Here is a 57671-nt window from a genome sequence, read left to right as displayed (position 1 = left end):
GATCGTTGTCTGCAAGCCGGAAGAGTCTAAGATGTGGTATGACAAATTGTGGCAGAACACCGTAGATCTGTTCCGTTCCATGGACATTCCGGTCCGCACTCTGGAGTGCTGCTCCGGTGACCTGGCAGACTTAAAGGTAAAATCCTGCGACGTAGAGGCATGGTCCCCGCGTCAGAAGAAGTACTTCGAGGTAGGTTCCTGCTCCAACTTAGGAGACGCACAGGCACGCCGTTTAAAGATCCGCGTAGACGGACCGGATGGAAAGTACTTTGCTCATACCTTAAATAACACCGTAGTGGCTCCGCCGCGTATGCTGATCGCATTCCTGGAGAACAACCTGCAGGAAGATGGAACTGTCAAGATCCCGAAAGTGCTGCAGCCGTATATGGGCGGTATGGAAGTTATGGTACCGAAGCATAAATAGAAAGAAATATGTTGAAACAGACCTGCGAATGCCATAGGCATTTGCAGACTGTAAGACGATGGCAGAAGGCCGCCGCACGTTTCGTATGCGGTGGCTTTCACTGTATTCAGGTTTGAATTATTGCGAGTGAGAGAGGAACAAAAGAACATGTCATTAGAAAAGGCAAAGGCATATCTGGAAGTAAAAGGATTTCTGGATCATGTCATCGAATTGAAAGATTCCACCGCAACGGTTCATGAGGCCGCAGAAGCGCTGGGGGTGCAGCCGGCTATGATCGCGAAAACCATGTCTTTTCTGCAGGGGAACAAAACCGTACTGATCTTGACGGAGGGAACGGCAAAGGTAGACAACCGGAAATACAAAGATACCTTCCATGTGAAAGCGAAAATGATCCCGTTTGATGAGGTAGAACAGTATGTAGGTCATGCGCCGGGCGGTGTGTGCCCCTTTGGCATCAACGAAGGTGTGGAAGTGTATCTGGATGAAAGTCTGAAGCAGTTTGAAGTGGTTTACCCGGCAGCAGGCAACGACCACAGCGCTGTAAAGCTGACGATTCCGGAACTGGAGGAAGTAGCCGGGGCGAAAGGATGGGTAGATGTATGTAAGGAGCCGGAGGAAACTGAGTGCACGAGTATGATTCAGAAACATTGTTATGAATGTGGTACGGAACTCATTGAAAAAGATCTGGAAGGAGAAGGTATCGTTCCCTACTGTCCGCAGTGCCAGCAGTACCGTTTCCCTATGTATAACGTGGCGGTCAGCATGATCGTGACGGATGAAGAGACAGGAAAGATCCTTCTGATCCAGCAGTATGGAAAGCCGACTTATATTCTGGTGGCGGGCTATGTGAACCGGGGCGAGGCAGAGGAAGATGCTGTGGCGCGGGAAGTTCGGGAAGAAACCGGTCTTCATGTATCCCGCATGAAATTCAACCGGACCCGATTTTTTGAGCCATCCAACACGCTGATGTGCAATTTTACTGCCTATGTAGATAACGCGAAAGCATTGCATATCAATCAGGAGATTGACCGATGCAAGTGGTTTACGCCAGAAGAAGCGAGAGCGAATATCCGGCCGAACAGTCTGGCGGAATGGTTTCTGGATGCGTATCTGGATGAGAAAATAAAGTAAACCGGGCACCAGAGGATGGACAGAGGGAGGAATGAGATGGATCTTACCTATGATAAAAAGAAATGGATTGGAATTGTGCTATTGCTTGTATTTGCGATTTTATCATTTAGCGCAGGAGCAAAATATGCATCAGCCCCGGAACATCATAAAGCGACTATTGCAGCACTGGATGAGAAAAAAGGTACGGTGTTGGAATTGACAGTGGCAGCTACCGCTACATCGGCATTGATCACGCTGATTCCGGGTGATGTGGGAACACCGATTGCAGAAAAGGTTGCGGATTTGAGCGGATATCTGCTTATTGTACTTTGTGCTGTATATCTGGAAAAGTATCTGGTAACGCTGACTGGTTACGCGGCGTTTAAGCTGTTCATTCCGGCAGCGTGCGTGTTGTTTGCTGGAAATCTGATTTTGAAAAACCGCAGTATTGGCCGTTTGGCCAGGAGACTGCTGGCGTTTGGTATCTGTATTTTTCTGGTGGTTCCTGCCAGTGTAAAGTTGTCTGATCTGATCGATAATACCTATCATGCTCAGATTGAGATGACCCTGGAAGAAGCAAAAGGAACACAGAAGATTCTGGAGAGCGAATCGGGAGAAGGAGCAGAGGTGCAGCAGAGGAACAGTGGAGCACAGACTGGCCAGTCTTCTGATCAGTTGGAAAATAAGGGTACGGGCGTAGCTAGTCTCTGGGAAAAAGCCAAAGGCGCTCTTGAAAGCGCAAAAGAAACGGCGACCAGCGTCGTGGAAAATGTGACATTATCTTCCGAAGAACTGCTGCAGAAGATTGAACATTCCTTAAGCCGTTTTGCAGAAGCCATCGCCGTGATGCTTATCACTTCCTGTGTGATTCCGGTTTTGGTACTGCTGGTGTTTTTCTGGCTGATTAAGGTGTTTTTGGATTTAGATATGAGTGGAAGTTCACTAAAAATCCGGAGTTAATCTATGAAATCAATTTCAATTTATGCCATTACAAGAAAACAGAATCTGGCACAGCTTTCCAGAATGGAGCGTCAGCTGTCCAAACGGGAAAAGCCGTTAAAAATGCGGGAATGGGAGTTAGACAGCCTGAAAAATCTGGTGGAGCAACTGGAAAGCCGGATGCCGGATGTCTGCGGACTGCGCTTTTTCTATTCTTTCCAGATTCCGCGGCTGGGAAAGGAATTTGATCTTCTTCAGATCAAGGAAGACCAGATTGTCAATATTGAGCTGAAAAGCGGAGCAGTGTCGGAGGAGGCTATGCGTCGTCAGCTTCTGCAGAACCGGTATTATCTGTCAGTACTGGGGAAACCGATCCGGTCGTATACGTATATCAGCAGCCAGAACCGTCTGGTCCGCCTGACGAACCATGACCATCTTGCGGATACAGACTGGGAGCAGTTGTGCAGTGAGCTGCAGAATGAAAGCGAAGACTATAGGGGGAATGCGGAAGCACTGTTTCAGGCGGAACTGTTTCTGATCTCCCCGTTGACGGAGCCCTCCCGATTCTTAAAAAAAGAGTATTTTCTGACAGCGCAGCAGAGGGATATTGAACGGCAGATCTTAAAGAAGATCCGTCTGGAAAGAACCGGATATTACTGGTTTCAGGGGCTTCCGGGAACGGGGAAGACTCTGCTTCTTTATGATATGGCCATGAAGCTTTCTGTAAGACAGCAGGTCTGTCTGATCCACTGTGGAGAGGCTGTGGAGCAGTGGAAGGTATTGCATGAGCGGCTGAGGCGGGTAAAGTACCTGGCGGACGCTCAGATTACGTCAGATATTCTTTCAGGCGCAAGTGCTGTTCTTGTAGATGAAGCGCATCTCCTTTCTCAGGAAAAACTGGAATATCTGCTGCGGTACTGCGGGAACCGGCCGGTCATCTTCTCAAGCGATTATGAGAATATGCTATCTCCGGAGGAACTGGACCGGGCAGCAGTACATGCGCTGGAACAAATCTCCGGAATTCAGAGCTTCCGGCTCACAAACAGGATCCGGACAAATGCAGAGATTTCTTCTTTTATCCAGAACATGATGTGTCTTCCGGAACGCAAAAAGGGAAGACATTTTCCGCATGTTACCGTGCTGTATGCCAACGATGACCGGGAGGCAGACGTTCTTTTGAGTGATGCGCAGCATCAGGGCTATCAGGTAATTTTGAATGAAGCGGAACCGGCCATTTGCGCAGACCGTCTTGCCATGGTACTGGATCAGCGGTATTTTTATGACAGACAGAATTATCTGCGCTCCGATGACCGATCGGTGAGACGCTTATTTCACCAGTTAAATGGCGCCAAGGAAGAGTTGCTGCTGGTGGTAAAGCAGAATGAGCCGCTTTATGCTGTACTGCTGGATCTGCTGTAAAAAATAGGAAGGGAGTAAGGATACCATGACTGGCTACAGAAAAATAGATATGGCTGCCTGGCCGCGCAGGGAACACTATCAATATTATACGGAAAAATTAAAAATCGAATGCAATATGACGGTGCCGATCAATGTAAAAAATCTGCTGGATTTCTGTCATGAGAGCGGTCATAAATTTTATCCGTCTATCATTTATCTGGTAACAAAGGTACTCAACCAGATGGAGAATTTCCGCATGTTTCGAGATGCGGAGGGAAATTTATGTGTGTGGGATCAGGTGGTCCCGAATTATACGATTTTTCATGAGGATGATAAAACCTTTTCCGATTGCTGGACGGGCTATTCTGATGATTTTGAAACCTTTTACCGGGAAATCACAGAGGATATGGAAAAGGGACAGGAGAAAAGGGGAATCAAGGTAAAAGCAGGACAGCCAGCCAATTTTTACTGCATTTCCTGCGTGCCCTGGGCTGCATTTACGGCATTTGGCAGCAGGACGGTCAACAGTACAGAACTGATGTATTTTCCGATCATTACCATGGGAAAATATGAAAAATCAGGAGACCGGATTCTGATGCCTGTGAACCTGATGATAGCCCATGCGGTAGCAGACGGCTATCATGCGGGAATGTTTTTTCAGAGACTTCAGGAAGCTGTTGACCGCCTGTCCGTGAGGAATCAGGATCCGGAATAAAAAATGGATTTTTACAGCCGCAAGCCTTTGATATCTTTGATGCGTGACGAAATATAAAACTTACATTTTGGAGGCACAAGGTGAACAGAGATTTGTCAAAAGGACCTGTTGTAAGGTCAATGCTTTTATTTGCCATTCCGATGATACTTGGAGATCTGCTGCAGCAGTGTTACAACATAGCAGATACACTGATTGTCGGGCACTTTCTGGGCGAAAAGGCGCTTGCTGCGGTAGGCTCCTCATTTACACTTATGACATTTATAACGTCCATTCTTTTGGGCCTGTGCATGGGATGCGGTGCGTTGTTTTCTATCCGGTTTGGCCAGCGTGATGAAAATGGACTGAAAGAGGATATCTGTGCCTCGTTTTTCTTTATTACTGCTGTGACGGTATTACTGAATATGATTGCCTACGTGAGCCTTGACGGGCTTCGATCGTTTCTCAGAGTTCCGGATGAAGTGTGGGGAGACATGAGAGCATACCTGTTTGTGATCTTTATGGGGATTCCGGCTGTTTTTCTGTACAATTATTTCACTTCATATCTCAGGGCAATCGGTAATTCTGTTGTACCACTTGTGTTTCTGGCCCTGTCATCTGTGTTGAATATTATACTTGATCTTTGGTTTGTTATCGGTCTGGAGCTGGGAGTGTCAGGAGCAGCGCAGGCAACTGTGCTTTCACAGTATCTGTCAGGACTTGGTATCATGCTCTATACACTCGTAAATCATAAGCAGGTGCGTGCGATCCGGAAAATCGGTTATCTGAAAAAAGAACGGATCCGTGAAATCCTCTCTTTTTCCATGCTGACATGCATCCAGCAGTCGGTCATGAATCTTGGAATACTTATGGTCCAGGGACTTGTAAACAGCTTTGGAACAGTCATTATGGCTGCATTTGCGGCTGCTGTAAAGATCGACGCTTTTGCATATATGCCTGTGCAGGATTTTGGAAATGCATTTTCTACGTTTATTGCACAGAATTATGGAGCAAAAGAAAAGAAGAGAATACAGCAGGGACTGAAAGAAGCTGTGCGGATATCCGCAATTTTCTGTGTGGTGATATCTGCATTGGTGTATGTCTTTGCAAAGCCGCTTATGATGATATTTATAGATGCCGGAGAAACGGATATCATCATGGAGGGGGTACGCTATCTGCGTATTGAAGGAGCATGCTATATTGGAATCGGATGGCTGTTTCTGCTATATGGTCTGTACCGGGCTTTAGGAAGACCCGGGATGAGTGTAGTGCTTACCGTTTTTTCACTGGGAACCCGGGTGGCTCTGGCATATATATTATCTGCAATACCGGAGATCGGTGTGGTCGGTATCTGGTGGTCAGTTCCGATCGGATGGGCACTGGCAGACATCGTGGGACTGTTGTATTATAAAATCAGAAAACAAAGCCTGTTTTGTTTTACGGATTAAGCAGGTTGTAACAAGGACATTGGTTTCATAGGAGATCTTAGTAAATGAAGGATTATATATTAGAGGTATGCGTGGACAGCGTGGAATCGGCACTGGCTGCCGAACGGGGTGGTGCAACACGCCTGGAATTGTGCGCTAACCTTGTAATTGGGGGAACGACGCCCGGCTATCCATTATTTGAGCAGGTAAAAAAAGAAACAGGACTGCCGGTCCGGACGCTGATCCGTCCAAGGTTTGGTGACTTTTTATATACGCAATATGAGCATCGGCAGATGCTTCAGGATATTCGCCATTTTGCGCAGGAAGGGGCAGAAGGAGTTGTGATTGGAAGCCTGAATGCAGATGGAACACTGAATACGGAGCAGATGCAGGAGATGATGGAAGCAGCAGGCAGCTGTGCAGTTACCATGCACCGTGCTTTTGATGTGTGTGCAGATCCGTTTGAAGCTTTAAAAAAGTCAGCAGAACTGGGCGTGGATACGATCCTGACATCCGGTCAGGAGGCAGACTGCCTCGCCGGATGCGGGCTCCTTAAAAAGCTTGTGCAGCTTACAGATCAAAGCCGGTCAGACAGCCGCAGAGTGACTATCCTTGCCGGGGCAGGCGTGACGTCTGTGAATATTGCAGAAATCGCGAAAAAAACAGGAGTGCGTGCCTTTCATATGTCCGGAAAAAGGCTGCTGGAGAGCGGTATGCGTTACCGGAATGATCGGGTACATATGGGACTCGGGAGCCTGAGTGAATTTGAATGCTATCGCACAGATGAGGCAGAAATCCGCCGTGCTGCGGAAATTCTGCGGACTCTCGGTGAGGATGGCAGATGAGGCAGGATTTTGCGAAGTATTTTTACCAACCATGAAAAAGGAGCGTATTGGAATGGACAGACAGGAACTGATGGAGTCAATAAGGACATATCAGCCTTTTAACGAGCAGGAGGAAATGGACAAGTCCCTGATCCTGAATTGGATCGAGACTCAGGACGATGCATTTTCCCGGGATAATACCGTGGCACATATGACAGCCTCGGCCTGGGTGGTCAATAAGGATCGGAGCAGGGTTCTGATGGTGTATCACAATATTTATGATTCCTGGTCCTGGCTGGGCGGTCATGCAGACGGTGAGACAGATCTGCTGGCAGTGGCGATCCGGGAGGTGAAGGAAGAGGCCGGAATTTCCGGTGTGCGCCCGGTGTCAGAGAAAATTTTTTCTCTGGAATCTTTGACGGTAGACGGACATGTGAAGCGGGGAAAATATGTATCCAGCCATCTGCATTTGAATGTGACATATCTTCTGGAAGCAGATTCAGAAGAGCAGGTTTTCGTGAAGGAAGATGAGAACAGCGGCGTGGGCTGGTTTACGCCGGAGGAAGCCCTGAAGAAATCCACAGAGCCCTGGTTTGTGGAGCGGGTATATGGAAAGCTTGTGGAGAAGATGAAGAAAAATGATTAATTTCTACAAAAAAATCTGCGGTATGCCGGGCGCAGGGTTTCTTCCATGGCGCACCATTTATCCGCAAAGCAGACCAGCCATGCCTCCCGGCACTGCGGCGGGATGGGCGTCAGCGGGAACATATGCCGGGCAATCGTATTTTTCTCCCGCTGATTTAAGGCGTAGTCCCGCGTGGCATTTCGTAAGGCCGTTCCCGGATGGCGGAAGCCATGAAGCCGGTGGGAGGCATCGTTTTCATGCCAGTCATATAAAAAATAATCGTGCAGCAGAGCGCCTTTCACCAGGGAGGCCTCATCCATCGGAAACTGCCATTTTTCCATGAGAAAAAGACTGACGTATGCTACATGGACGCTGTGCCGGTAGATGGTTGTAGAGCCATGCTGCATGGCCTCCTTTTCTTCGTAGAATCTTCCCTGCCTTGCCAGTTCCCGGATGGTGTCGGCCAGAAGTCTCTGGAGTCTGGAGGATAAGAAAATTTTTGCTTTCATAGGGTGTGGATCACCTCTCAGATTGAGATTTCGTTATGGTTCATATTTTTACAACCCGTATTATAATCAATTTCAGAGAGATTGCAATGGTCAGTTTGCGGTAATTAAGATTTATTTCTTAATTACAGAGAGCATTTGCATATTGCTGCATCCGGTGAAAACGGATATACTAATAAATAAATGCGTTGCGGCAAAAGCGGAACGGGAACGATCCCTGCGCCGCATATACTGAGAAAATAAGAGAAAGATGAGGGGAAACAAAACATGCTTTTCATGAACAAAACACTGCTGCGCCTGGCCCGGGGTCTCTGGCTCTGGATCCTGGCTATTGCCGGTGTGAGCTTTCTGACGCTGGTCGGCACTACAGCGCTGGCTGAGATCATTGCCGGATTCCTGGGCAGTCTGTTTGAGCCGCAGGAGGCGCTGTCATCGGCGGGCAGTGCCATCCGTGGGGCACTTGTGGTGGCGCTGTTCACGTTCTGCGCACAGATGGGGAAGGGCCTGCTGGAATACAAGACAGCAGCCGAAGCGAGAACCAGTATGCGCCGTATGATCTTTTCCAGGGTACTGGAGCTGGATGCAGGAGGCATTGAAAAGATCGGACCGGTTTCGGCTATCACTGCTTCGGTGGATGCGGTGGAGCAGATGCAGATGTATTTCAGCACTTATCTGCCGAGCCTGATCTGCAGCATTCTGGCACCGGTTTATCTGTTCTTTCATTTAAAAAACATTTCCATGCCTGTGGCTCTGCTGCTTTTGGCCGTTTCTCTGGTGCTGCTTCCGGTGAATAATCTGTTCCGCTGCCGGATTGAGCAGATCCGAAAGACTTACTGGAAATCTCTGGATGATATGACCGGCTATTACATGGACAGCCTGCGGGGTCTGACCACGCTGAAGCTCTTTAACCGGGATCAGGAGCATTCCCGGATTTTGGGGGAGAAGGCAGATATTTTAAACTACAACATCAACTGTTTTATGAAAGTCAACTTTACGTCCTTCCTGGTAACGGAAGCCATGATTTACGCGGCCATTCTGTTTGCACTGGTAAATTCCGCTGGCCGCATTGCGGATGGCAGCATGACCATTGCTCAGGCTTTGATTGTGCTGATGCTTTCCTACAGCTATTTCTCTGCCGTAAAGGAGCTGATGAACGCTTCCCACAGCGCACTGACAGCGATCGCTGCGGCAGGTAAGGTGGAGGAGATCCTGGATACCGATACCTCCCGTCCGTACGAGCCGTCCCTTCCGGAAGATCCGAAGCATTTTGAGGGAATCCGCATGGATCATGTTTCCTATGGATACGAGGGCCGAAGCAGAGCCTTGCAGGATATTTCCCTGACGGTTCCAAAAGGAACGGTGGCTGCGCTGGTGGGCTTATCCGGCTGCGGAAAATCCACAACGGCATCTCTTCTGATGCGGTTTTGCGACCCGCTATCCGGAAAAATCTATATAGAAGGAAAAGATTACTGCAGCATGAAGCCGGAGGAGCTGCGAAAACACATTGCCATGGTGCCGCAGCAGGTCAATCTGTTTTCCGGTACGATCCGGGAGAACCTGCTGTTAGCGGACCCGGACGCAAAGGATGCTGCGCTTTTAGAGGCACTGGAAGAAGCAGGACTTGGCGCTTTTATCCGTTCCCAGAGTAAGGGGCTGGATTCCGATGTTGGAAATGCCGGAAGCTCTTTATCCGGCGGACAGCGCCAGAAGATGGGCATTGCCCGGGCGCTGCTTTCCAGGGCAGAGTACATGATCTTTGATGAGGCAACATCCAGCGTGGATCCGCAGAGTGAGAAAGAAATCTGGAAAACCATCGGATATCTGGCCGAGAGCCGGACGCTCATCATTATTTCCCATCGCATGTCCTCCGTGCAGAATGCAGACTGCATTTATGTGCTGAGAGATGGCAGGGTGGCCCAGCATGGGACTCATGAAGTCCTGATGGCAGAGGCCGGACTTTACAAAGAACTGGTGGTGCGCCAGCAGGCAATGGAGGTGGCAGAATGAAACGGAAATTCAGTTATTCGATGAAAGAGATGAATTACCGCCTTCTGATGATGGGACGCCCAATCTGGAAATATATTGGCATCTCCACGCTGGCCAGTACCCTTGGAGCCCTGTCACATATGGGACTGATGGGCTTTGGAGCCCTGTGGCTTTTAGCTGCGGCCGGATTTAGTGACGGAGCCGGAATTTATGCGGCCCTGACGGCAGTTTGCGCGGTCCTGATCGCGGTCTGCCGCTATCTGGAGGGTGTGTTTTCCCATCTGGGTGCTTATGGCATTCTGGCAAAGATGCGGGTGCATCTGTTCAATGCCATCGACCGCATCGCTCCGGCGTATCTGATCGGGCGGGAGACCGGTGATGTGATGAACATCGCGGTGTCGGATATTGAGACGCTGGAATACTTTTTTGCCCACACCATCGGGCCGATGTTTACGGTCATCCTGCTTCCGACAACAACGGTGGTGATCGCCTGGTGTGTAAATCCGCTGTATGCCCTGGTGCTGATCCCAATTTACCTGATCATCAGCGTGGTGCTTCCGCTTGTGGCATTAAAGGCCGGCCGGGGGATCGGCATGCGTTATCGGGAACGGCTTGGGGATCTGAAATCCAAGATTCTGGAGAGTGTCTACAGCATCCGGGATATTCAGATTTTCGGCGCCGGACATCGCCGCATGCAGGTGGTGGAACAAGCGAATTTGAAGGTGAATCAGGCGGCTCTGGGGCTGACTTTGCACCGCCAGACCATAGCATCCTTCCCGAACTTTTTCGTGTACTTGGCAAGAATCCTGATTCTGGTGTGCGCCGGCGTGCTGGCATCCCGCGGTATCAATCATCCGGTGGGAACCATTGCCCTGTCCTTTGCGGCAACGGCTTCTCTGTCTTCCACCTTCAGCCTGACCTTTGTGGTGACGAGCCTGCTGGAGAGCTATGCGGCGGCAGAACGTATCTTTAAAATTGAAGATGCAGAGCCGGAGACCAGGGAACCGGAGCATCCGGTTCCCTGCGGCGAGATCGAGACCATTGAGTTCCGGGATGTGACCTTTGCTTATCCGGGCACACAGAAAAATATCCTGGAGCATTTTGATTATATCATCAAAAAAGGGGACCGGGTCGGCATTGCCGGGGAGTCCGGCGCGGGAAAATCCACGATCCTGCGTCTGCTTCTGCGGTTTTATGCGCCGACAAAAGGGCAGATCCTCATCAATGGCATCCCGATTGAGCAGATCAGCTTTACGGAACTGCATCAGCGTATCGCGTTTCTGGAACAGGATACCTACCTGTTTGACGCGACGATCGCGGAAAATATTGGTATTGCAAAGCCGGATGCTACGGTGGAAGAGATCAAAACAGCAGCAAAACGTGCCGGAATCGCAGAGTTTATTGAAACTCTGCCAGATGGCTATGACACCGATATGGGGCAGATGAGCGCGCGGCTTTCTGGCGGAGAGCGTCAGCGTATCGGCATTGCGCGGGTGCTTCTCAGAAATCCGGATGTCTGCCTGATGGACGAGCCGTCCAGCGCGCTGGATGCACTGCACGAGAAGGAACTGCTGCATACCCTGGAGACAGAGTACGCGGGAAAGACGCTGTTGTTGATTTCTCACCGTGCAAGCACGCTGACAGGATGTGAGCGGATCCTGAATGCAGAGAAATTCCGGCATTAGTTCTGTTTTTATAATCCATCGGTTGAGTTGTAGAATATGAAAAATATGGTATACACTTGTATATACAAATCAAAATTGGGAGAAATTCTGCTGGCTGCGGATGAAATCGGACTTACCGGCTTATGGTTTAGCGGGCAGAAGTATTTTGCCAGTACACTTCCGGACAAACATATTTCCCGGGAAACACCGGTTCTGTCAGAAACAAAAGAATGGCTGGATGTATATTTTTCTGGGAAAAAGCCGGCCTTCACCCCGCCCCTTCATCCTGCCGGTTCAGCTTTCCGGCAGTCAGTATGGCAGATTTTATTGCAGATTCCATACGGGCAGACCACAACCTACGGGGAGATTGCCAGACAGCTGGCTGCCGTGAAAAGGACTCCCGGTATGTCTGCGCAGGCGGCAGGCGGTGCAGTGGGGCATAATGCGATTTCCATTATCATTCCCTGTCACCGGGTGGTCGGAAGTAACGGCAGCCTGACGGGATATGCAGGAGGCATAGAGAAAAAAGCAGCACTGCTTAAGCTGGAACATACTGATATGAGCCACTTTTTCATTCCCAAGAAGGGAACAGCGCTGTAAGTTTGGAGGGACCGGGCAGAGTTGAAATCTGCCCGGTCCCTCTTTGGGTGTGCGCCCGGAGGCGCATCTTGTTAGCCGGTTACTTCCTGCAGCACCAGCCTCGGCTCAGCCATCAGCGAATAATTCGTATGATAGATGACGAATCCCGGAGCACCTCCGGCCGCCTTTTTCACATGCTTTCTCTGAATATAGTCGATCTCGACCTTATCATTGTCCCGGCCTTTGGAGTACCAGGCAGCCAGGGCAGCGGCTTCCTCGAAGGTACGGTCCGGAAGCTCTTTGCCCTCGGTCCGGACTACTACATGGGAACCAGGAATTCCTTTGGCATGGAACCACCAGTCATTGCCGTTGGCAATCTTGAAGGTCACTTCCTCGTTCTGGTAGTTGTTCTTTCCAACGTAAATATCGAATCCGTCTGTGGAGCGGTAGTGATACGGACGGCTGGTGATCTTCGGCTTTTTGGCGCCGTAGGGACGTTTCTTCACAAAGCCGAATTCCATCAGCTCTTCCTTGATCTGTACCAGATCATCCTCCTTCAGTGCGATATCCAGGGCGGTACTGATGGATTCTAAGTGGTCAATTTCCTGCTTTGTCTCTAAGGTCAGGTCACTCAGGGCCTCGAAGGTACGTTTCAGCTTATTATATTTCGCAAAGAATTTCTGGGAGTTTTCCTGTGCGGAAAGCTGTGGATCCAGCGGGATCCTTACCTCTTCATTGGTATAGTAATTCAGGCATTTCAGCTCTTTTTCCCCGCCCTTTAACTCATAACCGTAGGTATTTAACAGCTCGCCGTATACCTTATATTTGTCACGCTTTTCGGTATCCTTTAACTGCTTTTCCTGCAGGTCGTATTTTTTATAGTTCCGCTCCAGGGCAGTCTGGACAATCTTTCTTAAGTCTACGGATTTCTGGCGGATGCGGGTCACAGCGCTCTTCTCGGAGTAGTAGGAGTCTAACAGGCGGCTGATGGAGTCAAAGGACTTGGCCTGATACTCCGCAGAATCATAGCAGGTCAGTGGGACGGAAGCAAACTCCACCGGTTCCTCACTGCGGTAGATGATGTTCGGCGTAAACCTGCCGTTTTTGACATCCTCCATCAGCAGATCAAACATGTGGTATAAATGAGTCAGCTCTGCCGGAGAAAGCTCGTTGGCGGAACGGTCCCCGTCAATGGAGGCGAGATGGCAGATTTCCGTGCCGATGATGGGACTGATTCCGGTAAGTTTTTGATACAAAGCCTTCTGAACCGGAGCCGGGGTGCTGCCGATGACATTTGCAAAGGTCTCCTCGGAAATGGTGAGGGGGTCTTCCTTATCGGTGGTGTGCGGGATGAAATACATCCGGCCCGGCAGAACCTCGCGCACGGAGCTGACCTGGGCGGAGACATGCTTGATGCTGTCTAAGATGGTGCCATCTTCCTTACAGAAGATGATGTTGCTGTGCTTGCCCATCAGCTCAATGATGAGGCGTTTCTTTCTCAGATCTCCCAGCTCATCGAGGTGCTCGATCTCAAACTCGATGATACGCTCAAGTCCCGGCTGGGATACTTTGACGATGCGTCCGGTTCCGATATGCTTTCTCAGCAGCATGCAGAAGTTCGGTGCGGTCAGCGGGCTTGGCTTGTTGGTCTCGGTGAAGTATACCAGGGGCAGGCTTGCGCTGGCTGATACCGAGAGACGCAGGGTTTCTTTATTATTTTTTACCGTGAACATCAGCTCATCCTTCTCCGGCTGGGCAATCTTGTTGATCTTGCCGCCCTCTAACTTCTGCCGGATATCATGGACCAGGTTCGCGATTACAATTCCGTCAAATGCCATCTTACAATACAGCTCCTTTATATGAAGTAAATATTACGATTCTTCCAATTATACAGGATTCCATGAAAATTTACAAGAACGCAAAACCGATTGCCACGAAGCCGTTGACTTGTTTTTCCATTTGAATTATAATACTTTTATCTATGGCAAAGGAGTAGACGACATCATGATAAAGAGCATGACCGGATTTGGCCGGTGCGAGATTGTTACTGCGGAATGCAAGATTTCCGTAGAAATGAAGGCAGTCAACCATCGCTATCTCGATTTAAGCATCAAGCTGCCAAAGAAGTTCAACTACTTTGAGGCAGGCATCCGCAATCTGTTAAAAACTTATATTCAGCGTGGAAAGGTCGATGTATTCATCAACTACGAAGACTACACAGAAGAGAAGATGTGCTTAAAGTATAACAGCTCCCTTGCTGCAGAGTATATGAGCTGCTTCAAACAGATGGAAGAACAGTTCGGCATCAAAAACGATGTTACCGTATCAGGACTGGCCCGCATGCCGGAGGTTCTGACCATGGACCAGGCCCCGGAGGATGAAGACCGGATCTGGCAGCAGCTTTCAGGAGCCGTCGAGGAGGCCGCAAAGAAATTTGTGGATTCCCGCGTTCAGGAGGGCGAAAAATTAAAGGAAGATCTGCTTGGCAAGCTGGATTACATGAGCAGTCTGGTGGCTTTTATCGAGGAACGCTCCCCGGTCATCCTGACCGAATACCGCCAGAAACTGGAGGATAAGGTCAGAGAGCTTCTGGGCAGCACCCCACTTGATGAGGGGCGCATTGCTACCGAGGTTACCATCTATGCCGACAAGATTTGTGTAGATGAGGAGATGGTGCGTCTCCACAGTCATATTGATGCTACCAGAAAAGAGCTGGAAGCAGGCGGCAGCGTAGGCCGTAAGCTGGACTTTATCGCACAGGAGATGAACCGTGAGGCCAATACCACACTGTCCAAATCCACCGATCTGGAGATTTGTGATAAGGCCATTGCATTAAAGACTGAGATCGAAAAAGTCAGAGAGCAGATTCAGAATATTGAATAATCGTGACTGTGAAGGTACTGAACAGTTACGAATAATCACAGAACGAGTAAAGAATCGAGGATTAAATATGAGCCGTAAAGGAGTTTTAGCGGTTGTTTCCGGCTTTTCGGGAGCAGGAAAGGGCACTTTGATGAAAGCACTGCTTTCAGAACATGCAGACCAGTATGCGTTATCTATTTCTGCCACTACACGCGGACCGCGTGAGGGAGAAGTGGATGGAAGAGAGTATTTCTTCAAAACGAAAGACCAGTTTGAGCAGATGATCGCGGAAGATGCGCTGATCGAGCATGCCTGCTATGTAGGAAACTATTACGGGACTCCGAAGAGCTATGTCATGGAGCAGCTGGAAGCCGGAAAGAACGTCATTCTGGAAATTGAGATCCAGGGCGCCTTAAAGGTGAAGGAAAGGTTTCCGGACACACTGCTTTTGTTTGTGACACCGCCAAGCGCTGGAGAACTGGAACGCAGACTGCGGGGACGCGGCACAGAAACAGATGAGGTCATCAAAAGCCGCTTAAAACGCGCGGTGGAAGAGGCTGAGTTCATGGACCGCTACGATTACATTCTGGTGAATGATGACCTTGAGACCTGTGTGCAGGAAATGCATGAGCTGATTCAGGCACAGCGCCACAAAACTTCCCAGAATCATGAGTTTATCGTGGAAATGAAAGAGGATTTAAAACAGTTTTAAATGAGGCTGTTTTTATCATAAAGCTATTATACAAGATTAAGAGATATCCCCAGAAAGGAGTTTTATTATGTTACATCCATCTTATACAGATTTGATCAACGCAGTAAACAGCGAGGTTGAGCCGGGTGAGCAGCCGGTCGTACAGAGCCGTTATTCCATCGTTCTTGCAACCTCCAAGCGTGCAAGACAGATCATCGGCGGAGATGAGCCGCTCATCGCGAGAGCAGCAGGCAAAAAACCGCTTTCCATCGCAGTCCAGGAGCTTTACGAGGGTAAGGTAAAAATCCTCGGCGATAACGATGCCGAAGAAGCGGAAGAGGCAAAAGCGATCGAAGCTGCAGCAGACGGAGATCCGGAAGCATTCGGAATCGAAGCTGAGCAGGTTGAGGAGTAGAAATAAAAGTATAATGGGATAAAAGAAAGGAGAAGGCCGTCTCATATGTCAGAGATGGCTTTTTCCATAAAACAGGAGTTTGAAATTTATGAAGATTTTATGTGTTTCTCTTGGCTGTGACAAGAACCTGGTTGATACTGAGATGATGCTTGGGCTTTTAAACCGGGACGGCCATACCTTTACAGACGATGAAAACGAGGCAGATATCATTGTGATCAATACCTGCTGTTTCATCAATGACGCAAAAGAAGAGAGTGTGAACACCATCCTGGAGATGGCAGAACTGAAAAAGACCGGAAAATGCAAGGCCCTGATCGTGACCGGCTGTATGGCCCAGCGCTACAAGCAGGAGATCCTTGAGGAGATCCCGGAGGTGGACGGTATCCTTGGAACATCCACATACGACGAGATTTCCAATGTGTTAAAGCAGGCTCTTGGCGGAGAAGCACATGTCAGCTGCTTCCACGATCTGAATGCGCTTCCGGAGGTGGAGACCTCGCGTATCATTACCACAGGCGGTCATTACGCGTTTTTAAAGATCGCGGAAGGCTGTGATAAACACTGTACTTACTGCATCATCCCGAGCCTGCGCGGCAATTACCGCAGCGTGCCGATGGAGCGCTTACTGAAAGAGGCTAATGAGCTGGCAGACCAGGGTGTCCGCGAGCTGATCCTGGTAGCGCAGGAGACTACTCTGTACGGCGTGGATTTATACGGAAAGAAGATGCTTCCGGAGCTGCTCCATAAGCTGGCTGAGATCCCGGGCATCTACTGGATCCGGATTCAGTACTGCTATCCGGAGGAGATCACCGATGAGTTCATTGAGGCCATCCGTACGGAAGAAAAGATCTGCCATTATCTGGATGTTCCGATCCAGCATGCCAGTGACCGCATCTTAAAGCGTATGGGCCGCCGTACCAACCAGGCGCAGCTTCGCGAGATCATTGGAAAGCTTCGCGCCGCAGTCCCGGATATTGCGCTTCGCACCACCATGATCTCCGGCTTCCCGGGCGAGACTCAGGAAGATCACGAAGAGGTCATGCGCTTTGTAGATGAGATGGAGTTCGAGCGTCTTGGCGTATTTACCTACTCCGCAGAGGAAGACACTCCGGCAGCAGCTTTCCCGGATCAGATTCCGGAGGAGGTGAAGGAGGAGCGCCGCGACGAAATCATGGAGCTCCAGCAGGAAATTGCCTTTGAAAAGTCCGAATCCATGGTAGGACGCGTTCTGGATGTTATGATCGAGGGCAAGGTGGCTGACGAAGCTGCTTATGTAGGAAGAACCTACATGGATGCCCCGAATGTAGATGGATATATCTTTGTTAACAGTGGTGAGCTCTTTATGTCCGGTGATTTTGTCCGGGTGAAGGTCACCGGTTCCAATGACTATGATCTGATCGGGGAGGTATACGATGAATCTGCCGAATAAACTGACCGTGCTGCGGGTGATCATGATCCCGTTTTTCGTAGTCAGCCTGCTGGCATTTCATGGGGAGGTACGCCTGCTTCGCAACCTGGCAGCTGCCATCTTTATTGTAGCCAGTCTCACTGACATGCTGGATGGAAAGATTGCAAGAAAATATAACCTGGTAACAAATTTTGGAAAATTTATGGATCCGCTTGCAGATAAGCTTCTGGTCTGCTCCGCGCTGATCTGTCTCATTGAACTGGGACAGCTTCCGTCCTGGATGGTCATTATCATTGTCAGCCGGGAGTTCATCATCAGCGGCTTCCGCCTGATCGCCGCAGAGCAGGGCATTGTCATTGCCGCCAGCTACTGGGGCAAGTTTAAGACCACGTTTCAGATGATCGCAGTCATCTTAATGATCGTGGATCTTCCGGTCCTGCACATTCTGACGGTAGCCTGCACCTGGATCGCACTGGTGCTGACTGTGGTTTCGCTGGTGGATTACATTGCAAAGAATCATAAAGTGCTTACAGAGGGGGCAATTTAAAAATGGTAGTAGAACTGATTTCAGTCGGCACCGAGCTTCTGCTCGGAAACATTGTGAATACCAACACTCAGTTTCTTGCGGAAAAATGCGCGCTTCTGGGTCTGACCATGTATCATCAGGTTACAGTCGGAGATAACCACGACCGTCTGGCTGAGGTGATCCGGACAGCACTGAAGCGCTCAGATGTCATCATCCTGACCGGCGGTCTTGGACCGACCGAGGACGATCTGACCAAGGAGGTCTGTGCGGAGGTAATGGGCTTCCCGCTGGTGGAGGATAAGCACACCCGTGAGCGGATCGAGGAGTATTTCCGGAACAACATTTATAAGGTGATTCCGGATAATAACTGGAAACAGGCGATCATTCCGGAGGGCTGCATGGTTCTGGATAACGATAACGGCACTGCGCCTGGCCTGATCCTGGAAAAGTACGGCAAGTCTGCCATTCTTCTTCCGGGACCGCCAAATGAGCTGTATCCGCTGTTTATGAATCAGGTATTTCCGTATCTGCAGAAGCTGCAGCCGGAGGTGATCCGTTCCCAGATGGTAAAGATCTGTGGTGTGGGAGAAAGCCAGGTAGAAGATAAGCTCCTGGATCTCATTGACAAACAGAAGAATCCGACCATTGCTACCTATGCGAAGACCGGTGAGGTTCATATCCGTGTGACGGCAAAGGCCGCCACCGAGGAAGAGGCCAGAAAGCTGGTAAAGCCGGTGGTAAAGGAGATCAAAAACCGCTTTGGCGATTATGTTTATTCCACGAAGGAAGAGGAAACGCTGGAGCAGGCGGTGGTGAAGCTGTTAAAGAAATATGACCTGACCATGACAACTGCGGAGTCCTGCACCGGCGGACTGCTGGCAGGCCGCATCATTAATGTACCCGGGGCTTCCGAGGTTTATAACGAGGGCTTTATCACGTATTCCAACAAAGCAAAGCGTAAATACCTGGATGTCAGCAAGAGTACGTTAAAGAAATACGGCGCAGTCAGTGAGCAGACTGCCAGAGAGATGGCAACCGGCGGTGTATTTGCTACCGATTCCGATGCCTGTGTGGCAGTGACTGGTCTGGCCGGCCCGGACGGCGGCAGTGAGGAGAAGCCGGTGGGGCTGGTGTATATCGCAACCTATATGAAGGACAAGGTCAATGTCCAGAGGTATCAGTTTAAGGGCAACCGGGCCAAGATCCGGGAGCAGGCAGTGGTAAAGGGACTGGATCTTCTGCGCCGTTCTATTCTGGATAATTACCGGTAGAAATCCTGTGTGCCGGTGAAAGCCGGAAACCTTCGCAACGTTGTGAAAAAATGCTGTGACAGGCAAAAGGAGAAGATGTGATGCAGTGGTACAGTCATTTGTATGTGGGCAGGCGGGCAAAGCGGCACCGGTATGCCATCATTCAGGGCATTCGGGAAGAAAGGCTGCAGCCGGAGGTTTATGTGATTACTTCCCCGCAAAATGGAGAGAATCTTTGTGACATCTATCCTTCTGCCTTGCTTCTGGTTCCATCGGAAAAGAAGAAGGAGCGCATGATCCTGGGAATTGCGGTTACATACTGGGAAGCTCTGGAGGTGGTGCGCAGGATGGTGGATGATTTGTATCAGAAAACAGGAGAGGTATCGGCGGAGGCGTTTGCCCGCTTTACAGGAATTGACGTATGGTAGCAATCGTACTGGGAATCTTAAAAATAATCGGGATTCTGCTCCTTGTAATTCTGGGACTGCTCCTGTTTGTGATCATAAGCGTGCTGTTTGTTCCGCTCCGGTACCGGGCAGAGGGCAGCTTTTATGAGAAGCTGAAGGGCAGTGCTTCGGTAAGCTGGTTTCTGCATCTCATTTCCCTGAAGATTTCTTATGATGAAAAAGCGCAGGTGGATGTCCGGGTCCTCTGGTTTCATCCGGGACGGGAAAAGGCAGAAAAAGCGCAGGACAGAGCGGAAACACCGGAAAGGGCAGAGCCTGTGACCGGGCGAGCCTGTGCCGATTTCCCGGAAGAAGCAGATGAAACAGAAAAATCAGAGGCTGATGCATTTGAGAAGGAGCTGACGGAGCGGGTGGAAACTGCGCAGGTATCCGCTACGCCGGGGACAGACCGGCACGAAGGGAAAAATGCCGGGGCTGGTAAAATTGCAGCGCGTTTCAGGCATTTTCTATCGGCTCTGAAGCTGAAAGTCCAGGGGATCCACAGAAATCTGAAAAAAGCGGCAAAGAAACTTCGGACGGGAAAAAACCGGTGGGAGACGATCCTTTCCTTCCTCCGGAATGAGGAAAACAAAAAAACGTTTCGTCTGGCAAAACGGCAGATTTTTGCTGTTATCCGGCATATTCTGCCGAGAAAGTCAGAAGGAAAGATCAGGTTTGGTTTTGATGATCCTTATATGACCGGGCAGGTCCTTACCTGGATCAGCCCGTTTTACGGCCTGTATGGCCGTCACCTTCAGATATGTCCGGATTTTCTGGAGCCATGCCTGGAAGGGGAATGGAAGCTGAAGGGACATATCCGGCTGGGAACCATTCTGCTTCTGGCTTTCCGGATGCTTCTGGATAAAAATATCAGATTGTGGATCAGGGCGGCGAGAGGCCGCAAAGAGAAAGCCTAAGCTGTATGATGTGGCGGGAATTGTAAGGCCCAGAATGATCTGGCCATCCGCATAAAGGAGGACAATATGGCAGAAAATCAATTTGTTTCAACGGTAGAGGCCCTGTTTAAGGGGATGGATCAGTTTGTAACGACAAAGACCGTAGTGGGAGATGCTGTAAAGGTGGATGATGCGATCATCCTCCCGCTGGTGGATGTGACCTGCGGTATGGCAGCCGGTTCCTTTGCGGACAATGCAAAGCACAATGGGGGCGGCGGCATGAGTGCCAAGATGAGCCCAAGTGCCGTGCTCGTGATCCAGAATGGTGTGACCAAGCTGGTGAATATCAAGCAGCAGGATGCAGTGACCAAGGTTCTTGATATGGTGCCGGATTTTGTGAATAAATTTGCTGGCGGAAAAAAGGAAGAGGTTTCGGAAAAGGCTATGGAAACCGCGCAGGAGATTGCGGCAGCCGGCGAGGAAGCGGACGCAAAGGCGGAATAACCGTTGACACGGATATAACATAAGCCCCGGTTCATACCTCATGGAAGACAGCATATACTGATAGTGGAAGCTTACGCTGCTGTTTCTGGTCTGAGTGCGCAGAAACAGCCGTATTTTCATATCAGGAGGCTGCCATGAGGCGTGTTCTGGGGCTTATGCTTTTTTGCTTTGGGATCGGAATGACGCTTCTTTTGTTTATTCCGGAAACACTGTCTACGCTGATCTTTATCATCGGATGCCTGACTCTGGGCTATTATCTTTTTTGCGGATGAGATCCATACAGAAAATAGCAGAAGTATGTGAAATAAGAGACTGTGCAGAAAGTGTGAAACGAAAAAGAGGACATGTCAAACGACATGTCCTCAGCATCAGTTCCAATTATGCTCTTTCAACTAAGCCGGAACGTAAGCAAGAAGTACATACATACATCTTCTTAGCTCCTCCATTAACTTTAACCTTAACAGATTTAACGTTTGCTTTCCAGATCGCGTTGGATCTTCTATGGGAGTGGCTCACGTTATTTCCGAAGTGAGCAGCCTTTTCACAGATTGCACATTTAGCCATGATTGCACCTCCTTAACCGGTACTTGGTCCCGTAAGGAACCACAACATAAAATATGATAGCAGAAAGTCCCCATTTTGGCAAGTGAAATTTCGCATTTTTTTGAGAAAAAATAAAAGCGGGGAAATAAATGAAGAAAACGTGGAAAAATGTTTTCATGGATGAATGTTTGCGGACCGGCTTTCGAGAAAAGTCATAATGGACATAAATAAGGATATGTGATATGATTAATTAGTTAAATAATGCCTTTTTCCGAAATGGCATAGCTGAAAACAATGCAGCCCGGCTTTTTCCGGCAGCAAATAAGATAGATATGGAGGGGTTTCTATGAAGGGACGCATCAACAACAAACTGGGCGAGATTCAGATTAGCTCCGATGTCATTGCCATGTATGCGGGCATGACGGCAGTGGAGTGTTTTGGTATTGTTGGTATGGCAGCGGTCAGCATGAAAGACGGACTGGTTAAGCTGTTAAAGCGTGAGAGTCTGACCCACGGCATCACTGTGGAAGTACAGGATAACCATATTTCCATCGATTTTCACGTGATCGTGGCTTATGGAGTCAGCATCTGCGCAGTATCAGACAATCTGATCGCAAGCGTGAAATACAAAGTAGAAGAATTCACCGGCATGGAGGTTGACAAGATCAACATTTATGTAGAAGGTGTACGAGTGATTGATTAAGGAGGACCTGACGGTGAGTGTGAAGGTAATAGACGCCCGTCTGATGCAGAAGGCATTTCTTGCCGGAGCAAAGGGATTAGAAGCAAAAAAAGAGTGGATCAACGAATTAAATGTATTTCCGGTGCCGGACGGCGATACCGGAACCAATATGACCATGACGATCATGGCCGCGGCCAGAGAGGTGGCAGCTGTAAAGGACCCGACCATGGATTCCCTGGCCAAGGCAATTTCTTCCGGCTCCCTGCGCGGTGCAAGAGGAAACTCCGGCGTTATCTTATCCCAGTTGTTCCGCGGTTTTACCAAAGAGATCAAGGGAAAAGAGGCTGTAGATGTCAAGACGTTGGCCCAGGCCTTTGTCCATGCCACTGAGACAGCTTATAAGGCAGTTATGAAGCCGAAAGAGGGTACGATCCTGACGGTTGCGAAGGGCATGGCAGACAAGGCAGTAGAGACTGCCGAGGAGACAGATGACATCTTGGAGTTCGGCAGCAGGGTCATTGAACATGGTGATTATGTGTTAAGCCAGACTCCGGAGATGCTTCCGGTATTAAAGCAGGCAGGTGTGGTAGACTCAGGCGGTCAGGGACTGATGCAGGTATTAAAGGGCGCATTTGACGGCATCAGCGGCAAGGAAGTGGATATCACGGTTCCGGATGCCAAACCTGCGGCAGGCACACCGGCAGAAGCAAAGGGTGCGGCATCCACTGATATTGACACGGCACATATCAAATATGGCTACTGCACCGAGTTCATCATCAATCTGGAGCAGCATTACGATGAAAACAGCGAACATGAGTTCAAAGCTTATCTGGAGTCGATCGGTGACTCTATCGTAGTGGTTTCCGACGATGACATTGTAAAAGTACATGTTCATACCAACGATCCGGGTCTTGCCATCCAGAAGGCACTGACCTTTGGCTCCCTGTCCCGCATGAAGATCGACAATATGCGCGAGGAACACCAGGAGCGCGTGATCCAGGACGCAGAGCGCAAGGCAGCAGAGCAGAAGGCCGGGGAAGATAAGGCAGAGACAGCAAAGAATGAGCCGAGAAAGCCGTATGGCTTCATTGCGGTATCCGTTGGAGACGGGCTGGGCGAGATCTTTAAGGGCATTGGCGCAGATTACCTGATCGAGGGCGGTCAGACCATGAACCCGAGTACCGAGGACATGGTCAACGCGATCGACCACGTGAACGCGGATACCGTATATATCCTTCCGAACAACAAAAACATTATTCTGGCTGCAGAGCAGGCAAAGTATCTGGTAGAGGACAAGCAGATCATCGTAGTTCCGTCCAAGACAGTACCGCAGGGCATTACCGCGCTGATCAACTTTATTCCGGATCAGACTCCGGAGGAGAATCTGGCAACCATGGTGGAAGAGATGGGCCGTGTGAAAACCGGTCAGATTACCTATGCAGTGCGCAATACCGTCATAGATGACATGGAGATCCATGAGGGCGATATCATGGGAATCGGTGACCACGGTATGCTGGCTGTCAGCACCAGTCTTGAGAAGACCACCGTTGACACCTTAAAAGCTATGCTGGATGAGGATTCCGAGCTGGTTACTGTTTACTACGGAAGCGATGTGAGTGCAGAAGACGCGCAGGCCCTGACAGCAAAGCTTCAGGAAAGCTGCCCGGATGTGGAAATTGAACTTCAGGAGGGCGGTCAGCCGATCTACTATTATCTGATTTCTGTAGAGTAGCCGCAGCAGCATGCAGTTGGAAACGTACACATTGCAGTAAGGCGAAAATATGAGGGGAGTTGTCTTTACGGATGACTCTCCTTTTACATATAGGAGAATGATTATGAATCAGCAGCCAATTACCGTCCTGAAGGGAATTGGGGAAAAAACGGCAGGCTTGTTTGCAAAACTGGGAGTTGAGACTGTAGAGGAGCTGCTTCACGATTACCCGCGTGCCTACGATGCCTACGAAGAACCGGTTCCTGTTGGAAAACTGCGGGAAAAAGGGATGTTTGCGGTATCCGGCCAGCTTATGAAGACGCCGTCCGTGCGCCGTTTTAAGAATATCCAGGTTGTGATCACGGACGTACGGGATATGACCGGGGCACTGCAGCTGACCTGGTATAATATGCCTTATCTGCGCACTGTTCTGCAGATGGGCCAGATCCTCATTTTTCGAGGCCGTGTGGTAAAAAAAAACGGACGGCTGACTATGGAGCAGCCGGAGGTATTTACACCGGAACAGTATCGCGGCATCATGCATTCCATGCAGCCGGTGTATGGGCAGACAAAGGGACTGGGCAATAAGGCCATCACCCGTGCAGTGCAGCAGGCACTGGAACAGCGGCAGATGGAGCGGGAGTACCTGCCGGAGGAGCTTCGCAGCCGTTACGAACTGGCAGAATACAATTATGCGATCGAGCATATCCATTTTCCGGCAGACCGGAAGGAACTGCTCTTTGCCAGAAAGCGCCTGGTGTTTGATGAATTTCTGTTCTTTCTTCTTTCTGTGCGCCGGTTAAAGGAAAAACGTCAGGACTTAAAAAGCAGCTATGTGATCCCGCGGTCAGCGAAGGTCGATCAACTCCTGGATTCTCTGCCCTATGAGCTGACCGGTGCCCAGAAAAAGGTTCTGGAAGAGGTGCGGAGGGATCTGGAAAGCGGACTGGTCATGAACCGTCTGGTACAGGGCGATGTGGGCTCCGGAAAAACTATTGTGGCAGTACTGGCCCTTCTGGAAACGGCTATGAACGGCTGTCAGGGGGCCTTGATGGCTCCGACCGAGGTTCTGGCAAAGCAGCACTACGAATCCATTACCGGTCTGTTTTCCACTTACGGGATTGAAATGCAGGTGGTTCTGGTGACAGGTTCCATGACGGCAAAGGAAAAACGTCTGGCCTACGAAAAGATTGCTTCCCACGAGGCAGATATCATAGTGGGAACTCATGCCCTGATCCAGGAAAAGGTGCATTATGACCGGCTGGCCCTGGTCATTACCGATGAGCAGCACCGGTTCGGCGTAGGGCAGCGGGAGGCCCTGGGAAACAAGGGCAGTGAACATGATCCGGAGCTGACACCGCATGTGCTGGTCATGAGTGCCACCCCGATCCCCAGGACTCTGGCTATCATTCTGTATGGAGATCTGGATATTTCTATTATTGATGAGATGCCGGCTGAGCGTCTGCCTGTCAAAAACTGTGTGGTAAACACCGGGTACCGGGACAAGGCATATCAGTTCATTGCCAGGGAAATTGCTGCCGGGCGCCAGGCCTACGTCATCTGTCCCATGGTAGAGGAGAGCGAGATGATCGAGGCGGAAAATGTGCTGGACTACACAAAGCTTCTGCGGGAAAAGCTGCCTGCAGGCATCACCGTGGAGTACCTGCACGGAAAAATGAAAGGCAAAGAGAAAAATAAGATCATGGAGCGTTTTGCTTCAGGTGAAATCCAGGTGCTTGTTTCCACAACCGTTGTCGAAGTCGGTGTGAATGTTCCGAATGCCACGGTCATGATGATCGAGAATGCGGAGCGTTTCGGACTGGCCCAGCTTCATCAGCTCCGCGGCCGTGTGGGCCGGGGCGCGCATCAGTCCTACTGTATCATGGTGAACTGCTCTGACCAGGATGGTACCCAGGAGCGACTGGATATCTTAAACCGATCGAATGACGGCTTCTACATTGCCTCTGAGGATCTGAAGCTGCGTGGCCCGGGAGACTTTTTCGGTATACGCCAGAGCGGTGATATGGAATTTAAGATCGCGGACATCTTTACCGACGCAAATCTGTTAAAGACCGTATCAGAAGAAGTAAACCGTATTCTGGAACGTGACCCGGAGCTGGAGCAGGGAGAGTACCGGGCGCTAAAGGATCGGTTGGATGTGTATCTGAGTAAGAGCTACGATAAACTGAATTTATGATATAGCCAGTAACGTAGACAGGGGAGTCCTATTTCACGGCACTCTCCTGTCGGACTGATTAATAATTAATAATTAATTGTCTGAAAAAAATGATTGACAAATCCGTTCTGCCGCATTATGATAGGTAGCAACAACGACAAACCGATGAGAAAGAGGAGTAAGCACTTCGCTGATATCACAGAGAGCTGCAGGTGGTGGGATTGCAGTATGGAAGGAATTGCTGAATGGACTTTCGAGGGCAGATCTGAAATCGAGGCTGGTGAGCAAAAAGGCACAGAAAGTAGGAACTGACGGAAACCGCAACCGTTACCTGGCGGCGTATATGTTAGTATACGGGTGAGTGGGTGCAAACCAATTTGAGTGGTACCGCGGATTAAGTATATTCGTCTCAAATACAGATTTATTTCTGTATTTGAGATTTTTTTTATTTTAAGGAGGAAACGATTATGAGAAAAAGTGTGAAGGTTATGGCAGCAGCAATGGCAGCAATGATGGCATTGGCAGGATGCGGCAGCAAGACCGCAGAGACCACTGCAGCAGACACAAAGGCAGCAGAAACCACAGCAGAAGCTTCCACAGCGGAAACTACCGCAGAAGCAGCAGGTGTGGAGCTTGCCGATGGCGAGTATACCGTAGGTATCGGCCAGTTCGCAGAGCACGGCTCCTTAGATAACTGCCGTACCGGATTTTTGCAGGGCCTTGCAGATGAGGGTATCGTGGAGGGCAAGAACCTGACCGTCCTTTATGAGAACGCACAGGCAGACGGCGGCACTGCAAGCCAGATCATGAACAACTTCCTTTCCAAGAAAGCCGATCTGATCTGTGCCATTGCAACCCCGATCGCCCAGAGTGCCTACAGCGCAGCAAAGGATGCTGGCGTACCGGTGATCTACACCGCAGTTACCGATCCGATACTGGCAGAGCTTGCTAACACAGACGGAACCCCGGTCGGAGAGATCACCGGTACCAGCGACAAGCTTCCGGTTGAAAGTCAGTTAAAGATGATCCGCACCATGCTTCCGGATGCAAAGACCATCGGTATCATGTACAGCACCAGCGAGATCAATTCCGTGTCCGCGATCGAGGAATACAAGGAAGCAGCACCGGAGTATGGCTTTGAGATTGTAGAGAGTGGTATTTCTTCTACCGCAGACATCCCGTTAGCAGCAGATGCCCTGGTAGAGAAAGTTGACTGTATCAATAACTTAACCGACAATACCGTGGTAAGCTCCCTTCCGGTAATCCTGGATAAGGCAGCAAAGAAAAACATCCCGGTATTCGGAAGCGAGATCGAGCAGGTTAAGATCGGCTGTCTTGCAGCGGTTGGCCTGGATTATGTAAGCCTTGGCGAGCAGACTGGTAAGATGGCAGCAAAAGTATTAAAGGGCGAAAAGAAGGCAAGCGAGATGAACTTTGAGATTATCGAAGAGGCAGCTTTCTATGGAAACAACAAGGTTGCAGAAAATCTTGGTATCACCATTCCGGCAGAGCTTTCCGACAACGCGGCAGCACTGTTCGATGAGATTATCACCAACTAGAGGGTATTCATAAAAGAATACATGCTCTTAGAAATCGGAGGAAACAAATGTCTATCATCATTGGCGTCATGGAAGAAGGTCTGATCTACGCGATCATGGCACTTGGCTTATATATTACCTACAAAATCCTGGATTTTCCGGATCTGTCTGTGGACGGCACGTTCCCGATGGGAGCGGCTGTCACAGCTATGCTGATCCTGAAGGGGGTACATCCGGCACTGACTCTGGTCCTGAGCTTTGCGGCAGGACTGCTGGCCGGATGCATTACCGGTCTGATCCATGTGAAGCTGAAGGTACGGGACCTGCTCTCCGGCATCATCATGATGACAGCGCTTTACTCCATTAACCTGCGGATCGCGGGGAAGGCAAACCTGCCGATCTTCAGCAAGGAAACAATTTTTGAGAACACATTTCTGGATGCTGCCGTGCCGGAGGCACTGGATCCGTATCTGGTCTGCATCATCCTGTTCGTGATCGTCCTGCTCTGTAAGATCCTGCTGGATCTGTTCTTAAAGACCCGGGCCGGCTATCTGCTGAGGGCAGTCGGTGATAACGAGGTGCTGGTTACCTCTCTGGCAAAGGATAAGGGCATGGTGAAGATCCTGGGACTGGCTCTCGCAAATGGCTTTGTAGCTCTGGCGGGCTGTGTGTACTGCCAGCAGAAAGGCTTCTTTGAGGTCAGCACCGGAACCGGCACCATGGTGATCGGCCTGGCCAGCGTGATCATCGGAACCAAGCTGCTGAAGAGGTTTCATGGTGTGAAGGCAACTACAGCAGTCATCTTCGGTTCCATTGTCTATAAGGCCTGCGTATCCCTGGCCATCGCCCTGGGCATGGCAGCATCAGACTTAAAGCTGATCACGGCAGTTCTGTTTTTGATCATCCTGGTTGCCAGCAACCGGAAGGAAAGGAAGGTAAAGGCGCATGCTTGAGTTAAACCACATCCATAAATATTATAATGCGGGCACTGTCAATGAAATGTGTCTGTTCCACGATTTCTCCCTTTCCATTGAGGACGGACAGTTTGTGTCAGTGGTGGGCTCCAACGGTTCCGGAAAAACTTCCATGCTGAACCTGATCTGCGGTAGCATTCCGCTGGATGCGGGACAGATCAAAATCGGAAATGAAGATATTACAGGCATGCCGGAGTTTAAGCGTCAGAAGCGTATCGGCCGTGTCTATCAGAACCCGGCCATGGGCACCTGCCCTTCCATGACGATTCTGGAAAATATGGCTCTGGCCGATAACAAGGGAAAGCCCTTCAACCTGCGCCCGGGCACCAACCGCCAACGGGTGGAATTTTACCGGGAACAGCTTCATATGCTTGGCCTGGGACTTGAAGATAAGCTGGATGTGAAGGTCGGCGTGCTTTCCGGCGGACAGCGTCAGGCCATGGCACTGCTCATGTCCACCATGACTCCCATTGAATTTCTGATCCTGGATGAGCACACGGCAGCACTGGATCCGAAAACCGCAGACATCATTATGGAGCTGACGGATAAGGTGGTAAAAGAGAAGCATCTCACGACCATCATGGTGACCCATAACCTGCGTTACGCCGTAGAATACGGCAACCGTCTGCTGATGATGCATCAGGGCCATGCCATCATTGACAAGGCCGGTGAGGAGAAAAAGAAGATCCAGATCGATCACATTCTGGAAAAATTCAATGAGATCAGCATCGAATGCGGAAACTAAGAAATTGTTTGAAAATTTAGAATAGTTTAATACACGGAATACACCTCTTGTGGTATACTGTTAGTCAGTAGAGAGAGGTGTATTTTTTATGAGATTAAAAATGCGTCTTGCCATTGCGTTTGTGACGTTTAGTGTCCTTCCGATCATGTTTGTGGGCCTTATGCTTTCGGTGGGCCGTCTGTTTATGGCCAACCGGATGGACCGGTTTGGCCCGGAAGTAAGAACTATGGTAGCCCAGCTGATGATCACGGCAGTTCTGATGCTGATGTTCATCTGCGGTTCCCTGACAATCTGGGTGTACCGTTCCATTCTGCGCCCGCTTAGCAAGCTTCAGGAGGCAACCAGAAAGATCCGGGACGGCAATCTGGATTTCACGCTGGATATCGAGGAGGATGACGAGATCGGTGAGCTGTGCCAGGACTTTGAGGAGATGCGCATCCGTTTAAAGGAGAGTGCGGAGCAGAAGATTCAGTATGACAATGAAAATAAGGAACTGATCAGCAATATTTCCCATGATCTGAAAACACCGATCACGGCGATCAAAGGCTATGTGGAGGGGATTCTGGACGGTGTGGCATCCTCGCCGGAAAAGTTGGACAAATACATCCGCACCATTTACAACAAGGCCAACGATATGGACCGGCTGATCGATGAGCTGACCTTTTATTCCAAGATTGATACGAATAAGATTCCCTATACGTTTAGTAAGATCAATGTCAACAGCTATTTCCGCGACTGCGCGGAGGAGGTCGGTCTGGACATGGAATCCCGGGGGATTGAGCTGGGGTATTTTAACTATGTCAATGAGGACGTGGAAGTCATTGCAGACGCAGAGCAGATGAAGCGTGTCATCAACAACATCATCAGCAATTCCGTCAAATATCTGGATAAGCCGAAGGGCATCATCAACATCCGCATCAAGGACGTGGGCGATTTCATTCAGGTGGAGATCGAGGACAACGGCCGGGGCATTGCTACCAAGGATCTGCCCTATATTTTTGACCGGTTCTACCGCACGGATTCCTCACGGAATTCCTCCAAGGGCGGAAGCGGCATCGGACTTTCCATTGTGAAAAAGATCATTGAAGATCACGGCGGCCGTATCTGGGCCACCAGCAAAGAAGGAATCGGCACGGAGATGCATTTTGTGCTGAGAAAATATCAGGAGGTAATACAAAATGAGCAGCAGAATTCTGATCATTGAAGACGAGACCAGCATCGCGGAGCTCGAGAAGGATTATCTGGAGTTAAGCGGGTTTGAGGTAGAACTGGAGGAACAGGGAGATGTCGGTCTGGAGCGGGCTTTAAACGAAGATTTTGATCTTCTGATCCTGGATCTCATGCTTCCGGGAATGGATGGCTTTGAGATCTGCAGGCGTTTTCGCCAGTCCAAGAATACACCGATCATCATGATTTCCGCAAAGAAGGACGATATTGACAAGATCCGGGGCCTGGGCCTGGGGGCGGATGATTACATGACGAAGCCATTCAGCCCAAGTGAGATGGTGGCCCGGGTGAAGGCTCACCTGGCCCGTTATGAGCGTCTGATCGGAAGCGGAAGTCCGGAGAATGAGATCATCGAGATTCGCGGACTGAAAATTGACAAGACTGCCCGAAGAGTCTGGGTGAACGGGGAGGAAAAGAACTTTACTACGAAGGAATTTGATTTACTGACTTTCCTGGCCCAGAATCCAAACCATGTATACACAAAGGAGGAACTGTTCCGGGAAATCTGGGATATGGATTCCATCGGAGATATTGCCACGGTAACCGTGCACATCAAGAAAATCCGTGAAAAGATCGAGTTCAATACCGCGAAGCCGCAGTATATTGAGACCATCTGGGGCGTGGGATACAGGTTCAAGGTATAAAGAACCAGGCTCTATCTAGTATAGAAGAAATTCATTGCTGTTTGCGCAATGCGTGAACAGTAACAGAAAGGCAGGATAAAAGATGGGAATCCATGCAGGAATTTATATGGCGGCAGCGATTCTTTCTGCTCCGGTTTTAACAGCGGGAGGCGGACAGAACACGGCAGCTGCAACAAACGTAAGCTTTGAAGCGCCGCAGGAGAGCGGAAGCGGGGAGGCAGGAACCGCAGCTGCATCCCGCTTTGTGCTTCCGGAAGAAGCCCGGGTACTGGTGATCGTGGAAGGAACCGGCGGAAGTGGCTGCAATGTTTATGCCTTTGAGCGGAGCAGCGCAGCAGGAAGCTGGGAGAAGTGTGTGGAAACAACAGGATATCTTGGTATGAATGGCATGAGCAATCACCGGCACTCTGGCGATAAGACCACGCCGATCGGAGTATTTAGAATGAATACCCCGTTCGGACAGGCCAAAGCACTGGAGGGCTTTCCTTCCGATTATATCCAGGTAGATGACACCTATGTCTGGGAGGACGATACCAACAAATTAAGCCGTGACATTTCCAAAGAAGGCGAGCGGGTCGGCGGCAGCGGCTATGCCGGATATTATGACTACGCCATTGATGCCGGATTCAATCCGAACGGCATCAAGAATCAGGGCTCCGCGCTGTTTTTACACTGCTCCGGTGTATTTAAGGACTATACCTCCGGCTGCGTAGCCATCGAGAAGGACCAGATGGCCCAGATCATGAAGCTGTATGGAAAGTACGGCAGCGGCGCATCCTTTATCGCCCAGGCGCCGAAAGGGACCTTTGAGCAGATTTATAATACCTATGGAACAAACCAGGGACTGTCGCCGGAAGGGAACTTTTCGTGATCATGATTCTATCATGAATTACGGATTGCACTCGAAAAGAAAATTGACATTCCAAAATCCGTATGTTAGAATACAAAATTGTGCTGAAGAAGATTCAGAATACCATCCTGAATCTTCTTTTTTGATGCGATTGTGTGCAAAAATCTGTCGGAGGCAGGTGTTTGCATACCTGTACCGCAGGGTCCCCCCCACTGGAACAGGTCCTGCGTAAAACTCGAAAACAGATTGTAAATAGAATGAGGAAAATGAATGGAAACAGTAAAATTTGAAGAGTTACAGTTAGATGACCGTATCCTGCGTGCCGTGACCGATATGGGATTTGAGGAGGCTTCCCCGATCCAGGCGAAGGCCATTCCGGTGGAACTGGAGGGCTCCGATATCATCGGTCAGGCCCAGACCGGAACCGGTAAGACAGCAGCCTTTGGTATCCCGCTTCTTCAGAAGATCGATCCGAAGAAGAAAAAGCTGCAGGCCATTGCTCTTTGTCCGACCCGTGAGCTGGCCATCCAGGTAGCAGACGAGATCCGTAACCTGGCAAAGTATATGCATGGCATTAAAATCCTGCCGATCTACGGAGGACAGGACATTGTACGCCAGATCCGCGGTTTAAAGGACGGTACCCAGATCATCATCGGTACCCCGGGCCGTGTTATGGACCATATGCGCCGTAAGACTGTAAAATTTGATCAGGTACATACCGTTGTGCTGGATGAGGCAGATGAGATGCTGAACATGGGCTTCTTAGAGGACATGGAGACCATCTTAAGCCAGCTTCCTGAGGAGCGCCAGACGGTAATGTTCTCTGCAACCATGCCGGCAGCCATCCAGAAGATCGCGGAGAACTTCCAGAAGGATCCGCAGATCGTCAAGGTCGTAAAGAAAGAGCTGACCGTGCCGAAGGTAACCCAGTATTATTATGAAGTAAAGCCGAAGACCAAGGTAGAGGTTATGTGCCGGCTGCTCGATATGTACGCGCCGAAGCTTTCCGTCGCATTCTGCAACACCAAGAGGCAGGTCGATGAGCTGGTAACGGAGCTTCAGGGCCGCGGTTATTTTGCAGAGGGACTGCATGGTGACTTAAAGCAGGTGCAGCGTGATCGCGTTATGAACAGCTTCCGTAACGGACGAACCGAGATCCTGGTAGCAACCGATGTGGCTGCGCGTGGTATTGACGTAGATGATGTAGAGGCAGTATTTAACTACGATATCCCGCAGGATGATGAGTATTATGTACATCGTATCGGACGTACCGGACGTGCAGGCCGCGAGGGTATCGCATTCAACTTCGTTGTCGGCCGCGAGGTGTACAAGCTGCGTGACATCCAGCGTTACTGTAAGACCAAGATCATTCCGCAGGCAATTCCGTCCCTGGATGACATTACCGAGATCAAGGCAGAAAAAATCCTGGATCAGGCGAAGGAAGTTCTGGCAGATATGGATCTGAACCGTATTTCCCACATCATTGAGAAGAAGCTGTTGGAGGAGGACTACACCTCCCTTGAGCTGGCAGCTGCACTGCTTCGCATGAATATGGGTGAGGAAAATGAAGATATCATCTTCGATAACCGTCCGGCAAGATCTTTAGATGATCTGGATTCCAGACGTGACCGCAGTGACCGTGGAAACGGCCGCGGCAGAAGAGACGGCAAGGGCAGAGACGGGCGAGGCGGCCGCAGCGCCAGAAAAAATCAGGATGACGCAGATATGGCACGCCTGTTCATCAACATCGGAAAAGACCAGAAGGTAAAACCGGGTGATATCCTGGGTGCCATTGCAGGGGAGTCCGGCATTTCCGGCCGTCTGGTGGGAAGCATTGACATGTATGACAAATACACCTTTGTAGAAGTTCCGCAGGACTGCGCGGAGGAGGTACTGGAATGCATGAAGAATGCCCGCATTAAGGGAAAATCCATTCATATGGAACCTGCAAACGGCCGTTAATTACGGGAAAAACAGAATATAAAATGAAACACGAAGGCGCGTATGGAAAGTACGCGCCTTTTATGATATAATGTGACGAGCGCAAGAGAGCCGGAAGCGTGCTTGCACGGTTACGGCGAACGGCGAGGAAATCAAGTGACGAAGTCACGGGAACGAGCGCAAGAGAGCCGGAAACGTGCTTGCACGGTTACGGCGAACGGCGAGGAAATCAAGTGACGAAGTCACGGGAACAAGCGCATTAACAGGCAGACAGGAGGATACGGACATGAAGCAGTTTGGATTCATTGGTATGGGTAATATGGGCTATGCGATCTTAAAGGGTCTTTTAAAGTCCAAAGTGCCGGACCAGATCATCTTTTCAGCAAGAAACAAAGAGCATATGGAACAGGTGGCAGCAGAAACAGGAGTTTCTTATGCTGCAGATAATAGAACCTGCGCGAAGGAAAGCGCCTGTCTGGTGCTGGCAGTAAAGCCGCAGCAGTTTGATACGGTCATTGGAGAAATCCGGGATGCAGTGACAGAGGAACAGATCATTATCTCTATTGCACCGGGTATTACCATTGCGGACCTTCAGAAACGATTTGGGAAAAAGTGCCGCATTGTCCGTGCTATGCCGAATACACCTGCTCTGGTGGGAGAGGGCATGACTGGTGTCTGCTATGACAAGGCACTGTTTTCTGACAAAGAGAAGCAGATGATCGAAACGCTTTTTACTTCCTTTGGACGAATGACTGTAGTAGAAGAAAAGCTGATGGATGTGGTGGTATGTGCCAGCGGAAGTTCTCCGGCCTATGTGTATATGTTCATTGAGGCACTGGCCGATAGTGCCGTAAAATATGGAATCCCGCGCGCAGATGCATACAAGCTGGTGGCTCAGGCAGTTCTTGGCAGTGCGAAGATGGTACTGGAGACCGGGGAACATCCGGGCCTGTTAAAGGATAAGGTCTGCTCCCCGGGCGGAACGACCATAGCCGGTGTGGCAGCGCTGGAAGAGTATGGCATGCGCAACGCCGTGTTCAAGGCAACCGATGCCTGCTACGCAAAATGTAAAGGAATCCAGTAATAAATCAGAAAACGGAGGAATTCATCATGAGCATGGAAGAAACACAGAATCAGAATGCAGGGCAGATGGAGAATGGAGCAAAGATCGAACCGGTCATCCGCAAGGACCGTCAGCTGAAATATACAGGAAATATTTTAAAAATCTATGAGGACACTGTCATCGCCAATGGTCACGAGGCTCACTGGGATTATATCCATCATGACGGAGCGGCTGCAGTGGTGGCAGTAGCGGATGACGGAAAGCTTCTTATGGTGCGCCAGTACCGCAATGCCCTGGACCGGGAAACGCTGGAGATTCCGGCAGGCAAGCTGGATGCGCCGGATGAACCGAAGATCGAGTGTGCTTACCGGGAACTGGAGGAGGAAACCGGATACCGCTGTGAAAAGCTGGAATATCTGATGAGCCTGAATACTACGGTTGCGTTCTGTGATGAAGCCATTGATGTGTTTGTTGCCAGAAATCTGATCCCGTCTCATCAGCATCTGGACGAGGATGAGGTCATCCATGTAGAACGCTGGAGCATCGAAGACCTTCAGAAGCTGATCTATACCGGAAAAATGACAGATGCCAAGACTGTTGCAGGCATTATGGCTTACGCCGCAAAATACGGAAAGTAAAACGATACATGGAAAAGCAGAATAGGGGGACTGTCTGTCTGCATAGGATAGAAAAAACGGTGGAGCCTGTTTATGAGAATGGAACGTTCGTTATCTGTCCTGGCAGCAGCAGTTCTGGGAGGATGGCTGATCGCGGTACTTTTGTGTAATGCTCTGTTTTACCGGAATATTGTAAATTATGAAGTGCTTTATCAGGGAATAGCCGGCTGCTGGTCGAAAGGATCTGAGCTGGACCGTACCAGGAGGATCTGGCTTCTGGCAGTTCGGATTTTGCAGGCAGCAGTCGTCTATGTCATGATGCGCAGCAGGCTTCGGAGATCAGCAAGCCTGTTTCTCGGACTTGCTGCGGGGGTTTGCGGAGGAATGCTCTTAAGTCTGCTGGTATGGAGCCGCGGCGTTTCTGGAGGCTTTCTATTTCTGGCTTCCGGTTTTCCGCAGGATCTGGCCTATCTGCCCGGTTTCTTTCTGCTGCTGATCTGTGGACGATCGGACCGCCCTGTGCAGAAAGAACGTCTGTTTTGTATCACGATCATCCTGCTGGCAGCCGGGATCTGGATGGAGCTTTACGTCAGTCCGTTGATCTTGAAATTGTTTTAAAAAAATACAAAACAAAATTTACAACATGTTGAGATAGAAAGAACTGCTTTTCCAACATGTTGTATTTTTATGTAAATCATGCTGAAACGGATAAAAAAGTGGGAAATATGTGTTTGATTTTATGAGAAAATGCGGATATAATGGTATTCACATTACCGAAACAGACAGGTTTTATGGGATTTTGGGGCAGCAAAGCGGCTCTTGCCCATCCCTGCGGAAACGGTGGGAAATATCGCTTGGGGAAAGTTGGAGTTTAAGAATATGACGACAGAAATAGAATCTTTCATTCATTATCTTGAGGATGTGAAACAGTCATCCCGAAATACAGTGGTATCCTACCAGAGAGACTTAAGGCAGCTTAAGGAGTATCTGGAACGCCAGGGAATTAAAGAACCGGCCAAGGTGACCAGAACCTGTCTGAATTCTTATATTTCCTATCTGGAACGGAAGGGAAAGGCCACCACGACCATTTCCCGCATCCTGGCATCTACGAAAGCGTTCTTTCATTATGAGCTGATGGAGGGAAACATCCGTCGGGATCCGGCAGAGCTTTTAAAAACACCGAAGATCGAGAAAAAGATTCCGGTGATCCTCAGTGTGGAGGAAGTGAACCGTTTTCTGGAGCAGCCGGAGGGCGAAGGTGCAAAAGAGGTACGTGACAAGGCAATGCTGGAGCTTCTTTATGCAACCGGGATCCGGGTTTCCGAGCTGATCGGACTGGAACTTCAGGATGTGAATCTGGCAGTTGGGTTTCTCACCTGCAGGGACGGGGAAAAGGAGCGGGTGATCCCATTTGATAAAAAGGTGAACCAGTATCTGCGGGCTTATCTGGATAAGGCAAGACCGGACCTTTTAAAAGGAAATGACTCTTCCTGGCTGTTTACCAACTGCAGCGGAAAACAGATGTCCCGTCAGGGCTTCTGGAAGATCGTGAAGTATTACGGGGACAAGGCCGGGATCCAGGCAGATATCACTCCCCACACCCTGCGCCATTCCTTTGCCGCCCATCTCATCAGCAGCGGAGCGGATATTCAGGCTGTGCAGACCATGCTGGGACATGCAGATCTGGCTACCACATTGGCTTATCAGGGGTATATCCAGAAACAGCACTAAAAGCCAGATCATGTAACTGTGAAGGCACGGAGCAGTTCCATATTACATACAGGCGGCGCGGGGGCGTGCGCCTGTAATTCATTTTAGGGGACAGAAAGCGGGAGTCTGGCAAGAAAATGGTTCTCGCGGGTCTGAAATTGTGGTATACTGAAGCAAGGTTTGCATACAAAGGAGCGGATGCGGCATGGAACGGGATACGGAAAATGAAAGAAACAGAAGGAGAAACATGCGAATGCATATTCTTCTTGCTGTGGATGCGGCTTTGCTTGCGGCCATTTTGCTGGTGTCCGGTCTGCTGCTTTACCGGAGTCATAACCGGGAGACGGAGCAGCATCTTTCACAGATTCAGGCGCCGGACTGGTATACTCAGGATTTCCTTACTGTGAATCCTTATTCAAGGCCGGGAACAAAGCGGGAACATGTGCGGGATATTGTCATTCATTATGTGGCTAACCCGGGCACAAGCGCGAAACAGAACCGGAACTATTTTGAGGGCCTGAAGGATCAGAGCGGATCAAAGACGGTGTCGGCCAGCAGTCATTATATCATTGGTTCTGACGGGACGATTTTGCAGTGTATCCCATTAGATGAAGTGGCTTACGGCAATTATCCGCTCAATGACGATACAGTATCGATCGAGTGCTGTCACCCGGATTCGGACGGACGCTTTACGGATGCTACGATCAAATCACTGATCAGGCTGACCGGGTGGCTCTGCAGGGAACTCTCTTTAAATGAAAAGCATATCATCCGCCATTACGATGTGAGCGGAAAGAACTGCCCGAAATATTATGTAGAACACCAAGATGCCTGGCGGACATTGAAAAAGAAGCTGGCGGCCGGCATACAACAATGAAACAGCAGAAAGGAATCCTGATTTTATGGGAAAATCATTATACATAGCGGAGAAGCCAAGTGTGGCACAGCAGTTTGCGGACGCACTCAGGATTTCCGCGAGGCGGTCAGACGGTTATATTGAGTCCGGTACCGCGGTCGTGACCTGGTGTGTAGGACATCTGGTGACCATGAGCTATCCGGAGGCATATGACCAGGCTTTGCGGCGCTGGAGCCTGCAGACACTGCCGTTTCTGCCGAAGGAGTTTAAATATCAGGTGATCGACGGCGTCTCGAAGCAGTTCGCCATTGTCAGCCGCCTGCTGAACCGTCCGGATATCGATACCATCTATATCTGCACCGACTCTGGACGTGAGGGAGAGTACATCTACCGTCTGGTGGACCAGATGGCCGGGGTAAAGGGCAAGATCAGAAAGCGTGTCTGGATCGATTCCCAGACGGAGGAAGAAATCCTACGCGGAATCCGGGAAGCGAAGGACTGGAGTGCGTATGACAATCTGGCAGCCTCTGCTTATCTGAGAGCGAAAGAAGATTATCTGATGGGAATTAATTTTTCCCGTCTGCTGACTTTAAAATACGGTCCCACGATCTCAGCCTTTTTAAAGACAGACCGTACGGTGCTTTCTGTAGGGCGTGTCATGACCTGTGTGTTAGGCATGGTGGTGCGCCGGGAGCGGGAAATCCGGGAGTTTGTGAAGACCCCGTTTTACCGGGTGATCGGTACCTTTTTATCCCAGGATATGAAGTTTGACGCGGAGTGGAGAAGTGTGGAGGGCTCCCGCTATTTCCGGTCTCCGAAGCTATATAAAGAGAATGGCTTTAAAAAGCGTGAGGATGCGGAAGCGCTGATTGCCCAGCTTAGAGAGACAGATCCGCTGTCGGGAACCTTAAGCAAGGTGGAACGAAAGAAGGAAACCAAGAACCCGCCTCTGCTTTATAATCTGGCAGAGCTTCAGAATGACTGCTCAAAAATGTTCAAGATCAGCCCGGATGAAACCCTGAAGGTCGTGCAGGAACTGTATGAGAAAAAGCTGGTAACCTATCCGCGTACTGATGCCCGCGTACTTTCAACAGCTGTAGCCAAAGAAATAACAAAGAATATCGGAGGTTTGAAAAATTTTGAGCCAATGAAAGGCTTTGCCCAGGAAATCCTGGACCAGGGGTCTTATCAGGGGATTATGAAGACCCGATATGTCAATGACAAACAGATCACGGACCACTATGCGATTGTACCGACGGGGCAGGGATTTGGTGCCATGCGCAGTCTTTCACCATTGTGCATGAAAATCTACGAGGTGATTGCCAGAAGATTTTTAAGCATTTTTTATCCTGCGGCGATTTATCAGAAGTATGCGCTGGAGCTGACCTGTGGCCAGGAGCATTTCTTTACCAGCTTCCGTGTGCTTACAGAGCAGGGCTATTTAAAGGTGGCCGAGGTGCCGAAGCGGAAGAAAGCGGATGATACCGCAGCATCCGGCGGTCAGGTGGCAGACGGGGAGACAGATGACAAGGACGAGTCCGAAATCAACAAAAAGGATATGGAAAATCCGGCATTCATTGCTATGCTGGCTTCCCTGAAAAAGGGCATGCAGCTTCCGGTGGATGGCTTTGCCATCAAGGAAGGGGAAACATCCCCTCCAAAACGTTATTCTTCCGGTTCCATGATCCTGGCAATGGAGAACGCAGGACAGCTTATTGAGGACGAGGAACTTCGCGCCCAGATCAAGGGAAGCGGCATCGGCACCAGCGCGACCCGCGCGGAAATCCTCAAAAAGCTGGTCAATATCAAATACCTGGCGTTAAATGGCAAGACCCAGATCATCACGCCAACGCTTTTAGGAGAGCTGGTGTTTGATGTGGTCGGCGCATCCATCCGCCAGCTTCTGAATCCGGAACTGACGGCAAGCTGGGAGAAGGGGCTTACCTATGTGGCAGAGGGCTCCATCACTCCGGACGAGTATATGGAAAAACTGGAACATTTCGTAGCTGGAAGAACCTACGGGGTTTTGCGCCTGAACAACCAGTATCAGCTCCGGGAATATTTTGAGACAGCTGGGCAGAACTACTCGAAAAAGTAAGGCAGCCTGGTCTGGAAAAGAATCATACAGAACAGAAACCCTCCTGCACTTTTCAAAGGCAGCTGAGTATATATCTTTAAGAAAGAAAAGAGGATATGATCATGAAAAAAGAAGAAATGAAGATCAGTGATCTGTACAGCCTGGAGAACACCGTGGCGAAAGAACTGTTAGAACAGTTTACTTATCCGTGGGAAGTTCTGGCTCACATTGGTGATTTTGTAGAGCGCCTGGGCGAAACCCTTCCGAAGAATGAGTACGCAAACCCGGCAGAGGGCATCTGGATTCACAAATCTGCCCACATCGCACCGACCGCAGGCATCATTGCGCCGGTCATCATCGGACCGGAGGCAGAAGTGCGTCACTGCGCGTTCATCCGCGGTAAAGTTATCGTTGGCAAGGGAGCAGTAGTGGGAAACTCCACGGAATTAAAGAATGTGATTCTGTTTGACGGTGTTCAGGTACCGCACTACAACTATGTAGGCGATTCCATTCTGGGCTACAAAGCACACATGGGCGCAGGTTCCATCACCTCCAACGTTCGTTCCGATAAAGCACTGGTCAAAGTACACGCAGAAGACGGCGACATCGAAACCGGCTTAAAGAAATTCGGCGCCATGATTGGTGACTGCGTAGAAGTAGGCTGCGGCTCTGTATTAAATCCGGGGACCGTCATTGGAAAGAACAGCAGCGTCTACCCGCTCTCCAGCGTCCGCACCGCAGTCGATGCAGACTCCATCTACAAACAGCAGGGAGAAGTTGCGAAGAGACAGTAAATAACAATTTAAGGGAATAGCACGAAAAGGTCCGAAGTTCCGGAAACCGCGTACAGAAACGCAGAAACATTGGAATTTGCTTTGTGAGCGAGCATAGCGTCAGACCGGAGCCCCTTGTTTGAGCCCGCAGCGCGTGCGAGTTTGGGTCGCAGGTCGGACAATAGGCGGCGCAGTGAACAAAGCGCAAAATTCCAATGTTTCTGCGTTTCTGTACGCGGTTTCCGGAACTTCGGACCTTTTAGTGGTTCCGTCTCAATATTTTTATTTGGTTCCAAAGATTCGATCGCCTGCATCGCCCAGTCCCGGGCAGATGTAGGCGTTTTCGTTTAAGCAGCGGTCCAGATGTCCTACGTAGATCTGGATATCCGGGTGTGCTTCGTGCAGGCGCTTCAGTCCTTCCGGCGCTGCGATAATGGCCATAAATTTGATCTTCTTTCCGCCATGCTGCTTGATGAAATCCACGGCAGCCACGGCAGAGCCGCCGGTGGCCAGCATCGGGTCGGTGACAACGATGGTTCTCTGGTCGATCGGAGTTGGGAGCTTGCAGTAGTATTCGTGTGGTTCGTGGGTCTCCTCATCCCGGTACAGGCCGATGTGGCCGACCTTTGCGCTTGGTACCAGAGCCAGGATGCCGTTTACCATGCCAAGTCCGGCCCGCAGGATCGGGACAACAGCCAGTTTCTTTCCGGCAATCATTGGGGTCATGCAGGTTTCAATCGGAGTTTCCACCTCTACTTCCTCGGTGGGAAGATCGCGCAAAGCCTCATATCCCATGAGCATGGCGATTTCCTCAATTAGGGAGCGGAATTCATTGGTCCCGGTGTTTTTGTTGCGGAGAATGGAAATCTTGTGCTGGATCAGCGGGTGGTTGAAGATGGTTACGTTTTCCATAAGATAAAATCCTCATCTTTCTTTTATTTGTTTTCCGGAGTGTAGACAGCCAGAATATAGTCTCCCAGAGCGTGTGCTACCGGAAGGGAGAAATAGATAGAGCCTTCGTACTCATAGCTGAAACATTCCGGGAATGTTTCCTGGTAAGGAAAATCAGCGTTCTGGAAAAGTGCGGTATAGTAAGACTGATCGGACTCTTTCAGAAAGGTTTTTGCTGCGGCAGCGGTTTCGGCATCAGTTTCCGGGAAGGTACAGTCATCGGACAGTACATAGGAAGCCAGAGTGGCTGGATCGGCCAGATAAGAAAGACCGATATCAGAGCCGGAGCTTAAGCTTAGCGTGTTTGTGTAGAAGATAGCAGTTGGGTGTATGCCGCCGTCCGTCATAACATTGCCATCGTAGCGGACCGTGATACGGTTTTTTGTGGCAGAGAGGACTTTGCAGGTAATATTCAGGGTGTCTTTGGCTTCATCGATTTCCCAGGCTTTCAGGATGGAAAGGGCATTATCTTTCAGATGATCGTTGATTTCCGGTTTCACAGAGTTATCAGAAATGACTGGATATTGAATGGAAACATTACCATTCTGGTAGGTGTTTGTTTTAACGGACAGGGAAAGGGATGTGGCGGCACCTCCGGCGGAAGTTCCCTGGGACTGCGCGTTTTCAATGCCTGGTTCGATGGTGATGGATGAACTGGTTTCCGATTCCGCTGCGGTGGTGGAAACAGGAGCAGTCTGAACGGTACTTTCCGCAGCCTGGCTGCCGGACAGATCAATCTTATCGTGTTTCTTTTTGCACCCGGTGGCGAGACAGGCTGTGCTGAGGGCCAGAAGGGTAACCGTCAGTGCGTATTTTGATTTCTTTGGTATCATAGTGTTCTCCTTCATGTCGAAAATAATGGAGTTTCTTTGTGTTCATTACATTATAGCGCAAAGTCGAGAAGAAATATAGATGGAGGAAAAGAAATAAGAATTTTGTAAAGAGAGTAAAGAAAACAGGAATAAAAAAGAAAGAGCCCCGAACCACTGAAATCAGTGATCCGAAGCTCTTGCCCCTGCCAAGGATGCCGGCAGCCGGACTCGAACCGGCACGAAGTTGCCCCCGTCAGATTTTGAGTCTGATGCGTCTGCCATTCCGCCACGCCGGCTTACTTACGCAAAAAATATTGTAGCATAAGTGACAGCGCTTTGCAAGGGATTTTTCCAATATTTGTGTCTATTGAATCTACAATTATTATAGAAACAATACAAATTAGAACAGATGCTCAAAACGTTTCATGGCTGCGATGGTATTTTCGTGGTTATTGAAGGAGGTCAGACGGAAGTAATTTTTACCGTTTTCGCCGAAGCCTGCGCCTGGCGTTCCGACAACCTGGGCGTTATTTAAGAGATAGTCAAAGAACTCCCAGGATTCCATGCCGTCCGGACACTCAAACCAGATGTAAGGAGAGTGTACGCCGCCGAAGAACCGGATGTTCCTGCGTGTTAAGGTGTCTGCGATGATGCGGGCGTTTTCCTGGTAATAGGCAATATTTTCGCGGCACTGTGCCATGCCTTCCTCAGTGAAGACTGCGGCAGCGCCCTTCTGGATGATATAGGAGGTTCCGTTGAATTTGGTGGATTGTCTTCGGTTCCACATAGCGTGCAGGGACATTTCCTGGCCGTTGGAGGCGGTAAAAACCAATTCTCTCGGAACTACGGTGTAGCCGCAGCGGGTTCCGGTGAAGCCTGCCGTCTTGGACAGGGAACAGAACTCAATGGCACATTTTTTTGCGCCTTCGATCGCGTAAATGCTGCGCGGAAGTTCCGGATCAGAGATGAATGCTTCGTAAGCGGAGTCAAAGAGGATGACTGCATGATTGTTCAGCGCATAGTCAACCCATTCTTTTAACTGTTCTTTATTGTAAACCGCACCGGTCGGGTTGTTCGGGGAGCAGAGATAGATGATATCTGCATGAACAGACGGATCCGGCATCGGAAGGAAGTTGTTCTCTGCGTTTCCGGATAAATAGGTAACCTTTTTTCCGTTCATGATGTTGGAATCCACGTAAACAGGGTAAACCGGATCCGGAATCAGGATCACGTTGTCGTTGTCAAATAATTCGGAAATATTGCCGGTATCGCTCTTTGCGCCATCGGAGATAAAGATATCAGCCGCATCCACGGATACACCGTTGCGTGCATAGTAAGCGGAGATGGCATCGCGCAGGAATGCGTAGCCCTGCTCCGGACCGTAACCCTTGAAGGTTTCGGCGGAAGCCATGGCGTCCACACCTTCGTGCAGGCCTTTGATGGCGAGGTCTCCTAACGGGAGTGTGACATCGCCGATTCCAAGACGGATGATCTTAGCATCCGGATGCTCGGCCTCGTAGGCAGCAACACGGTGCGCAATTTCCGCAAAAAGATAGCTTTCTTTTAAATCCTGATAATGTTCGTTTAATTTGGGCATGTGGGGATCCTTCCTTTCGTATGACCGGACAAAATGGGGACCGGTATTCATAATGAAAGTAATTTTAACAAAGAATAAAAATCAAGTCAATCTGACGTAAAATAAATAAAGGAAGAAATTGAAAAATTAAGCAGAGTATTGTATGATGGTATGTATTCATGGGGACAGAAGTGAAGAAAATATTGTTCGGCTGATGAAACATCTGTGAAAAGGTGTTGCGGAAGCGGCTTATGCAGAATCGGAGGTGAGAGGATGGCTTCATGCAGGGAAATTGAAAAAATGGTTATGCCTTACATTAACCACCAGCTGGATGAAGTGCAGCTGGAGCAGTTTTTGAAACACATAAAGAGCTGCTCTTCCTGCAGGGAAGAACTGGAAATCTATTATACCGTTTCGCTTGGCCTCCGGCAGCTGGACAGCGGAAGCGGAGTTTATGATATTGCCGGTTCCCTGGAAGAAAGCATGGAGAATGCCTGGCTCACAGTGCGCACAGCGCGGCTTCGTAAGGTGATCTGCTATGCAACGGATACTCTGGATATTGCTTCTGTTCTGGTCATGCTTTTGATGCAGATCCGTATATGGATCCTGGGCTGATCAGCAGTGCAGTGCAAAGTAACAAACAGGAAAAGGAGAAACCATGGGAAAACTGGTTTTAATAGATGGGCACAGCATTTTAAACCGCGCGTTTTACGGAGTGCCGGAACTGACAAACTCTGAGGGACTTCATACCAATGCGGTATATGGGTTCCTCAATATTATGTTTAAGATCCTTGAGGAAGAGAAGCCGGATCATCTGGCGGTGGCTTTTGATTTAAAAGAGCCGACGTTCCGCCACAAAATGTATGCGGACTACAAGGGAACCAGAAAACCGATGCCTGAGGAACTGCGCGAGCAGGTACCGCTGATGAAAGAGGTGCTCGCAGCAATGGGCGTACCGATCCTGACTATGGCTGGCTATGAGGCAGATGATATTCTGGGGACCATCGCCAAGCGCTGTCAGGCAGAGGGTGAGGAGGTTTCCGTGGTATCGGGTGACCGGGACCTTTTACAGCTTTCAGATACCCACATCAAGATCCGGATCCCGAAGACCAGCCGCGGAACGACGGAGATCTATGATTATTATCCGGAGGATGTGAAACGGGAGTACCAGGTAACGCCGACTGAGTTCGTTGATGTCAAGGCGCTGATGGGTGATACTTCCGACAATATTCCGGGCGTTCCTTCCATTGGAGAGAAGACAGCCACAAATCTGATCGTGGCTTACGGAAGCATCGAGAATGCTTATGCGCATCTGGACGAGGTGAAGCCGCCCAGAGCGAAAAAAGCGCTGGAAGAGCATTACGATCTGGCGGTTATGAGCAAGGAACTGGCTGAAATCTGCATTACCTGTCCGATCCCTTTTGAATATGAAGAAGCAAAGCTTGAGAATCTTTACACGCCTGAGGCTTACCAGTATATGAAACGGCTGGAATTCAAGTCTATCCTGGCCCGCTTTGATGTACAGGAGATGGGCGGTAACTCGGTGGAAGAGCATTTCTGGAGCGTGGAGGATCTTTCCGGCGCGGAACAGATCTTTGAAAAGGCAAAAACGGCAGAGCAGGTGGGCTGCCAGCTCATTCTTTCACAGACCGGGGTTGCAGGTCTTGCCATCTGCATCGGTGAGGAAGAAATTTACACCATCCCGTCAGCAGGCTTTCTGACAGGAAGTTATCTGTGTGACCATCTGGAAGAACTGATCATGAAACGTACTCCTGAGCAGGAACCGGTGGCTGTCCTGGATTTGAAATCCCAGTTGCCGTATCTGAATCTGGATTACGACAGTCCGGTTGTCGATATGGGCGTTGCAGGCTATCTGTTAAATCCGTTAAAGGACACCTATGAGTACGATGATCTTGCGCGGGATTATCTCGGCATGACGGTGCCCTCTGGAACGGACCTGCTGGGCAGGCAGAGCCTTGCAAAGGCTCTGGAAACAGAGACTCCGGAGGCGGTGACCTGTGGCTGCTATATGGCTTATGTGGCATACAAGGCCGCAGGCATCTTAAAAGAACGCCTGGAAAAAGAAGGCATGCTGAAGCTCTACATGGAGATGGAAATGCCGCTGATCTATAGCCTGTATCATATGGAGCAGGCCGGTATCCGGGTAGACAAGGAGCAGTTAAAGATTTACGGAGAGCAGCTGGAAGAAAAAATCGTGACACTGGAACAGAAAATCTATGAGCTGGCCGGTGAAACATTCAACATTAATTCTCCGAAGCAGCTGGGAGAAATCCTGTTTGAGCGGATGCAGCTGCCCCACGGAAAGAAGACAAAGACCGGTTATTCCACTGCGGCGGATGTGTTGGAGAAGCTGGCGCCGGATTATCCGGTGGTTCAGATGATCCTGGATTATCGTCAGCTGACCAAGCTGAATTCCACCTATGCCCAGGGACTGGCCGGCTTTATCCGGGAAGACGGACGTATTCACGGAAAATTCAATCAGACCATCACGGCTACGGGGCGTATCAGCAGCACTGAGCCGAACCTGCAGAACATTCCGGTGCGCATGGAGCTTGGGCGTGCTATCCGCAAGGTATTCGTACCGGAAGATGGCTATGTGTTTGTGGATGCAGACTATTCCCAGATCGAGCTTCGTATTCTGGCGCATATGTCCGGCGATGAACGCCTGATCAGTGCCTATCGGGATGCCCAGGATATTCACGCGATCACGGCTTCGGAGGTGTTCCACACGCCGCTTGATGAGGTGACACCGCTGCAGCGGCGCAATGCCAAGGCAGTTAACTTCGGTATTGTGTACGGCATCAGTGCATTTGGACTGAGTGAGGACTTAAGCATCAGCCGGAAGGAAGCGCTGGAGTATATTAATAAATATTTTGAGACGTATCCGGGTGTGAAGCGCTTTCTGGATGAACAGGTACAGATTGGTAAAGAACAGGGTTGCGTTACCACCATGTACGGACGAAAACGTCCGATCCCGGAACTGAAATCCGGAAATTTCATGCAGCGTTCCTTTGGTGAGCGTGTAGCCATGAATTCCCCAATTCAGGGAACGGCGGCAGATATTATGAAGCTGGCCATGATCGCGGTAGACCGGGAATTGCGGGAAAAGCATCTGCGCTCCCGCATAGTCCTTCAGGTCCACGATGAACTTCTGGTGGAGACCCACAGGGACGAGACAGAGCAGGTGGTACAGATCTTAACCGACAGGATGAAGCATGCCGCAGATCTGAAGGTGTCTCTGGAGGTAGAAGCCCATACCGGAGACAACTGGCTAGACGCAAAATAAAATGTGTGTTATAATGTGACGAGCGCAAGTGAGCTGGAAGCGTGCTTGCACGGTTACAGCGAACGGCGAGGAAAAAGAGTGACGAAGTCACGAGCCGAACGACGAGAAGAAAAGAGAGGTTTTTCTATGAATAAATCAAATCAGAGTTCTGAGAGTGTTAAGAATCCGAAGCTGGTAGCAGCACTTCAGGAAGTATTAAAGCATGACGACTTTATCACACGCAGCCAGATGGCAGCAGCACTGATGGATGCGCGTCTTCTTTCTCCGATCCAGAAGCAGACGGTTCTGACCGAGAAAAAGGGTCCCTCTACCTGGATCCGTTTCGAGAGCATCACCAACACGGAAGGCGAGAAATATTATCTTGCATTTACCGATATGGATGAGTATTCCAAATGGAATGAAGATGGAAGCCATGACCAGGCGCTGATCATGACCATGGAGGATTTTGGCAACATTCTGATCCGTCAGGTTAATGACTTAAAGGGATTTGTGATCAATCCTTACGGGGAAAATATCAGCATCACCAAGCAGCTTCTCCTGTCCTTATTACAGCAGCATGAAACCAAAATGAGAGAGAAGATGGGCAATTAATATGATGGTACTTGGCCTCACCGGCGGAGTAGGAGCCGGTAAAAGCCGGATCCTTGAACTGTTTTCTGAGGAATACGGTGCGCAGGTGATCCAGGCAGATCTTGTGGCCCGGCAGCTGGAAGAACCCGGACAGCCCGGGCTTACCGGACTGGTAAGCCTGTTTGGAAACGGTATCCTGCAGGCAGATGGTACGCTGGACCGCAAACGGTTTGCGGAGCAGATCTTTGAAAACCCGGAGGCACTCAAACGGGTCAACGCCCTGATCCATCCACTCACATGGAATGAGATCAAACGCCAGATCCGCGAAAGCAGTGCGGAACTGGTTGTCGTGGAGGCGGCGCTTTTCGATGAGCGCAGCCGGGAAGTCTGCCGGTATCTGCTGTATGTAGATACGCAGGATGAGATCCGTATTCAGCGGCTGATGGCAAACCGCGGGTATACCAGGGAAAAATGCATTCATATCATGCAGAACCAGGCAGACCGGAAACAGTTTTCCGAATTGGCGGATTTTGTCATCGATAACAGCGGCACGGTGGAATCTGCGGAAATTCAGATCCGTCAGATTCTTGAAAACATCGGCTGGAAACATAAAGGAAACAACCAATGAGATTAGTAAGCATTGCCAGCGGCAGCAGCGGAAACTGCATTTATGTAGGCTCCGATCAATCCCATATTCTGGTGGACGCCGGAATAAGCAATAAGCGTATAGAGCAGGGCCTGAATGAAATCGGACTCAAGGGCGCGGAGCTGGACGGAGTGGTCATTACCCATGAGCATTCCGACCACATCAAAGGCCTTGGCGTTCTTGCGAGAAAGCATCATGTGCCGATCTACGGAACAGAGGAAACTCTGAAGGAAATAGCTGCCAATACGAGGCTTGGGGAGTATCCGAAAGAACTTCTGCATCCGATACTTCCGGATGTGGATTTTCAGATAGGGGATCTTACCCTGGAACCTTTTTCCATCCATCACGACGCGGCCAATCCGGTAGCTTACCGGGTGAGCCATGAGCGCACAAGTGTAGCGGTGGCAACGGATATGGGACATTACGATCAGTATGTCATTGATCATCTAAAGGATCTGGATGCGCTTTTACTGGAGGCGAATCATGATGTCAACATGCTGGAGACAGGACCGTATCCATATTATCTGAAGCGCCGTATTTTAGGGGATCATGGACATTTGTCCAATGAGAATGCGGGGCGGCTTTTAAATTATATTCTGAATGATAAGTTAAAATATGTGTTACTGGGTCATCTGAGCAAAGAGAACAACTACGAGGCACTTGCCTATGAGACGGTCCGCTTTGAGATTGACCAGGGGGATACTCCATATAAGGCGAAGGATTTTCCGATTGAAGTTGCAAAACGGGATGAGATGTCACAGATCATCCATCTGTAAAAACCTGTTTCATTAAGCAATAACTCCGGCAGGGTGTCAAAGCATCCGGGCCGGAATTATCATATTATACTTTCATATAAACGGAGGATAGCCACATGAGCAAGGTAATTATCACAGTTGTAGGAAAAGACACCGTAGGTATTATCGCTAAGGTATGTACATACCTGGCAGAAAAACAGGTAAACATTTTGGATATTTCCCAGACCATTGTACAGGATTATTTTAACATGATGATGATCGCGGACATGGAGCATGCAACCGGATCTTTTGGCGAAATAGCAACCGAGCTGGAGAAAGTTGGTGAAGAGATCGGCGTGGCCATCAAGTGCCAGCGTGAGGAAATTTTCACCAAGATGCATCGTATTTAGTCAAAAGACAGGAGAAAAGAGGATACAGCCATGTTGAATATGTTTGAAGTAATTGAAACCAACAATATGATCGAACATGAGAAGCTGGATGTTCGTACCATTACCATGGGCATCAGTCTTCTGGACTGCTGCGACGATGATCTGCAGGCTTTGAATGAGAAAATCTACAAAAAAATTACCACTTATGCAAAGAATCTGGTATCCACCGGAGAAGAGATCGCAAGAGACTTTGGTGTGCCGATCGTAAACAAGCGTATTTCGGTTACTCCGATCGCGCTGGTAGGCGGCTGTGCCTGCAAAGCGCCGGAGGATTTTGTGACGATTGCAAAAACTCTGGATAAGGCAGCAAAGGAAGTGGGTGTAAACTTTATCGGCGGTTATTCTGCGCTGGTTTCCAAGGGTATGACTCCGGCAGAGGAAAATCTGATCCGCTCCATCCCGCAGGCGCTGGCTGAGACCGAGCGTGTGTGCAGCTCCATCAATGTTGGCTCCACCAAGACCGGACTCAATATGGATGCAGTCCGTCTTATGGGTGAGATCGTTAAAGAAACGGCAGAGGCCACAAAGGAAGATGATTCCCTGGGCTGTGCAAAGCTTGTAGTATTCTGCAATGCACCGGACGATAACCCGTTCATGGCAGGCGCGTTCCATGGCGTGACGGAAGCAGACGCTATCATCAATGTAGGCGTCAGCGGTCCTGGCGTTGTTAAGGTAGCACTGGAAAAGGCCCGGGGTGAGAACTTTGAAGTGCTCTGCGAGACCATCAAAAAAACTGCCTTCAAGATTACCCGTGTGGGCCAGCTGGTTGCCCAGGAGGCATCCAGACGTCTTGGCGTACCGTTTGGTATTATTGATCTGTCTCTGGCTCCGACCCCGGCTGTTGGTGACAGCGTGGCAGAGATTCTGGAGGAGATTGGCCTGGAGCGCGTGGGTGCGCCGGGAACGACTGCAGCCCTGGCTATGCTGAACGACCAGGTGAAAAAGGGTGGTGTTATGGCATCTTCCTATGTAGGTGGTCTGAGCGGTGCATTCATTCCGGTCAGTGAGGATCAGGGCATGATCGATGCGGTTACGCTTGGTGCGCTGACCATCGAGAAGCTGGAAGCCATGACCTGTGTCTGCTCTGTAGGTCTTGATATGATCGCAATTCCGGGAGATACTCCGGCAACCACGATTTCCGGCATCATCGCAGATGAAGCGGCTATCGGTATGATCAACCAGAAGACCACGGCAGTCCGTCTGATCCCTGTGATCGGAAAGGCAGTAGGCGATACCGTTGAGTTTGGCGGTCTGCTTGGCTATGCGCCGGTTATGCCGGTCAATCAGTATTCCTGTGAGAAATTTGTGACCCGCGGCGGCCGCATCCCGGCTCCGATCCACAGCTTTAAGAACTAAGCAGGCAGAAATCAAAAGAGAGATTATGGCAAAAGAAACGTTAGCGTCCATGCTGGACGATTTTATCAATGAACAGCTGGATCAGATTGTATTGAGTAATCCGGCTGAAAAAGATCATCTGTTAAAAGTGAAAGTGCGCCCCATGCTCATGAAGGGCGCGCTGGTTTTTCAGGCAGAAGAATTTACAAAAACTCAGGCATTTCATAAGAACATGAGTGCGGAAGAACTGAAGGTCTACCTGACGGATCAGCTTTCCGGCAGCTTCAAACAGGCAGAGGTGTTGTCAGAGCTTGGAAGTGCCACGGTTTTAGTCAGTAAAAAGGGCACGACCACGGTGAAAACCAGAAGACATGGACCTGCAAAGATCCAGGCAGCAAAAACAGACGGTCAGTTTTCGGAAGAACTGCAGGAAAAGCTGCAGCATAACCGCCAGAAACGTTACGTGATTCCGGAGGGGCATGCGGTCCCGTTCCTGGTAGATCTTGGCGTGCAGACCCCGGATGGAAAGGTAATAAAAAGCCGTTACGACAAATTTCGACAGATCAACCGTTTTCTGGAATTTATTGAGGATATCCTGCCGAAGCTGGATAAGAACCGGGAAAATGTGATCATTGATTTTGGCTGCGGCAAGTCGTATCTGACGTTCGCCATGTATTATTATCTGCATGAGATGAAAGGGTATCCGATCCGCATTATCGGACTGGATCTAAAGAAGGATGTCATCAGCCGCTGCCAAAAGCTTGCAGAGCAGTATGGATACGACAAACTTCAATTTTACCATGGCGATATTGCGTCCTATGAGGGCGTGGATCATGTGGATATGATTGTAACACTCCATGCCTGCGATACCGCAACGGATTACGCATTGGCGAAGGCTGTGTGCTGGGGCGCGAAAGTTATTCTGTCTGTACCATGCTGCCAGCATGAGCTGAATAAGCAGATGAAGAATGATCTGCTGGAGCCGGTGCTGCATTATGGCCTGATCAAAGAACGGATGGCTGCGCTGTATACCGACGCGCTGCGTGCAGAGCTTCTGGAACAGCAGGGCTACCGTACCCAGATCCTGGAGTTTATCGACATGGAGCATACTCCGAAAAATATTCTTCTGCGTGCTGTGTATGAGGGCAGGCCGAAGCATAATGAGAATGAGATCCGGGAGATCCTGGATTTTTTACAGATTAATCCTACGTTATATGAATTACTGGGTCAGAAAAAATAAAACAATCCGTCATGGTCACAGGACTATGACGGATTTTGTATATTCATTGCGCATCAGTCTTCCGTGGGATGCCAGAAGAGATTGATAAATATGGGATACATAAAAATCGGTTTCCAGAATCTTCATGGCTTCCGGGGAAAGCAGTTTTTTGGCATCTGCCGTTTTTGTGATCAGTGGGATACGGCTCTGCCTACGCAGGTGGGAGAGCAGCGGACCTGCTGATTTTTTAAAGCCCAGGATCCGGGCATAAGGCGCATAGCCAAGGCTTTTGGCCTGGCTGCTCTGCTCTTTTGTGATGTCGAGGAGTAGGTGCAGAAGAGCCCGGCTGATTCTGGTGTAAGTATATCCTTTTGTCTTCAGCTGCAGGATCTGTTCGCTGAAGGGAGCAAAATGGAGAACCTGCCGGGTGAGCCTTGCGGCAAGATCGAAGGAAAAGTCCAAAAAGCGGTTGAGGTCTTCTTCCCTGTGAACGGCGGAAAGAAGCCGAAATTGCAGGAGCTCTGAGAGATCGTCCGGAAATACCGGCTTTGCAAGAGCGCCTTCCTTCAGCAGTGCATCAAAGGCGGCCGGAGGGATCTGCATGCGCAGTGTCTCCAGAGATGCCAAAACGGCAGACTGGCTTAGGAGCAGCCGGATCGCAGATGCCGAGGCGTAGGGACCGGAGAATTCTGTGTCATGATATCCGCAGCCTCTGCGACGGATGGTAACCGGGATCATGGAGCTTCCCTGCTGTTTCAGTGCTTTGAGATACTCCACTGCGAGGATGTTGTTGGGCGTGGCCAGCAGTGTGGAAAACCCGGGGTCTCCGGTGAGCTCTGCCACGGCGAGGCTTCTGGCAGATGGGTAGGTTTCACCTTGCTTCAGATAGGTCTGCAGCAGGGGCTGCCATATTGCGGATTCTTCGCTTAGAATCTCCGCAGCCTTCTGCAGATGAGAGAGATTTCCGGATTCACTTCCAAAGCATAAAAAATCGGTTCCGAGGCTGCCAAGCAATGACACGCCGCAGGCAGCAAAATCCTCTGCGCTGGAGGTGGCAAACAGTGCGGGAAGCTCCACGACCAGATCTGCACCGCCGCACAGTGCCATGCGGGTACGCGTGTATTTATCGAAGATGGCCGGTTCTCCGCGCTGGACAAAGTCTCCGCTCATGGCGACAATGACAAAGTCTGCGCCGGTCTGACGGCGGATTTCTTCAATCTGATACTGATGGCCGTTATGAAACGGATTATATTCGGCAATGATGCCGGCGGTTTTGATCTGATCCATGTGGAAATGTCCCTTCTGCTCAATGTTGAATCTGGTATTATCTGTTTTCGGCTGCGGCAAGCCGGTCGTATGCAAAGGAAGGATTGAGCGTCATGCTGCGGCCGCCGGAAACTTCAATGGTGGTAGCGGTCATGTAGCTTGCTGCGCTGCTGGCCAGGAAGACGATGGGCCGTGCGATTTCTTCCGGCATGGCTGCCCTGCGCAGCAGGGTGGCCTGGGTGTTCATGCTCAGCTCTTCCGGGCTGATAGTCTGCTTCACTGCCGGTGTCAGGGTAAAACCTGGCATAATGCAGGTGACACGTACATTGTACGGACAATATTCTCCGGCAAAGGTGTTGGTCAGGTTGTTGATGGCAGATTTTAAAGGCCCGTATAAGGTGCTGCGGCCGGCAGAGGGACAGCGCGCGGCAAGGGAGCTTACATTGACGATGGCTCCGGAATGCTGCTTCTTCATATAGCGGAACGCAGCCTGACAGCCATAGACCACCGATTTAAAACAGACACCAGTCATGAAATCAATTTCTTCGTCATCGTATTCGTCTCCCTTTTTGGGACCGGAGACGCCAACGTTATTGACCCAGACATCCAGGCTGCCGAATTTCTGATTGACATGCTCTGCAAAACGGTAATTGGATTCTGCATCCACGACATCATATGCCTCGTAATAGACAGGACCGTACTGGGAAAGTGTTTCTGCGGCTTTTTTGAGCTCTTCTTCGTGGCGCGAGCAGATGGCAACGCTGGCACCTTCCTTCAGAAATGCTTCTGCTGCAGCGTATCCGATCCCCTTGCTGCCTCCGGTGACTACGACGGTTTTTCCGGTTAATCCAAGATCCATGACAGTTCCCTCCTGTATTTTGTTTTCTTATAAAGGTAATCATATCACATTTATCCGATAAATTCCATAAAACTGAAAAAGACAGGTGAACTTTGTGAAAAATGTGATATGATTAGTTGGAAGATATTTGTATCATATTGAGGAGGAGAAGATGAGTAACACAAAAGATGCTATGAACGAACAGCTGGGGCAGGCGAAAATTTTGCCGCTTTTAGTCCGGCTGGCAATTCCGGCAACGGCGGCACAGCTGGTGAATGCGCTTTACAGCATTGTGGACCGTATGTATATTGGCCATATGCCGGGAGATGGTACGCTTGCGCTGAGCGGGATCGGCCTGACATTTCCGATCACGATGCTGATCGCAGCCTTCAGCTGCCTGCCGGGTATGGGTGGAGCGCCGCTGGCTTCGATTGCTCTGGGGGAGGGCAATCAGAAAAAAGCACAGAAATATCTCTGCAATGCGATCACGCTGCTGCTGGCCATTTCGGTTGTCATGATGGCGGTATGCCTGCTTTTTCTGGAGCCGCTTCTGGTCCTGTTTGGCGCGGATGCTGAAACACTGCCGTATGCGTCACAATATCTGACTATTTATCTGTTCGGAACCGTTTTTGTCGAGTTTGCGCTGGGACTGAATCCGTTCATCAATACCCAGGGACACACGGTGATCGGAACGATGTCAGTGGTGATCGGAGCGGTAGTTAATATCATTCTGGATCCGATCCTGATCTATGTGCTTCATATGGGAGTGCGCGGAGCGGCCATTGCAACGGTGACGGCACAGTTTATTTCCTGCGTGTGGATCGTTCATTTCCTGTCATCGGAGAAATCCGGGATCCGGATCTGCCTAAAGGATATGAGGCCGGACCGTCAGATCCTTTTGTCAACCTGCGCACTGGGGGTTTCGCCCTGCACCTTCCGTATTAACGAATCCATCGTTGTGATTCTGCTCAACCGGCTGCTTCTGGCTTACGGAGGAGAGCAGGCAAACTTGCATCTTGCTTCCATGGCAATCCTGAGCAGTGCCAGCCAGGTGTTTTTTATGCCGCTTCTTGGCATTGTGACCGGAGCTCAGCCGCTGCTCAGCTACAATTACGGTGCAGAAAATTATGCCCGGATCCGGCAGACCATTCATTATGCGCGGATTCTGAGCGTTGGATGTGCGGCCCTGATGTGGGCGGCGCTGGTATTCTTTCCGGAGACTGTCTGCGGGATGTTTTCAGATAATCCGGAGCTTATCCTGCTGACAAAAAAGACCATGCGGATCATGTTTTCCACCGTTTTGTTCCTGGGATTTCAGATGATCAACCAGAATGCGTTTGTGGCCATGGGCAACACACGGTATTCTTTTCTGTTTGGAATCATGAGAAAGGTACTGATCCTGGTGCCGCTGGCCCTGATCCTGCCGCATTTTATCGGAGTGTGGGGAATTTATGCGGCTGAAGCAGTGTCCAATCCGCTGACCACGATCATTACGTTTGCAGTGTTTGAACGTTATATGAGAACATTAAAAGCGAGAATGGCATAAAACTTAATATTTGAAATAAAAAAGCACCGGGGGCAAAATCCGGTGCTTTTTTCATGGCGCAGTCAGACGGCAGAACGGTCTTCAATATCTGCCTTGAGAATGCTGGATGCCATGGCGTAATTTTTTTGTTTCAGGTAATCCAGAACGGCCTGGTGCAGGACATCCCGGTCGGTGAAGACGGGAGTCTGCCATTTTTTGGAACGCTTCTGGACGTAAAACCGGGTCTGGATCGTTATAGCCTCTTTGAGCTTCTGATAAGTATAGGGATTATCATAGCTTGAAAAGAGCAGAAGATGGAATTTCATGTTGGAGGTCCAGTGCTGCAGTGCTGTAAGGCCGTTGGCCTGAAGAACCGCGTGGTCGGCAATGCATTCGTCCAGCTTTTTCAGGGTTTCATCGCTGATGTTTGGACCACACTGCATAAGAAATGAACATTCGACTGCGATGCGGAAATGTACAATGTCCTGGATTTCTTTTTCTGTGATGGAAGAAACTTCGTATCCGCGCTTGGGATAATTGCATAGAGTACCTTCGCTGCAAAGCTGGATCAGGGCCTCACGCACGGGAGACCGGCTGACACCGTACTGCTCCATAAGCTTTTTTTCATGGAGGATCATATTGGGCTGCAGAGTGCCTTCAATGACATCTTTCAGGATCTGGTCATGGATATATTCTTTTAAATTAGAATTGTTGGTTGTGGGGATTGAACATGTCATATTAGTTTGAGCCTGCTTTCTATAATTGTGCTGTTTTGATTGTGTAATTTAAATTAAGTATATAGTGGGGAAACAAAAAAAGCAAGTAAAAATGATGGAATAATAGCACAATTTAGATGCAAAAATATCGAGAATATACGTAAAAAAAGCTAATGCAAACCGGTGAACATGTAAAAATAATAAAAAAACAGTTGAATTAATGAGAAAAATATAAAAAATAAACAAAGTACGGTATTGACATTTGCTTAAAAACTGATATGATTAACACATAGGTATTAACGAAAACTTATCGGATTAGATAAGCAGAAGGAGGGGTTTAAGAAATGATTAAGAATGAAGCAAAAATCACAAATGATGTTGAGGTAAACATCAACCGCGCAGCGATCGAGCATCGTGCAACCTGGATGG

Annotated in this window: 56 protein-coding genes, 1 tRNA gene and 1 other annotated feature (1 of these 58 cut by a window edge); of the genes, 47 read left to right on the top strand and 10 right to left on the bottom strand. The window is 49.7% G+C overall.

The window, feature by feature from the left end; genetic code table 11:
* The 8 genes from serS to DW819_RS04695 form a co-directional block, all read left to right on the top strand.
* Positions 1–424, top strand: partial view of a serine--tRNA ligase gene (gene serS / locus DW819_RS04735; RefSeq protein ID WP_118732299.1) — the 3' portion only. Its footprint begins 866 nt before the window's first position; only the last 424 of its 1290 coding nucleotides appear in the window; the start codon falls outside the window, past its left edge; it ends in the stop codon at positions 422–424.
* Between the two features lie 147 nt (positions 425–571).
* A complete protein-coding gene (locus DW819_RS16110) occupies positions 572–1555 on the top strand; it encodes a YbaK/EbsC family protein (RefSeq protein WP_347560161.1) in 984 nt (327 codons plus the stop codon).
* 36 nt (positions 1556–1591) lie between these two features.
* Positions 1592–2494: a hypothetical protein gene (locus DW819_RS04720; protein ID WP_118732298.1), complete on the top strand. Its 903-nt coding sequence runs from the start codon at positions 1592–1594 to the stop codon at positions 2492–2494.
* Between the two features lie 3 nt (positions 2495–2497).
* Positions 2498–3892: an AAA family ATPase gene (locus tag DW819_RS04715; protein ID WP_118732297.1), complete on the top strand. Its 1395-nt coding sequence runs from the start codon at positions 2498–2500 to the stop codon at positions 3890–3892.
* 25 nt (positions 3893–3917) lie between these two features.
* Positions 3918–4586, top strand: a complete 669-nt coding sequence (locus tag DW819_RS04710) for a CatA-like O-acetyltransferase (protein ID WP_118732296.1) — start codon at positions 3918–3920, stop codon at positions 4584–4586.
* A gap of 80 nt (positions 4587–4666) precedes the next feature.
* A complete protein-coding gene (locus tag DW819_RS04705; protein WP_118732295.1) occupies positions 4667–6010 on the top strand; it encodes an MATE family efflux transporter in 1344 nt (447 codons plus the stop codon).
* Positions 6011–6054: 44 nt separating this feature from the next.
* Positions 6055–6834, top strand: a complete 780-nt coding sequence (locus DW819_RS04700; RefSeq protein ID WP_118732294.1) for a copper homeostasis protein CutC — start codon at positions 6055–6057, stop codon at positions 6832–6834.
* Positions 6835–6886: 52 nt separating this feature from the next.
* Positions 6887–7459, top strand: coding sequence for an NUDIX hydrolase (locus tag DW819_RS04695; RefSeq protein WP_118732318.1), 573 nt, complete (start codon positions 6887–6889; stop codon positions 7457–7459).
* Here the strand turns inward: DW819_RS04695 and DW819_RS04690 are convergent.
* Positions 7456–7947 carry an HD domain-containing protein gene (locus DW819_RS04690; protein ID WP_118732293.1) on the bottom strand — a complete coding sequence of 164 codons (492 nt, stop codon included), beginning with the start codon at positions 7945–7947 and terminating at the stop codon, positions 7456–7458. The two genes, DW819_RS04695 and DW819_RS04690, sit on opposite strands and share 4 nt — an antisense overlap.
* 264 nt (positions 7948–8211) lie before the next feature.
* On the opposite strand from DW819_RS04690, the gene DW819_RS04685 reads away from it, so the two are divergent.
* Genes DW819_RS04685 through DW819_RS04675 form a run of 3 tightly spaced genes read left to right on the top strand, consistent with a single transcriptional unit; the run spans position 8212 to position 12194 of the window.
* The gene (locus DW819_RS04685) at positions 8212–9951 is read left to right on the top strand and encodes an ABC transporter ATP-binding protein (protein ID WP_118732292.1); all 1740 of its coding nucleotides are present in this window, start codon (positions 8212–8214) and stop codon (positions 9949–9951) included.
* A complete protein-coding gene (gene cydC, locus DW819_RS04680) occupies positions 9948–11615 on the top strand; it encodes a thiol reductant ABC exporter subunit CydC (protein WP_182432564.1) in 1668 nt (555 codons plus the stop codon). The genes DW819_RS04685 and cydC overlap by 4 nt, the downstream gene beginning before the upstream one ends.
* Before the next feature lie 45 nt (positions 11616–11660).
* Complete coding sequence (locus DW819_RS04675; RefSeq protein WP_118732316.1) at positions 11661–12194, top strand: methylated-DNA--[protein]-cysteine S-methyltransferase; 534 nt, start codon at positions 11661–11663, stop codon at positions 12192–12194.
* Between the two features lie 71 nt (positions 12195–12265).
* Here the strand turns inward: DW819_RS04675 and DW819_RS04670 are convergent, their stop codons facing one another.
* A complete protein-coding gene (locus tag DW819_RS04670; protein WP_118732291.1) occupies positions 12266–14011 on the bottom strand; it encodes an NFACT RNA binding domain-containing protein in 1746 nt (581 codons plus the stop codon).
* A 166-nt stretch (positions 14012–14177) separates the two neighbouring features.
* Here DW819_RS04670 and DW819_RS04665 point away from each other — a divergent pair, with 166 nt between their 5' ends.
* The 10 genes from DW819_RS04665 to DW819_RS15585 all read left to right on the top strand — a co-directional run bounded on the left by DW819_RS04665 (position 14178) and on the right by DW819_RS15585 (position 21443).
* A complete protein-coding gene (locus DW819_RS04665) occupies positions 14178–15056 on the top strand; it encodes a YicC/YloC family endoribonuclease (RefSeq protein WP_118732290.1) in 879 nt (292 codons plus the stop codon).
* 67 nt (positions 15057–15123) lie between these two features.
* A complete protein-coding gene (gene gmk / locus DW819_RS04660) occupies positions 15124–15747 on the top strand; it encodes a guanylate kinase (protein WP_118732289.1) in 624 nt (207 codons plus the stop codon).
* 67 nt (positions 15748–15814) lie between these two features.
* Complete coding sequence (gene rpoZ / locus DW819_RS04655) at positions 15815–16141, top strand: DNA-directed RNA polymerase subunit omega (protein ID WP_118732288.1); 327 nt, start codon at positions 15815–15817, stop codon at positions 16139–16141.
* 88 nt (positions 16142–16229) lie between these two features.
* A complete protein-coding gene (rimO, locus tag DW819_RS04650; RefSeq protein WP_118732287.1) occupies positions 16230–17570 on the top strand; it encodes a 30S ribosomal protein S12 methylthiotransferase RimO in 1341 nt (446 codons plus the stop codon).
* Complete coding sequence (pgsA, locus tag DW819_RS04645; protein WP_118732286.1) at positions 17554–18096, top strand: CDP-diacylglycerol--glycerol-3-phosphate 3-phosphatidyltransferase; 543 nt, start codon at positions 17554–17556, stop codon at positions 18094–18096. The genes rimO and pgsA overlap by 17 nt, the downstream gene beginning before the upstream one ends.
* Positions 18097–18098: 2 nt before the next feature.
* Positions 18099–19346 carry a competence/damage-inducible protein A gene (locus tag DW819_RS04640; RefSeq protein ID WP_118732285.1) on the top strand — a complete coding sequence of 416 codons (1248 nt, stop codon included), beginning with the start codon at positions 18099–18101 and terminating at the stop codon, positions 19344–19346.
* Positions 19347–19426: 80 nt separating this feature from the next.
* Positions 19427–19753 carry a hypothetical protein gene (locus tag DW819_RS04635; protein WP_118732284.1) on the top strand — a complete coding sequence of 109 codons (327 nt, stop codon included), beginning with the start codon at positions 19427–19429 and terminating at the stop codon, positions 19751–19753.
* Positions 19747–20688, top strand: a complete 942-nt coding sequence (locus tag DW819_RS04630; RefSeq protein WP_118732283.1) for a DUF2953 domain-containing protein — start codon at positions 19747–19749, stop codon at positions 20686–20688. Before DW819_RS04635 ends, DW819_RS04630 begins: the two co-directional genes overlap by 7 nt.
* A gap of 66 nt (positions 20689–20754) precedes the next feature.
* Positions 20755–21171, top strand: a complete 417-nt coding sequence (locus DW819_RS04625) for a GerW family sporulation protein (protein ID WP_118732282.1) — start codon at positions 20755–20757, stop codon at positions 21169–21171.
* Positions 21172–21305: 134 nt separating this feature from the next.
* A complete protein-coding gene (locus tag DW819_RS15585; RefSeq protein ID WP_178716430.1) occupies positions 21306–21443 on the top strand; it encodes a hypothetical protein in 138 nt (45 codons plus the stop codon).
* A gap of 106 nt (positions 21444–21549) precedes the next feature.
* On the opposite strand, the gene rpmB is transcribed toward DW819_RS15585, so the two are convergent.
* On the bottom strand, positions 21550–21735 hold the full coding sequence (gene rpmB / locus DW819_RS04620) for a 50S ribosomal protein L28 (RefSeq protein ID WP_118533668.1): 186 nt from the start codon (positions 21733–21735) through the stop codon (positions 21550–21552).
* A gap of 325 nt (positions 21736–22060) precedes the next feature.
* Here rpmB and DW819_RS04615 point away from each other — a divergent pair, with 325 nt between their 5' ends.
* The 17 genes from DW819_RS04615 (at position 22061) to DW819_RS04535 (ending at position 41319) form a co-directional block, all read left to right on the top strand.
* Positions 22061–22417 (top strand): Asp23/Gls24 family envelope stress response protein, encoded by a 357-nt coding sequence (locus tag DW819_RS04615; protein WP_118732281.1) that lies wholly within the window; start codon positions 22061–22063, stop codon positions 22415–22417.
* Between the two features lie 13 nt (positions 22418–22430).
* Positions 22431–24128, top strand: coding sequence for a DAK2 domain-containing protein (locus tag DW819_RS04610; RefSeq protein WP_118732280.1), 1698 nt, complete (start codon positions 22431–22433; stop codon positions 24126–24128).
* A 100-nt stretch (positions 24129–24228) separates the two neighbouring features.
* Entirely contained in the window at positions 24229–26304 is a 2076-nt protein-coding gene (gene recG / locus DW819_RS04605; RefSeq protein WP_118732315.1) for an ATP-dependent DNA helicase RecG, read from the top strand.
* 135 nt (positions 26305–26439) lie between these two features.
* Positions 26440–26698 (top strand) — a binding site (T-box leader).
* Positions 26699–26750: 52 nt separating this feature from the next.
* Positions 26751–27842: an ABC transporter substrate-binding protein gene (locus tag DW819_RS04600; RefSeq protein WP_118732279.1), complete on the top strand. Its 1092-nt coding sequence runs from the start codon at positions 26751–26753 to the stop codon at positions 27840–27842.
* A 47-nt stretch (positions 27843–27889) separates the two neighbouring features.
* Positions 27890–28774 carry an ABC transporter permease gene (locus DW819_RS04595; protein ID WP_118732278.1) on the top strand — a complete coding sequence of 295 codons (885 nt, stop codon included), beginning with the start codon at positions 27890–27892 and terminating at the stop codon, positions 28772–28774.
* Positions 28767–29540, top strand: a complete 774-nt coding sequence (locus DW819_RS04590) for an ATP-binding cassette domain-containing protein (RefSeq protein ID WP_118732277.1) — start codon at positions 28767–28769, stop codon at positions 29538–29540. Before DW819_RS04595 ends, DW819_RS04590 begins: the two co-directional genes overlap by 8 nt.
* Before the next feature lie 88 nt (positions 29541–29628).
* Entirely contained in the window at positions 29629–30744 is a 1116-nt protein-coding gene (locus tag DW819_RS04585; protein ID WP_118732276.1) for a HAMP domain-containing sensor histidine kinase, read from the top strand.
* A complete protein-coding gene (locus DW819_RS04580) occupies positions 30719–31411 on the top strand; it encodes a response regulator transcription factor (protein WP_118732275.1) in 693 nt (230 codons plus the stop codon). Before DW819_RS04585 ends, DW819_RS04580 begins: the two co-directional genes overlap by 26 nt.
* Positions 31412–31493: 82 nt before the next feature.
* Positions 31494–32282 carry a hypothetical protein gene (locus DW819_RS04575; RefSeq protein ID WP_118732274.1) on the top strand — a complete coding sequence of 263 codons (789 nt, stop codon included), beginning with the start codon at positions 31494–31496 and terminating at the stop codon, positions 32280–32282.
* Positions 32283–32531: 249 nt separating this feature from the next.
* Complete coding sequence (locus tag DW819_RS04570; RefSeq protein ID WP_118732273.1) at positions 32532–34223, top strand: DEAD/DEAH box helicase; 1692 nt, start codon at positions 32532–32534, stop codon at positions 34221–34223.
* 265 nt (positions 34224–34488) lie between these two features.
* Entirely contained in the window at positions 34489–35286 is a 798-nt protein-coding gene (proC, locus tag DW819_RS04565; RefSeq protein ID WP_118732272.1) for a pyrroline-5-carboxylate reductase, read from the top strand.
* A 32-nt stretch (positions 35287–35318) separates the two neighbouring features.
* Positions 35319–35903, top strand: coding sequence for an NUDIX hydrolase (locus DW819_RS04560; protein ID WP_243025578.1), 585 nt, complete (start codon positions 35319–35321; stop codon positions 35901–35903).
* 72 nt (positions 35904–35975) lie between these two features.
* On the top strand, positions 35976–36500 hold the full coding sequence (locus DW819_RS04555; protein WP_118732270.1) for a hypothetical protein: 525 nt from the start codon (positions 35976–35978) through the stop codon (positions 36498–36500).
* Positions 36501–36761: 261 nt separating this feature from the next.
* Positions 36762–37613 (top strand): site-specific tyrosine recombinase/integron integrase, encoded by an 852-nt coding sequence (gene xerA / locus DW819_RS04550; protein WP_118732269.1) that lies wholly within the window; start codon positions 36762–36764, stop codon positions 37611–37613.
* Positions 37614–37845: 232 nt separating this feature from the next.
* Positions 37846–38469, top strand: a complete 624-nt coding sequence (locus DW819_RS04545; RefSeq protein WP_243025568.1) for a peptidoglycan recognition family protein — start codon at positions 37846–37848, stop codon at positions 38467–38469.
* A 25-nt stretch (positions 38470–38494) separates the two neighbouring features.
* On the top strand, positions 38495–40546 hold the full coding sequence (locus tag DW819_RS04540) for a DNA topoisomerase (protein WP_118732267.1): 2052 nt from the start codon (positions 38495–38497) through the stop codon (positions 40544–40546).
* Between the two features lie 101 nt (positions 40547–40647).
* Complete coding sequence (locus tag DW819_RS04535; RefSeq protein WP_118732266.1) at positions 40648–41319, top strand: UDP-N-acetylglucosamine pyrophosphorylase; 672 nt, start codon at positions 40648–40650, stop codon at positions 41317–41319.
* Positions 41320–41580: 261 nt separating this feature from the next.
* Here the strand turns inward: DW819_RS04535 and upp are convergent, their stop codons facing one another.
* The 4 genes from upp to DW819_RS04515 form a co-directional block, all read right to left on the bottom strand.
* Complete coding sequence (gene upp, locus DW819_RS04530) at positions 41581–42210, bottom strand: uracil phosphoribosyltransferase (RefSeq protein ID WP_118732265.1); 630 nt, start codon at positions 42208–42210, stop codon at positions 41581–41583.
* A 23-nt stretch (positions 42211–42233) separates the two neighbouring features.
* Positions 42234–43082, bottom strand: a complete 849-nt coding sequence (locus DW819_RS04525) for a hypothetical protein (protein WP_118732264.1) — start codon at positions 43080–43082, stop codon at positions 42234–42236.
* Positions 43083–43274: 192 nt separating this feature from the next.
* A tRNA-Leu gene (locus tag DW819_RS04520) sits at positions 43275–43357 on the bottom strand.
* 104 nt (positions 43358–43461) lie between these two features.
* Positions 43462–44658 carry an LL-diaminopimelate aminotransferase gene (locus tag DW819_RS04515; protein ID WP_118732263.1) on the bottom strand — a complete coding sequence of 399 codons (1197 nt, stop codon included), beginning with the start codon at positions 44656–44658 and terminating at the stop codon, positions 43462–43464.
* Positions 44659–44910: 252 nt separating this feature from the next.
* Here DW819_RS04515 and DW819_RS04510 point away from each other — a divergent pair, with 252 nt between their 5' ends.
* The 8 genes from DW819_RS04510 (at position 44911) to DW819_RS04475 (ending at position 52918) form a co-directional block, all read left to right on the top strand.
* Entirely contained in the window at positions 44911–45252 is a 342-nt protein-coding gene (locus DW819_RS04510) for a zf-HC2 domain-containing protein (protein WP_118732262.1), read from the top strand.
* A 43-nt stretch (positions 45253–45295) separates the two neighbouring features.
* A complete protein-coding gene (polA, locus tag DW819_RS04505) occupies positions 45296–47944 on the top strand; it encodes a DNA polymerase I (protein ID WP_118732261.1) in 2649 nt (882 codons plus the stop codon).
* 126 nt (positions 47945–48070) lie between these two features.
* Positions 48071–48535 (top strand): SseB family protein, encoded by a 465-nt coding sequence (locus tag DW819_RS04500; RefSeq protein WP_118732260.1) that lies wholly within the window; start codon positions 48071–48073, stop codon positions 48533–48535.
* 1 nt (position 48536) lies between these two features.
* Positions 48537–49142, top strand: coding sequence for a dephospho-CoA kinase (gene coaE / locus DW819_RS04495; RefSeq protein WP_118732259.1), 606 nt, complete (start codon positions 48537–48539; stop codon positions 49140–49142).
* A complete protein-coding gene (locus DW819_RS04490; protein WP_118732258.1) occupies positions 49139–49936 on the top strand; it encodes an MBL fold metallo-hydrolase in 798 nt (265 codons plus the stop codon). Before coaE ends, DW819_RS04490 begins: the two co-directional genes overlap by 4 nt.
* Before the next feature lie 95 nt (positions 49937–50031).
* Positions 50032–50304 (top strand): ACT domain-containing protein, encoded by a 273-nt coding sequence (locus DW819_RS04485; RefSeq protein WP_118732257.1) that lies wholly within the window; start codon positions 50032–50034, stop codon positions 50302–50304.
* Positions 50305–50334: 30 nt separating this feature from the next.
* Complete coding sequence (locus tag DW819_RS04480; RefSeq protein WP_118732256.1) at positions 50335–51699, top strand: PFL family protein; 1365 nt, start codon at positions 50335–50337, stop codon at positions 51697–51699.
* 25 nt (positions 51700–51724) lie between these two features.
* Positions 51725–52918: an SAM-dependent methyltransferase gene (locus tag DW819_RS04475; protein WP_118732255.1), complete on the top strand. Its 1194-nt coding sequence runs from the start codon at positions 51725–51727 to the stop codon at positions 52916–52918.
* A 15-nt stretch (positions 52919–52933) separates the two neighbouring features.
* On the opposite strand, the gene DW819_RS04470 is transcribed toward DW819_RS04475, so the two are convergent.
* Both DW819_RS04470 and DW819_RS04465 read right to left on the bottom strand, forming a co-directional pair.
* The gene (locus DW819_RS04470) at positions 52934–54184 is read right to left on the bottom strand and encodes a nucleotidyltransferase (RefSeq protein ID WP_118732254.1); all 1251 of its coding nucleotides are present in this window, start codon (positions 54182–54184) and stop codon (positions 52934–52936) included.
* A 37-nt stretch (positions 54185–54221) separates the two neighbouring features.
* A complete protein-coding gene (locus DW819_RS04465; protein ID WP_118732253.1) occupies positions 54222–55022 on the bottom strand; it encodes an SDR family oxidoreductase in 801 nt (266 codons plus the stop codon).
* A 151-nt stretch (positions 55023–55173) separates the two neighbouring features.
* Between DW819_RS04465 and DW819_RS04460 the strand changes: the two genes are divergently transcribed.
* Positions 55174–56547, top strand: a complete 1374-nt coding sequence (locus DW819_RS04460; RefSeq protein ID WP_118732252.1) for an MATE family efflux transporter — start codon at positions 55174–55176, stop codon at positions 56545–56547.
* Positions 56548–56609: 62 nt separating this feature from the next.
* Here the strand turns inward: DW819_RS04460 and DW819_RS04455 are convergent, their stop codons facing one another.
* On the bottom strand, positions 56610–57263 hold the full coding sequence (locus tag DW819_RS04455) for a GntR family transcriptional regulator (RefSeq protein ID WP_118732251.1): 654 nt from the start codon (positions 57261–57263) through the stop codon (positions 56610–56612).
* Positions 57264–57671: the final 408 nt, after the last annotated feature.

The organism is Clostridium sp. AM33-3, assembly GCF_003480315.1.
Lineage (GTDB): Bacteria > Bacillota > Clostridia > Lachnospirales > Lachnospiraceae > Brotaphodocola.
Note: the sequence above shows the minus strand (reverse complement) of the source record. Positions and strands in the feature narration are given on the sequence as shown.

Excerpts from the sequence above, each read along its gene's own strand:
- DW819_RS04470 (WP_118732254.1), bottom strand. The coding sequence starts at position 54,184 with ATGGATCAGATCAAAACCGCCGGCATCATTGCCGAATATAATCCGTTT.
- DW819_RS04665 (WP_118732290.1), top strand. The coding sequence starts at position 14,178 with ATGATAAAGAGCATGACCGGATTTGGCCGGTGCGAGATTGTTACTGCG.
- proC (WP_118732272.1), top strand. The coding sequence starts at position 34,489 with ATGAAGCAGTTTGGATTCATTGGTATGGGTAATATGGGCTATGCGATC.
- DW819_RS04585 (WP_118732276.1), top strand. The coding sequence starts at position 29,629 with ATGAGATTAAAAATGCGTCTTGCCATTGCGTTTGTGACGTTTAGTGTC.
- coaE (WP_118732259.1), top strand. The coding sequence starts at position 48,537 with ATGATGGTACTTGGCCTCACCGGCGGAGTAGGAGCCGGTAAAAGCCGG.
- DW819_RS04590 (WP_118732277.1), top strand. The coding sequence starts at position 28,767 with ATGCTTGAGTTAAACCACATCCATAAATATTATAATGCGGGCACTGTC.
- polA (WP_118732261.1), top strand. The coding sequence starts at position 45,296 with ATGGGAAAACTGGTTTTAATAGATGGGCACAGCATTTTAAACCGCGCG.
- DW819_RS04625 (WP_118732282.1), top strand. The coding sequence starts at position 20,755 with ATGGCAGAAAATCAATTTGTTTCAACGGTAGAGGCCCTGTTTAAGGGG.
- DW819_RS04635 (WP_118732284.1), top strand. The coding sequence starts at position 19,427 with ATGCAGTGGTACAGTCATTTGTATGTGGGCAGGCGGGCAAAGCGGCAC.
- DW819_RS04630 (WP_118732283.1), top strand. The coding sequence starts at position 19,747 with ATGGTAGCAATCGTACTGGGAATCTTAAAAATAATCGGGATTCTGCTC.
- DW819_RS04685 (WP_118732292.1), top strand. The coding sequence starts at position 8,212 with ATGCTTTTCATGAACAAAACACTGCTGCGCCTGGCCCGGGGTCTCTGG.
- DW819_RS04500 (WP_118732260.1), top strand. The coding sequence starts at position 48,071 with ATGAATAAATCAAATCAGAGTTCTGAGAGTGTTAAGAATCCGAAGCTG.
- DW819_RS04595 (WP_118732278.1), top strand. The coding sequence starts at position 27,890 with ATGTCTATCATCATTGGCGTCATGGAAGAAGGTCTGATCTACGCGATC.
- rpoZ (WP_118732288.1), top strand. The coding sequence starts at position 15,815 with ATGTTACATCCATCTTATACAGATTTGATCAACGCAGTAAACAGCGAG.
- DW819_RS04720 (WP_118732298.1), top strand. The coding sequence starts at position 1,592 with ATGGATCTTACCTATGATAAAAAGAAATGGATTGGAATTGTGCTATTG.
- DW819_RS04485 (WP_118732257.1), top strand. The coding sequence starts at position 50,032 with ATGAGCAAGGTAATTATCACAGTTGTAGGAAAAGACACCGTAGGTATT.
- gmk (WP_118732289.1), top strand. The coding sequence starts at position 15,124 with ATGAGCCGTAAAGGAGTTTTAGCGGTTGTTTCCGGCTTTTCGGGAGCA.
- DW819_RS04600 (WP_118732279.1), top strand. The coding sequence starts at position 26,751 with ATGAGAAAAAGTGTGAAGGTTATGGCAGCAGCAATGGCAGCAATGATG.
- DW819_RS04490 (WP_118732258.1), top strand. The coding sequence starts at position 49,139 with ATGAGATTAGTAAGCATTGCCAGCGGCAGCAGCGGAAACTGCATTTAT.
- DW819_RS04540 (WP_118732267.1), top strand. The coding sequence starts at position 38,495 with ATGGGAAAATCATTATACATAGCGGAGAAGCCAAGTGTGGCACAGCAG.
- DW819_RS04475 (WP_118732255.1), top strand. The coding sequence starts at position 51,725 with ATGGCAAAAGAAACGTTAGCGTCCATGCTGGACGATTTTATCAATGAA.
- DW819_RS16110 (WP_347560161.1), top strand. The coding sequence starts at position 572 with ATGTCATTAGAAAAGGCAAAGGCATATCTGGAAGTAAAAGGATTTCTG.
- DW819_RS04580 (WP_118732275.1), top strand. The coding sequence starts at position 30,719 with ATGAGCAGCAGAATTCTGATCATTGAAGACGAGACCAGCATCGCGGAG.
- upp (WP_118732265.1), bottom strand. The coding sequence starts at position 42,210 with ATGGAAAACGTAACCATCTTCAACCACCCGCTGATCCAGCACAAGATT.
- DW819_RS04555 (WP_118732270.1), top strand. The coding sequence starts at position 35,976 with ATGAGAATGGAACGTTCGTTATCTGTCCTGGCAGCAGCAGTTCTGGGA.
- DW819_RS04515 (WP_118732263.1), bottom strand. The coding sequence starts at position 44,658 with ATGCCCAAATTAAACGAACATTATCAGGATTTAAAAGAAAGCTATCTT.
- DW819_RS04535 (WP_118732266.1), top strand. The coding sequence starts at position 40,648 with ATGAAAAAAGAAGAAATGAAGATCAGTGATCTGTACAGCCTGGAGAAC.
- DW819_RS04715 (WP_118732297.1), top strand. The coding sequence starts at position 2,498 with ATGAAATCAATTTCAATTTATGCCATTACAAGAAAACAGAATCTGGCA.
- DW819_RS04700 (WP_118732294.1), top strand. The coding sequence starts at position 6,055 with ATGAAGGATTATATATTAGAGGTATGCGTGGACAGCGTGGAATCGGCA.
- DW819_RS04675 (WP_118732316.1), top strand. The coding sequence starts at position 11,661 with ATGGTATACACTTGTATATACAAATCAAAATTGGGAGAAATTCTGCTG.
- DW819_RS04460 (WP_118732252.1), top strand. The coding sequence starts at position 55,174 with ATGAGTAACACAAAAGATGCTATGAACGAACAGCTGGGGCAGGCGAAA.
- DW819_RS04455 (WP_118732251.1), bottom strand. The coding sequence starts at position 57,263 with ATGACATGTTCAATCCCCACAACCAACAATTCTAATTTAAAAGAATAT.
- DW819_RS04525 (WP_118732264.1), bottom strand. The coding sequence starts at position 43,082 with ATGATACCAAAGAAATCAAAATACGCACTGACGGTTACCCTTCTGGCC.
- DW819_RS04480 (WP_118732256.1), top strand. The coding sequence starts at position 50,335 with ATGTTGAATATGTTTGAAGTAATTGAAACCAACAATATGATCGAACAT.
- DW819_RS04695 (WP_118732318.1), top strand. The coding sequence starts at position 6,887 with ATGGACAGACAGGAACTGATGGAGTCAATAAGGACATATCAGCCTTTT.
- DW819_RS04570 (WP_118732273.1), top strand. The coding sequence starts at position 32,532 with ATGGAAACAGTAAAATTTGAAGAGTTACAGTTAGATGACCGTATCCTG.
- DW819_RS04615 (WP_118732281.1), top strand. The coding sequence starts at position 22,061 with ATGAAGGGACGCATCAACAACAAACTGGGCGAGATTCAGATTAGCTCC.
- cydC (WP_182432564.1), top strand. The coding sequence starts at position 9,948 with ATGAAACGGAAATTCAGTTATTCGATGAAAGAGATGAATTACCGCCTT.
- DW819_RS04575 (WP_118732274.1), top strand. The coding sequence starts at position 31,494 with ATGGGAATCCATGCAGGAATTTATATGGCGGCAGCGATTCTTTCTGCT.
- rpmB (WP_118533668.1), bottom strand. The coding sequence starts at position 21,735 with ATGGCTAAATGTGCAATCTGTGAAAAGGCTGCTCACTTCGGAAATAAC.
- DW819_RS04465 (WP_118732253.1), bottom strand. The coding sequence starts at position 55,022 with ATGGATCTTGGATTAACCGGAAAAACCGTCGTAGTCACCGGAGGCAGC.
- DW819_RS04545 (WP_243025568.1), top strand. The coding sequence starts at position 37,846 with ATGCATATTCTTCTTGCTGTGGATGCGGCTTTGCTTGCGGCCATTTTG.
- DW819_RS04670 (WP_118732291.1), bottom strand. The coding sequence starts at position 14,011 with ATGGCATTTGACGGAATTGTAATCGCGAACCTGGTCCATGATATCCGG.
- DW819_RS15585 (WP_178716430.1), top strand. The coding sequence starts at position 21,306 with ATGAGGCGTGTTCTGGGGCTTATGCTTTTTTGCTTTGGGATCGGAATG.
- DW819_RS04690 (WP_118732293.1), bottom strand. The coding sequence starts at position 7,947 with ATGAAAGCAAAAATTTTCTTATCCTCCAGACTCCAGAGACTTCTGGCC.
- DW819_RS04710 (WP_118732296.1), top strand. The coding sequence starts at position 3,918 with ATGACTGGCTACAGAAAAATAGATATGGCTGCCTGGCCGCGCAGGGAA.
- DW819_RS04560 (WP_243025578.1), top strand. The coding sequence starts at position 35,319 with ATGGAAGAAACACAGAATCAGAATGCAGGGCAGATGGAGAATGGAGCA.
- DW819_RS04510 (WP_118732262.1), top strand. The coding sequence starts at position 44,911 with ATGGCTTCATGCAGGGAAATTGAAAAAATGGTTATGCCTTACATTAAC.
- xerA (WP_118732269.1), top strand. The coding sequence starts at position 36,762 with ATGACGACAGAAATAGAATCTTTCATTCATTATCTTGAGGATGTGAAA.
- pgsA (WP_118732286.1), top strand. The coding sequence starts at position 17,554 with ATGAATCTGCCGAATAAACTGACCGTGCTGCGGGTGATCATGATCCCG.
- DW819_RS04640 (WP_118732285.1), top strand. The coding sequence starts at position 18,099 with ATGGTAGTAGAACTGATTTCAGTCGGCACCGAGCTTCTGCTCGGAAAC.
- rimO (WP_118732287.1), top strand. The coding sequence starts at position 16,230 with ATGAAGATTTTATGTGTTTCTCTTGGCTGTGACAAGAACCTGGTTGAT.